General features: G+C 59.5%; 41 protein-coding genes and 1 pseudogene. 24 read left to right on the plus strand and 18 right to left on the minus strand.

Going from position 1 to position 57,595, the window contains the following annotated elements:
• Positions 1 to 217 precede the first annotated feature (217 nt).
• A complete protein-coding gene (locus MEB48_RS04935) occupies positions 218 to 1,219 on the plus strand; it encodes a FecR family protein (RefSeq protein WP_237882433.1) in 1,002 nt (333 codons plus the stop codon).
• Between the two features lie 55 nt (positions 1,220 to 1,274).
• Here the strand turns inward: MEB48_RS04935 and pvdQ are convergent, their stop codons facing one another.
• The gene (pvdQ, locus tag MEB48_RS04940) at positions 1,275 to 3,620 is read right to left on the minus strand and encodes a bifunctional acylase PvdQ (protein WP_237882435.1); all 2,346 of its coding nucleotides are present in this window, start codon (positions 3,618 to 3,620) and stop codon (positions 1,275 to 1,277) included.
• A 379-nt stretch (positions 3,621 to 3,999) separates the two neighbouring features.
• Between pvdQ and MEB48_RS04945 the strand changes: the two genes are divergently transcribed.
• The gene (locus tag MEB48_RS04945; protein ID WP_237882436.1) at positions 4,000 to 4,398 is read left to right on the plus strand and encodes a fe2+ zn2+ uptake regulation protein; all 399 of its coding nucleotides are present in this window, start codon (positions 4,000 to 4,002) and stop codon (positions 4,396 to 4,398) included.
• On the opposite strand, the gene MEB48_RS04950 is transcribed toward MEB48_RS04945, so the two are convergent.
• Positions 4,388 to 4,576 carry a hypothetical protein gene (locus tag MEB48_RS04950; RefSeq protein WP_007901365.1) on the minus strand — a complete coding sequence of 63 codons (189 nt, stop codon included), beginning with the start codon at positions 4,574 to 4,576 and terminating at the stop codon, positions 4,388 to 4,390. The two genes, MEB48_RS04945 and MEB48_RS04950, sit on opposite strands and share 11 nt — an antisense overlap.
• 345 nt (positions 4,577 to 4,921) lie before the next feature.
• Between MEB48_RS04950 and MEB48_RS04955 the strand changes: the two genes are divergently transcribed.
• The 14 genes from MEB48_RS04955 to MEB48_RS05020 all read left to right on the plus strand — a co-directional run bounded on the left by MEB48_RS04955 (position 4,922) and on the right by MEB48_RS05020 (position 25,798).
• Entirely contained in the window at positions 4,922 to 5,368 is a 447-nt protein-coding gene (locus tag MEB48_RS04955; RefSeq protein ID WP_237882438.1) for a DUF411 domain-containing protein, read from the plus strand.
• A complete protein-coding gene (locus MEB48_RS04960) occupies positions 5,368 to 5,802 on the plus strand; it encodes a YqaA family protein (protein WP_237882440.1) in 435 nt (144 codons plus the stop codon). The genes MEB48_RS04955 and MEB48_RS04960 overlap by 1 nt, the downstream gene beginning before the upstream one ends.
• Positions 5,803 to 6,023: 221 nt before the next feature.
• Positions 6,024 to 7,061 (plus strand): alpha/beta fold hydrolase, encoded by a 1,038-nt coding sequence (locus MEB48_RS04965; RefSeq protein WP_237882442.1) that lies wholly within the window; start codon positions 6,024 to 6,026, stop codon positions 7,059 to 7,061.
• Positions 7,062 to 7,075: 14 nt separating this feature from the next.
• On the plus strand, positions 7,076 to 8,029 hold the full coding sequence (locus MEB48_RS04970) for a D-2-hydroxyacid dehydrogenase family protein (protein ID WP_237882444.1): 954 nt from the start codon (positions 7,076 to 7,078) through the stop codon (positions 8,027 to 8,029).
• A gap of 570 nt (positions 8,030 to 8,599) precedes the next feature.
• Positions 8,600 to 10,186, plus strand: coding sequence for a glycogen synthase GlgA (gene glgA, locus MEB48_RS04975; RefSeq protein WP_237882446.1), 1,587 nt, complete (start codon positions 8,600 to 8,602; stop codon positions 10,184 to 10,186).
• Positions 10,187 to 10,199: 13 nt separating this feature from the next.
• Positions 10,200 to 11,996, plus strand: a complete 1,797-nt coding sequence (gene treZ / locus MEB48_RS04980) for a malto-oligosyltrehalose trehalohydrolase (RefSeq protein WP_237882448.1) — start codon at positions 10,200 to 10,202, stop codon at positions 11,994 to 11,996.
• Positions 11,993 to 14,071 (plus strand): 4-alpha-glucanotransferase, encoded by a 2,079-nt coding sequence (gene malQ, locus MEB48_RS04985; protein ID WP_237882450.1) that lies wholly within the window; start codon positions 11,993 to 11,995, stop codon positions 14,069 to 14,071. The genes treZ and malQ overlap by 4 nt, the downstream gene beginning before the upstream one ends.
• On the plus strand, positions 14,068 to 16,863 hold the full coding sequence (locus tag MEB48_RS04990; protein ID WP_237882452.1) for a malto-oligosyltrehalose synthase: 2,796 nt from the start codon (positions 14,068 to 14,070) through the stop codon (positions 16,861 to 16,863). Before malQ ends, MEB48_RS04990 begins: the two co-directional genes overlap by 4 nt.
• 21 nt (positions 16,864 to 16,884) lie before the next feature.
• On the plus strand, positions 16,885 to 17,229 hold the full coding sequence (locus tag MEB48_RS04995; protein WP_237882454.1) for a DUF2934 domain-containing protein: 345 nt from the start codon (positions 16,885 to 16,887) through the stop codon (positions 17,227 to 17,229).
• Between the two features lie 146 nt (positions 17,230 to 17,375).
• Entirely contained in the window at positions 17,376 to 19,535 is a 2,160-nt protein-coding gene (glgX, locus tag MEB48_RS05000; RefSeq protein WP_237882456.1) for a glycogen debranching protein GlgX, read from the plus strand.
• 394 nt (positions 19,536 to 19,929) lie between these two features.
• On the plus strand, positions 19,930 to 20,688 hold the full coding sequence (locus MEB48_RS05005) for a PIG-L deacetylase family protein (RefSeq protein ID WP_237882458.1): 759 nt from the start codon (positions 19,930 to 19,932) through the stop codon (positions 20,686 to 20,688).
• A gap of 95 nt (positions 20,689 to 20,783) precedes the next feature.
• The gene (locus MEB48_RS05010) at positions 20,784 to 21,584 is read left to right on the plus strand and encodes an endonuclease/exonuclease/phosphatase family protein (RefSeq protein ID WP_237882460.1); all 801 of its coding nucleotides are present in this window, start codon (positions 20,784 to 20,786) and stop codon (positions 21,582 to 21,584) included.
• A gap of 274 nt (positions 21,585 to 21,858) precedes the next feature.
• A complete protein-coding gene (locus tag MEB48_RS05015; protein ID WP_237882461.1) occupies positions 21,859 to 24,408 on the plus strand; it encodes an autotransporter family protein in 2,550 nt (849 codons plus the stop codon).
• 322 nt (positions 24,409 to 24,730) lie between these two features.
• Positions 24,731 to 25,798 (plus strand): autotransporter domain-containing protein, encoded by a 1,068-nt coding sequence (locus MEB48_RS05020; RefSeq protein ID WP_237882463.1) that lies wholly within the window; start codon positions 24,731 to 24,733, stop codon positions 25,796 to 25,798.
• A gap of 203 nt (positions 25,799 to 26,001) precedes the next feature.
• On the opposite strand, the gene glgB is transcribed toward MEB48_RS05020, so the two are convergent.
• The 3 genes from glgB to MEB48_RS05035 are packed head-to-tail and all read right to left on the minus strand — an operon-like array spanning position 26,002 to position 33,630.
• Entirely contained in the window at positions 26,002 to 28,233 is a 2,232-nt protein-coding gene (gene glgB, locus MEB48_RS05025; RefSeq protein WP_237882465.1) for a 1,4-alpha-glucan branching protein GlgB, read from the minus strand.
• A gap of 2 nt (positions 28,234 to 28,235) precedes the next feature.
• Positions 28,236 to 31,577: a maltose alpha-D-glucosyltransferase gene (treS, locus tag MEB48_RS05030; RefSeq protein WP_237882467.1), complete on the minus strand. Its 3,342-nt coding sequence runs from the start codon at positions 31,575 to 31,577 to the stop codon at positions 28,236 to 28,238.
• A gap of 52 nt (positions 31,578 to 31,629) precedes the next feature.
• Positions 31,630 to 33,630 (minus strand): alpha-1,4-glucan--maltose-1-phosphate maltosyltransferase, encoded by a 2,001-nt coding sequence (locus MEB48_RS05035; RefSeq protein ID WP_237882469.1) that lies wholly within the window; start codon positions 33,628 to 33,630, stop codon positions 31,630 to 31,632.
• A 205-nt stretch (positions 33,631 to 33,835) separates the two neighbouring features.
• Here MEB48_RS05035 and MEB48_RS05040 point away from each other — a divergent pair, with 205 nt between their 5' ends.
• From MEB48_RS05040 to MEB48_RS05050, 3 genes are all read left to right on the plus strand, one after another.
• Positions 33,836 to 34,051, plus strand: coding sequence for a hypothetical protein (locus MEB48_RS05040; RefSeq protein WP_237882471.1), 216 nt, complete (start codon positions 33,836 to 33,838; stop codon positions 34,049 to 34,051).
• A gap of 403 nt (positions 34,052 to 34,454) precedes the next feature.
• Positions 34,455 to 35,198 carry an ABC transporter permease gene (locus tag MEB48_RS05045; RefSeq protein WP_237882473.1) on the plus strand — a complete coding sequence of 248 codons (744 nt, stop codon included), beginning with the start codon at positions 34,455 to 34,457 and terminating at the stop codon, positions 35,196 to 35,198.
• The gene (locus MEB48_RS05050) at positions 35,198 to 35,914 is read left to right on the plus strand and encodes an AAA family ATPase (protein ID WP_237882475.1); all 717 of its coding nucleotides are present in this window, start codon (positions 35,198 to 35,200) and stop codon (positions 35,912 to 35,914) included. Before MEB48_RS05045 ends, MEB48_RS05050 begins: the two co-directional genes overlap by 1 nt.
• Before the next feature lie 25 nt (positions 35,915 to 35,939).
• Here MEB48_RS05050 and MEB48_RS05055 read toward each other — a convergent pair whose 3' ends face one another.
• Positions 35,940 to 36,449, minus strand: a complete 510-nt coding sequence (locus tag MEB48_RS05055) for an MgtC/SapB family protein (RefSeq protein ID WP_237882477.1) — start codon at positions 36,447 to 36,449, stop codon at positions 35,940 to 35,942.
• Positions 36,450 to 36,578: 129 nt separating this feature from the next.
• On the opposite strand from MEB48_RS05055, the gene MEB48_RS05060 reads away from it, so the two are divergent.
• The 3 genes from MEB48_RS05060 to mapR all read left to right on the plus strand — a co-directional run bounded on the left by MEB48_RS05060 (position 36,579) and on the right by mapR (position 39,946).
• A complete protein-coding gene (locus MEB48_RS05060; RefSeq protein ID WP_237882479.1) occupies positions 36,579 to 36,812 on the plus strand; it encodes a DUF3203 family protein in 234 nt (77 codons plus the stop codon).
• A gap of 194 nt (positions 36,813 to 37,006) precedes the next feature.
• A complete protein-coding gene (ccoG, locus tag MEB48_RS05065; RefSeq protein WP_237882481.1) occupies positions 37,007 to 38,437 on the plus strand; it encodes a cytochrome c oxidase accessory protein CcoG in 1,431 nt (476 codons plus the stop codon).
• Between the two features lie 99 nt (positions 38,438 to 38,536).
• Positions 38,537 to 39,946, plus strand: a complete 1,410-nt coding sequence (gene mapR / locus MEB48_RS05070; RefSeq protein ID WP_237882483.1) for a GntR family transcriptional regulator MpaR — start codon at positions 38,537 to 38,539, stop codon at positions 39,944 to 39,946.
• A 149-nt stretch (positions 39,947 to 40,095) separates the two neighbouring features.
• Here mapR and MEB48_RS05075 read toward each other — a convergent pair whose 3' ends face one another.
• The 8 genes from MEB48_RS05075 to MEB48_RS05110 all read right to left on the minus strand — a co-directional run bounded on the left by MEB48_RS05075 (position 40,096) and on the right by MEB48_RS05110 (position 53,715).
• Positions 40,096 to 40,842 (minus strand): SDR family oxidoreductase, encoded by a 747-nt coding sequence (locus MEB48_RS05075; protein ID WP_237882486.1) that lies wholly within the window; start codon positions 40,840 to 40,842, stop codon positions 40,096 to 40,098.
• 177 nt (positions 40,843 to 41,019) lie between these two features.
• Complete coding sequence (locus tag MEB48_RS05080; protein WP_237882488.1) at positions 41,020 to 43,101, minus strand: putative bifunctional diguanylate cyclase/phosphodiesterase; 2,082 nt, start codon at positions 43,099 to 43,101, stop codon at positions 41,020 to 41,022.
• A gap of 260 nt (positions 43,102 to 43,361) precedes the next feature.
• A complete protein-coding gene (locus MEB48_RS05085) occupies positions 43,362 to 44,843 on the minus strand; it encodes an efflux transporter outer membrane subunit (protein WP_237882490.1) in 1,482 nt (493 codons plus the stop codon).
• A complete protein-coding gene (locus tag MEB48_RS05090) occupies positions 44,840 to 47,947 on the minus strand; it encodes an efflux RND transporter permease subunit (protein ID WP_237882492.1) in 3,108 nt (1,035 codons plus the stop codon). Before MEB48_RS05090 ends, MEB48_RS05085 begins: the two co-directional genes overlap by 4 nt.
• A complete protein-coding gene (locus MEB48_RS05095; protein WP_237882493.1) occupies positions 47,944 to 51,048 on the minus strand; it encodes an MdtB/MuxB family multidrug efflux RND transporter permease subunit in 3,105 nt (1,034 codons plus the stop codon). The genes MEB48_RS05090 and MEB48_RS05095 overlap by 4 nt, the downstream gene beginning before the upstream one ends.
• Positions 51,045 to 52,361, minus strand: a complete 1,317-nt coding sequence (locus tag MEB48_RS05100; RefSeq protein WP_237882496.1) for an MdtA/MuxA family multidrug efflux RND transporter periplasmic adaptor subunit — start codon at positions 52,359 to 52,361, stop codon at positions 51,045 to 51,047. Before MEB48_RS05100 ends, MEB48_RS05095 begins: the two co-directional genes overlap by 4 nt.
• A gap of 177 nt (positions 52,362 to 52,538) precedes the next feature.
• Positions 52,539 to 53,039 carry a thiol peroxidase gene (gene tpx, locus MEB48_RS05105; protein ID WP_237882498.1) on the minus strand — a complete coding sequence of 167 codons (501 nt, stop codon included), beginning with the start codon at positions 53,037 to 53,039 and terminating at the stop codon, positions 52,539 to 52,541.
• A gap of 232 nt (positions 53,040 to 53,271) precedes the next feature.
• Positions 53,272 to 53,715, minus strand: a complete 444-nt coding sequence (locus MEB48_RS05110) for an SRPBCC family protein (protein WP_237882500.1) — start codon at positions 53,713 to 53,715, stop codon at positions 53,272 to 53,274.
• A 175-nt stretch (positions 53,716 to 53,890) separates the two neighbouring features.
• On the opposite strand from MEB48_RS05110, the gene MEB48_RS05115 reads away from it, so the two are divergent.
• Complete coding sequence (locus MEB48_RS05115; protein ID WP_237882502.1) at positions 53,891 to 54,316, plus strand: YciI family protein; 426 nt, start codon at positions 53,891 to 53,893, stop codon at positions 54,314 to 54,316.
• Positions 54,317 to 54,468: 152 nt separating this feature from the next.
• Here MEB48_RS05115 and MEB48_RS05120 read toward each other — a convergent pair whose 3' ends face one another.
• The 3 genes and pseudogenes from MEB48_RS05120 to MEB48_RS05130 form a co-directional block, all read right to left on the minus strand.
• Positions 54,469 to 55,140: a DUF3313 domain-containing protein gene (locus MEB48_RS05120; RefSeq protein WP_237882504.1), complete on the minus strand. Its 672-nt coding sequence runs from the start codon at positions 55,138 to 55,140 to the stop codon at positions 54,469 to 54,471.
• A 185-nt stretch (positions 55,141 to 55,325) separates the two neighbouring features.
• A pseudogene (locus MEB48_RS05125) lies at positions 55,326 to 55,406 on the minus strand (DUF934 domain-containing protein); the annotation flags it as partial.
• A gap of 33 nt (positions 55,407 to 55,439) precedes the next feature.
• Positions 55,440 to 55,934, minus strand: a complete 495-nt coding sequence (locus MEB48_RS05130; RefSeq protein ID WP_237882506.1) for a hypothetical protein — start codon at positions 55,932 to 55,934, stop codon at positions 55,440 to 55,442.
• Positions 55,935 to 56,167: 233 nt separating this feature from the next.
• Between MEB48_RS05130 and MEB48_RS05135 the strand changes: the two genes are divergently transcribed.
• Positions 56,168 to 56,860 (plus strand): aspartate/glutamate racemase family protein, encoded by a 693-nt coding sequence (locus tag MEB48_RS05135; RefSeq protein ID WP_237882508.1) that lies wholly within the window; start codon positions 56,168 to 56,170, stop codon positions 56,858 to 56,860.
• A 68-nt stretch (positions 56,861 to 56,928) separates the two neighbouring features.
• Here MEB48_RS05135 and MEB48_RS05140 read toward each other — a convergent pair whose 3' ends face one another.
• Entirely contained in the window at positions 56,929 to 57,465 is a 537-nt protein-coding gene (locus MEB48_RS05140; protein ID WP_237882510.1) for a GNAT family N-acetyltransferase, read from the minus strand.
• Positions 57,466 to 57,595: the final 130 nt, after the last annotated feature.

A 57,595-nucleotide genomic window follows, 5' to 3' on the forward strand; every position in this document is an offset into this window, starting at 1 on the left:
ACGATAAAAGCATGCGCGGATCATCCGACCTGCACATGCTTTGCTCGTGCGGAGGTCTTGACCCTTTTTTCACTCGATTTATGGATACTGCCTGGCGATGCCCGGTTTTCAGGGCGTCCGGGTGAAAAATAAGCCGTACTTTGATGGGCAATTGCCATGACGGTTGTTCTCGCAGGCTTCCTCTCAAGGTTAGAATGCCGGAAATCAGGATGAGTCAATGACCGACCACTCTCTCTCGCAAGCCCAATACGACGCCATCACCGATGCCGCTGCGCACTGGTGCATGCGTCTGCACGCCATCGACTGCACGGCCGAAGAACGCCTGGCGTTCGAGCAATGGCGTAATGCTCATCCGCTGCATGCCCTCGAGTACGAAGCCATGCTGGAGATCTGGGATGTGGCCGGGGATTTACCTCGTCCCGAATCCGCCGTGTCGGCTGCTCGCGTCAAACCGACAACACCCTGGCGCACCTTCGGCATTGCCGCCACCGTCTGCGCCCTTGCGCTGCCGCTGGCGGCCTATACCGGATGGAACCTGGGTTGGCTGCCCAATACTTACCAGCATTTCGAAGCGACCGATAATGTTCGTCAGGTTACGCTGAGCGACGGCAGCCAGGTGGAGCTGAACCTGGGCAGTGAACTGACGTTCAGCAATTACAAGGATCAGCGTCGGGTCACGCTGAAAAAAGGCGAAGCCTTCTTCAGCGTCAGTCATGACCAGCAACATCCGTTCATCGTCAGGGCAGCCGATGGCAGCATTCGCGTGACGGGTACCCAATTCAATGTCTGGATGTATGAAGACCAGGTACGCGTGAACCTGATCGAGGGCTCTGTGCTGGTGACCAGCAACGGTACCCTGCCCGGCGAGGGTTCACGTCTCGAACCTGCCATGCAGGCACGTTACCGGCACGGCGATTTCACGCCACAAATCAGCCAGACCTCTGCCAATGACCATTCGCTGGCCTGGCGCAGCGGCAAACTGGTGCTCGATGATCTGGCGCTGACCGATGCCCTGCCCTTGATCAATCGTTATTTGAACAAACCAGTGATGATCGCGGACCACAGCACCGGCTCGGTTCGCCTCGGCGGTATCTACAACATCAAAGAACTCAATAACCTGGTGGCTTCGTTGCCCAAGGTGCTGCCGGTCTACCTGACCCGCAACAAGGACGGCAATCCGGTCCTCAATTCGATCCCGCAACAAGCCCCAAAAAGCTGAAGGCCGCCACCCTTGCGGGGTGCGGCCTTCATTTTTCATTCAAGCGCGATCGTGACTACTGCGCGGCGATCTTCGTTGCTTTTTCATCCTGTTCTCGAATCGTCTGAGCCTGGTATTGCGGATCGGCCATGATCTGCTGCTCGGTGAACGGCAACACACTCAACTGCTTCTTCGAAAAGGCCAGTGTCTGATCCCGAGAGTACTTCGACGCCGGATCACTGGACAATGAGAATGCCAGTAAGCCCTGAGCTTGCGGCCCCTTGTCATCGAACGTCACCACCTGCAAATAGCTGGTGCCACTGACGACTTCGCGTTTGCCGTCGGTGCTCGGCACGCTTTGGATCGCGTTATACACACCCAGCGTGCCCGGCCCGCCGTGAATTGGCGTTTGCTGCCCGCCACTGCTGACCACCTGGATATCGCCCCAGCGGCTATCGGCTTTCAGGCCAAGGGTTTTTACCTGTTCGACCGAAGCCAGCATCGTCGCGCGAATTGCTTTGGCGACGTCTGGCCGTTCAATTGCCAGGCCACGCGGTGTGTGTTGCGGATCCTGCGGATCGAACGCTACACGCCAGATGTCAGGCATTTTCTGCAACGGCATCATGACATTCTGAAAATGTACAAACCCCAGCCCGCTGTCCAGATTCACCCGGCGATCCCACGCTTTGAGGCTGGCACACAGCGGCGCAAGTCTCGGCGCATCGGCGCCGAGGTCCGCGGCACAGAATTGCAGCAGGTCCGGCATCACCAGGGCCGCTTGATACACCTGATCATCCATCACCATCTGCTGCAGATCCGCCGCAGTGACAGTACCGGCCTTGTTCAAGGTGCCCAGACGCTCCAGCGCAAAGCGCGAACGCAGCCCCAATGGCTGGTTGTCCTGACTGATCAACGGCGAGAAACCGGTGAGCGGTTGTGCCGGGTTGGCCATCCAGGCCGAATCATTGGAATGCTGCACAAAGTCTTTGCGCAGCAGTTGCGGCAATTTGTCTGCCGCATAGATACCTTTTTGCGCAGCATGCGGGTCGATGTCCCAGGCGCAGGCGCTATTGGAACCGTCGAGCAGGATCATCTGTAATCCGGCCCGCGGATCGCTGCACTTGGCCAGTTTGTCGGCACTGACGTTCGGCACCGCCGACAGGTTCATGTAAAGCGTCTGCCCCTGATCGTCCACCGCCAGGGTATTGACCCACGGAACCCCCTGGATCTTGTGCACCGATGCTTGCAAATCCTTGAGGCTGGCGGCACGGTTCATCGCATACCACTGCTGCAAGACCCGGTCGTTATCCAGATTGGCATCGCGCAGGCTGTAGGCGAACTGGTTGTTCCAGTCCAGTTTTCCGGGCCATTGCACAATCGGGCCGAATTGCGAGCTATAGACCACATGGGAAATCTGCCGGGTCTGGCCATCGGGTTGCTTCACGTTTACCGCCAGTGTCTGCTTTTTCATCGGCAAGGACTTGCCATCCAGCAGGTAACGGGTCGGATCCTTGGGATCGAGTTGCAGGCGATACAGCGTGAAGTGCTTGGACGAATCCACCGTGTGGGTCCATGCCAGGTGCTGGTTGAAACCAATATTGATCATGGGCAGGCCAGGCAATGCGGCGCCCATCACATCCAGTTTGCCGGGAATGGTCAGGTGCATCTGATAGAAGCGCATCCCACCGACCCAGGGAAAGTGCGGATTGGCCAGCAACATCCCGCGACCGTTGAACGAACGCTCGCTGCCAACCGCCACGGCGTTGCTGCCGCGATCCAGAGCGAAGCGTTGCATGCGCGAAGCCGCCAGCTGGAACGACGCCGGTTCGCCCGCCACATGGGCGACGGTTTTCGGCGGGGTAGCGCCGGCCAATGCTTCGGCAAACTGTCCTACGCCGCCTTCGACCAGCAGACGACGGGTCAGCTTGACCAAATCTTGCACGGTAATCGCGCGCACCCATTCTCCCTGGCATTGCTGCGGCAAACCCTGCGCTCGACGCTCTGTCAGCGAACGGTTGTAACCCGCCACATAACCTTCGATGAGCTCGCGAACTTCAGGCGTTTGCGCCTGCCAGAACGCGGCGACAGCCTGGGGGGTGTTCAGCCAGTTGAAAAACACATCGCTGGCCAGGTTCCCGCGCTCTTCGACGGTAAACTGGTCCGGGCCGAAATACCGGGAGCGCTCGCCATTGACGGTGACGATCTCATTGGCCAGCAAGCACAGATTGTCCTGAGCGTAGGCATAGCCAATGCCATAGCCGAGCCCGCGCTCGTTGTCGGCACGAATATGCGGCACGCCGAAACTGGTTCGACGAATGTCGGCCGTCGCCTGCTCTGGCTGGCTGCGCGCGTTTGCCGCAAGACTCAGCCCCAGAAACACACCCGCAAGGCTCAACCTGGTTAACTGCCTGGAAATAATCACGCTCGCTCCTGATCGAAAAGACGTATGACACGCAATGCGCCTAATGCCGGTCAGTTAAGCGAGTGAACCCGCTTTTCGTAGGAGCCAGGCTTGCCGGCGAAGGCGCTCTTAAGGACGCCTTCGCCGGCAAGCCTGGCTCCTACGTGTCCGATTTGCCCTTAACTTACCGACATGACCCAATGCGCCTCCCCTTAAAACGAAGCTAACAGAAAAAATTTAGACCTTTGAGGGCGTCCCCACGCCCAGCTCACAGGCCGCTGACGTCACGACGACAAATTTTCTACATGCAAGTCTTCATGATTTGCCTGGCTCGTTCGTCTTATTGATTGAGAGCACCCATCACATTTTCCTGATCAGGCTCTGAAAAGGAGTTTTTTGCATGTACAACACGCAACTGCCAACGGATGGCCATATGCCAAAGGGCACGACTCTGGGTTCTGGCGTTTTCAATCGACAAGCCGAACGCCACGGCAACGAACGAATCAGGCTTCTGCTCAAGAGCTTTGGCCTGCGCACCAGCCTGATTCGCCTGAAAGTCATCGATGCTTTGCTGACCGCCGCCGAAAGCGACCGCAGCCTTGGGGTGCGGGGCATGCACAGTCACTTGCTGGAGCTGGACATTCCCCTATCTTTTCTCAGTGTGCGTGAAGTGTTGAAACGCTTGTGCAGTGAGGGCGTGATCACCCTCAATCCAGACAAAAGCTACAGCCTGCATCCACAGGCCGCCGCTGTCTTTTATAGCAAACAATCCGGCCAGAGAACGTCGCTCAAGGCTTGACCTTGCGACGCATTACGCCATTGATCACCACCACGAGCACCGCTACGCCAATGGCGATGTACTGGAACAGCTGCTCCGTGATGATCCCGGCATTTTGCAGCCAGGAAAGGCCGAACATGATCCCCAGTACCACCAGGGAAATCAGAATCGAATATTTCAAACGTTGCGACTGGGTCATTGCGGGTTCCTGAACCAAAAAATGTATCCGGTGTGTATCCGGTTGCATGCCAAGCCCCTACCGGGCTGCGGGTATGAGGGGCTGCAAACGGGGTCTCATGTTACCGCCGATGAGGAGTTTTGACTTCATTGCGGCGTACACACAGCAGCGCCGACGGCCCCCTGTAGGAGCGAGCTTGCTCGCGAAAGCGGTATATCTGGCGACATCAATGTTGACTGTACCGCCGCCTTCGCGGGCAAGCCCGCTCCTACAAGGCTGCATTACCCGGAAACAATCTCGTATCTCCTCTCGGTAGAATAGGGTCAAAATGCATCTTTTTTGGCCACAACCCGAGACGAGATCCCCATGCGAACCTACCTGCGTCTGGCCGCCCTGAGCGCCCTCTTCATCTCTTCCCTGGCCCAGGCCGCCGACCTGATTCCCATCGAAGTTCACCGCGACGCCAATTGCGGCTGCTGCAAAAAATGGGTCAGTCATCTGGAAGCCAACGGTTTCAAGGTCCAAGACCATGTCGAAGCCGACATGAGCCAATTCAAGCAACAACACGGCGTGCCGCCTCGCCTCGCGTCGTGTCATACCGGCCTTATCAATGGAAAATTCGTCGAAGGCCATGTGCCGGCCGATCAAGTACTGGCCTTGAGCAAGCGTGACGATCTGTTGGGAGTTGCAGCCCCCGGCATGCCCATGGGCTCGCCCGGCATGGAAATGGACGGCATGAGCGATGCCTACCAAGTGATCGGCCTGAAAAAGGACGGCACTGATGTGGTAGTGGCGGACTACCCTGCCCATTGATGCTCGGCGCCTATATCGGGCTGTTTCTCGCCGCATTCGGTGCCGCGACGCTGCTGCCATTGCAATCCGAAGCGGTGCTGGTGGGGTTGTTGCTCAGCGGCCAGTATTGGCTCTGGTCGCTGCTGGCGGTCGCAACGCTAGGCAACGTGTTGGGCTCGCTGCTGAACTGGTGGCTGGGTCGCGGCATCGAACGGTTCCGCGACCGGCGCTGGTTTCCGGTCAGCCCTCGACATCTCGAGCAAGCCCAAAAACACTATCAGCGTTACGGCCATTGGTCGTTGTTACTGAGCTGGGTGCCCATCATCGGCGACCCACTGACGCTGGTGGCTGGCGTCATGCGCGAACCGCTGGGACGTTTCCTGGTGATCGTGACGCTCGCCAAGGGCGCCCGCTACGGTGTGCTGGCCCTGGCTACGCTGGGCTGGATGGGCTGAACGATCATGCGCGGCCATTGCCCAATTTCCGTCAGTTAAGACATGGAATTCTGTAGGAGCGAGCTTGCTCGCGAAGACGGCGGTACAGTCAACATTGATGTCGCCTGATATACCGCCTTCGCGAGCAAGCTCGCTCCTACTGGGATTGCGCCATGGTCTGTGTTTAATGTCGCCCTAATCATGCCGATCCAGCATCGGCGGATTTCCTGTGGAGTTTCCCCATGCCGCCCATCCTCTCCCGCTGGTTGCCCGGTCTGCTGCTGACGGCGGCATTGCCGGTTCTTGCTCACGCCCAGACCCAGGCTGAAACGCCGGAATACGGCCCGCAACTTCAGGGCTTCGAGTATCCCTACACGGTCAAGCACTTCGCTTTGGAGTCCCAGGGCAAATCCTTGCAGATGGGTTACATGGACGTTGCCGCCCAAGGCGAGGTCAATGGACGCAGTGTGGTGCTGATGCATGGCAAGAATTTCTGCGCAGCCACCTGGGACAGTTCGATCAAGGCGCTGAGCGAGGCCGGTTACCGGGTCATCGCGCCGGACCAGATCGGCTTTTGCACCTCCAGCAAACCGGACCACTATCAATACAGTTTCCAGCAACTGGCATTCAACACCCAGCAACTGCTCAAAGCCCTCGGCATCCAGAAGGCCACTTTGCTCGGCCATTCTACCGGCGGCATGCTCGCCACCCGTTATGCGCTGCAATACCCCGATCAAGTCGAGCAACTGGCGCTGGTCAATCCCATCGGTCTGGAAGACTGGAAAGCCCTCGGCGTGCCGTATCGCACGGTTGATCAATGGTACGAACGTGAGCTGAACGTTACGGCGCAAGGTATTCACGACTACCAACGCACCACCTATTACGATGGCCGCTGGAAACCCGAGTTTGACCGCTGGGTGAACATGTATGCAGGCCTGGCCAATGGGCCAGGCAAAACAGCGGTGGCTTGGAACTCGGCGCTGATTTACGACATGATCTTCAGCCAACCGGTGTACTACGAGTTCAAAGACCTGAAAGTGCCGACCCTGCTGCTGATCGGCACCTCCGACACCACGGCCATCAACAAGGACATCGCGCCGCCCGAGGTCAAGGCGAAAATCGGTCATTACGACGTACTCGGCAAACAAGTCGCGAAACTGATTCCACAGTCGACGCTGATTGAATTCCCGGGCCTTGGCCACGCGCCGCAGATGGAGGAACCGGCGAAATTCCATCAGGCATTGCTCGACTGGCTGAACAAAACCAATCCCGTTCGTTGATGAGGTGAGGCTGAATGATGGTGCAGATTGCGGTGATCGACGACTGGCAGGACGTGGCGCGTGACGTGGTGGACTGGTCGGTGCTGGACAGCATCGGTCAGGTGAGTTTTATCCATGACTACCCCGCCGACAACGAAATCCTGGCCGAACGGCTCGGCGCATTCGAGGTGATCTGCGTGATGCGTGAGCGCACCCGGTTCGACGAAGACCTGCTGCGCCGCTTGCCCGCACTCAAACTACTGGTCACCGGTGGCATGCGCAACGCCGCTCTGGACCTGAAAGCCGCCGCCGCGCTGGGTATCCAGGTGTGCGGCACCGACAGCTACAAACATGCCGCACCGGAACTGACCTGGGCGCTGATCATGGCCGCGACCCGCAACCTGGTGGCCGAAGCCAATGCCTTGCGCGCAGGTTTTTGGCAACAAGGGTTGGGCGGCGACCTGCAGGGCAAGACCTTGGCCATTCTCGGTCTGGGCAGCATCGGTCAACGGGTCGCCCGGTTCGGCCAGGTGTTCGGCATGCGGGTGATTGCCTGGAGCGAAAACCTGACCGCTGAACGGGCTGCCGAAGCCGACGTCACCTATGTCAGCAAGCAGGAACTGTTCGAGCAGGCCGATGTGTTGTCGGTCCATCTGGTGCTCAGCGAGCGCAGCCGAGGACTGGTGGACGCTCAGGCACTGGGCTGGATGAAACCCACGGCATGGCTGGTCAATACCGCTCGCGGGCCGATTGTCGATGAGTCAGCGTTGATCAAGGCACTTCAGAAACAGCGCCTGGCGGGTGCTGCACTGGACGTGTTCGAGCACGAGCCGTTGCCCCGCCATCATCCCTTCAGAACGCTGGACAATGTGCTGGCCACGCCTCATATCGGGTATGTCAGCCGGCAGAACTACCAACTGTTTTTTTCACAGATGATTGAGGACATTCAGGCTTGGGCGGCTGGGGAGCCGGTTCGGATTCTGAGCTAAGACCGCGTTATCGTTCTTCGCGAGCAAGCCCGCTCCCACATTTGAAATGCATTCCCCTGTGGGAGCGGGCTTGCTCGCGAAGAGACCCTCAACCTCACCACATCTGCCAGGGATCCAACGCACTGCAATGGTGCAACCCACATCCCGTCACGCCCGATTATCGTGACTTCACGGTCCCGATTTGACCCACACAAAAAAATAAACCTGCACTTCGTCGGTGCGTCTCCCCGCAAAGCCCTATGCCTGTACCCTCTTTTTACCGATTGTCGAACAATTTACCTGCTTGACCGGCCCCGCTCTACGTTCTGACCTAGACTGATTTTCGCGGAGTAAAACCGGCTGGTCATTCGGTGAAAATAATCGAAACTTTTGGTGCTGGCCGCGGGTCAGGTTAAAGGGAGGGCCAGCGACTGGTGCATTCCTTGCAACAGCCACTTCACCCATTCAGCTTCAGCGCATGGGCAGCGCTTGCTCACCCATGCGCAGCGCGTTTGCGCCCGGCCATGGAATTGGCTACGAACACCGTTTGTGCCAGGCCAGGAATCAGATCGATAAAACGGGGAGATTCATATGATCAGTACGGCGTTAGATATTCAGGGAGAGCGTGCTCATCCGCAGGTCGGCGAAACGAGCGCCGTGGAGGCCTTTACAGCCAAATCGTCCAGCGTCCCGATCACCAAGACGCTGGCACCCGTAGTCAGTCATAACCCCAACAAGAAAAAAGTCCTGTTCGTCACCTCGGAGATTGCCGACCTGGTAAAGACCGGTGGCCTGGGCGACGTTTCCGCCGCTCTGCCCCGGGCCATGGCGCATTTGCACGATGTCCGTGTATTGATTCCCGGTTATCCGCAAGTGCTGAACAGCGAAAACCCCATTCATATCATTGGTGAACTGGGCGGGCATGCAGCGTTGCCGCCCTGCAAGATCGGGCGCATGGACATGCCCGACGGCCTGGTCATTTACGTGCTGATCTGCCCTGAACTGTACGAACGCGAAGGTTCACCCTACGGCGCCAACAACGGCCGCGACTGGCCGGACAACCATATTCGTTTCGCCCGACTCGGCCTCGCAGCAGCCGATATTGCCGCCAACCTCGCGCAAATTCACTGGTGCCCGGACCTGGTGCACGCACACGACTGGCCCGCCGGCCTGGCTCCTGCTTATATGCACTGGCGTGGCCAACGCACCCCGACCCTGTTCACCATCCACAACCTGGCCTACCAGGGCGTCATCAGCCTCGGCTCGTGCCCGGAACTCGGAATCCCCATGCATGCCTTGCAACAGGAGGGCATGGAGTTTTACGGCAAGATGTCGTTTCTCAAGGCCGGCATGGCCTACTCGAGCCACATCACCACCGTCAGCGCGACCTATGCCCAGGAAATCACCACGCCGGCCTTCGGCTGTGGCCTCGACGGTTTTCTCGCCGCCAAGACCCAGCAAGGTTTGCTCAGCGGGATTCCCAATGGCATCGATGAAAGCTGGGACGCAGCGACCGATCCGCACCTGTTCCACCCATTTGGCATCGGCGATTGGGACGGTAAAGCTGTCAATGCCGCGCACGTTCGCCGGTTGTTCGACCTTGAAGACTCCGACGGCCCGCTGTTCGCCGTGGTCTCGCGGCTGGTCTACCAGAAAGGCCTGGACCTGACCGAAGCGGTAGCCGAATACATTGTCTCCAACGGCGGGCAGATCGCGATCATCGGCCGTGGCGAGCCGGAAGAAGAACAAGCCATGCGTGAACTGGCATTGCGCTTCCCCGGGCAAATCGGCGTGCACATCGGCTTCAATGAAACCGACGCTCGCCGGATGTTCGCCGGCAGCGATTTCCTGCTGATGCCTTCGCGTTACGAACCCTGCGGCCTGAGCCAGATGTATGCCCAACGTTTTGGTTCATTGCCGGTGGCCCGCAATACCGGTGGCCTGGCCGATACCATTGAAAACGGCGTGACCGGTTTTCTCTTCGACGAATCCACGGTGGAGAGTTATCGCGAAGCCCTGAGCCGCGCATTCAAGGTATTCGCCTTCCCGGGTCTGCTCAACGCCATGCGTTGCCGGGCCATGGCGGCGCCCTTCAACTGGTGCAAGGCCGTCGAACCCTACGCCGAACTCTACGAACAACTGGTGGCTAAAGCACTGGGAAAATCGGGCAAACAGTAAGAGGCTTTCAACGATGCCGTTACGGACCCTTGAGACCTGGCCCCACGGCGCAATCATGCTGGACGCAGAACACACGCGTTTTGCCTTGTGGGCGCCCGATGCGTTTTTCGTCAGTCTCGAACTGGAAGATGGACAATCCCTGCCGCTGCTGCCTCAGGCCGATGGTTGGTTTGTGATCAAGACCCGCTGCCCCGCGGGTACCCGCTATCGTTACAACATCGATGGCGAACTTACGGTGCCGGACCCGGCCTCCCGCGCCCAGGCGGGCGATATCGACAGCCACTGCGTGGTGGTCGATCCCCTCGCCTATCGGTGGCAACACAGCGCCTGGCAGGGGCGGCCCTGGCATGAGGCGGTGATCTACGAACTGCACGTCGGACTGCTCGGCGGTTTCAGCGAGGTCGAACAGCATCTGGCGCACCTGGTTGAGCTGGGTATTACCGCCATCGAACTGATGCCACTGGCGCAGTTCCCCGGTGAACGTAACTGGGGCTATGACGGGGTTTTGCTTTATGCGCCCCAGGCTTCCTACGGCTCGCCCGAACAACTCAAACACCTGATCGACATCGCCCACGGCCATGGTCTGGCGGTGATTCTCGACGTGGTCTACAACCACTTCGGCCCGGATGGCAATTACCTGCATCGCTACGCCAACGGTTTTTTCCGCGAAGACCAACACACCCCGTGGGGCGCGGCGATCGACTTCCGACGGCGCGAGGTGCGCGACTTCTTTATCGACAACGCGCTGATGTGGTTGCTGGAGTACCGCTTCGACGGCTTGCGTCTGGATGCCGTGCATGCCATCGAAGATCCGGACTTTCTTCAGGACTTGGCGCAGCGGGTGCGGCGGCAAACCGATCCGGCGCGGTACGTGTGGCTCCTGGCGGAAAATGAGCACAACCAGACCAGCCTGCTGGAGCAAGGTTTTGACGCGCAGTGGAACGACGACGGCCACAATGCCCTGCACGTGCTGCTCACGGGTGAAACCGATGCCTATTACGCCGACTATGCCGACCACCCCACCGAACAGCTCGCCCGTTGCCTGAGTCAGGGCTTCGTGTTCCAGGGGCATATCACCCGCCACGGTACGCCACGGGGTGAACCGAGCGGTCACTTGCCGCCCACGGCCTTCGTGCTGTTCCTGCAAAACCACGACCAGATCGGCAACCGCGCCTTTGGCGAGCGCCTGCATCAGTTGGCCCATCCTGATGCCCTTTACGCCGCCACCGCGTTGCTGCTGTTGTCGCCGATGATCCCGCTGATGTTCATGGGCGACGAATTCGCCGTCGAGCAACCGTTCCTGTACTTCACCAGCCACCACGGTGAGCTGGCGGAGTTGGTGCGCGAAGGACGGCGCAATGAGTTCGCGGCGTTCAGCGCCTTTGCCGACCCACACAAACGCGAGCAGATTCCCGACCCGAACGCGACGCAGACCTTCGAAGCTTCACGACCAAAACTGACCGCTAACCGGCAATCGCCGATTTACCAGCTGTATCGCCAACTGCTGCAGATCCGCCATCGACACATCATCCCGCACCTGCCCGGCGCCCAGGCGCTGGGCGCACAGGTACTGGCCGAGGGCGCGGTGACGGCGCGCTGGCGGCTGGGCGATGGCAGTCAGTTGCGCATTGACCTGAACCTGCGCGACACCCCCGTGGCCCACACCCCACAGGCCGACGCTACGTTGCTGTTCGAGCACCCGCCACAATCGGCCAATCTGTTGAATCAGGGCCTGCTTGCCCCCTATTGCGCGCTCGTCAGCCTCACGGCCGCAGCCCCTTTGCTACCCCCGGACGGAGAGCGCCCATGAGCAATACGCAACTGGAAATACTGGCCAGCCGAGCAGGCCTGGCCGTCGATTGGATCGACGCCAATGGCCGTCCACAGAAAGTGACTCCGGCGGTGTTGCGCTCGGTACTCCGCGGACTAGGCCATCCCGCCAGTACCGCTCAGGAGATCGACGCCAGCCTGCTGCAATTGCAGGAGGTGCAACAAACCCGGCACCTGCCGCCGCTGCTGACCTGCGACGTGGGCGTCGGCCTTGATCTGACCCACTACTTCGAACCGCAAACCCCGTGTGAAATCCATCTCGAAGACGGCTCACGGATTAACCTGAAGCTCGATGACAACGCTGTGTTGCCCGGGCTGGTGCCGGTGGGTTATCAGCACGTCAGCATCGACGATCAATCCTTCACCCTGGCGGTGGCACCCCAGCGCTGCTACAGCGTCGGCGACGCGGTTGACAGTAAAAATCCGCGTGCCTGGGGCCTGAGCGTGCAGTTGTACTCGTTGCGTCGCCCCGGCGATGGCGGTTTCGGCGATACCCAGGCCCTCGAAGACCTGGCCCGAGTGGCCGGTGAACGAGGCGCCGAAGCGTTGGCGATCAGCCCGCTGCATGCGATGTTCAGCGGCGACACCCAGCGTTACAGCCCTTACTCGCCGTCCAGCCGTTTGTTCCTCAACAGCCTGTACGCGGCGCCCGGTGCGATTCTCGGTGAACGTGCCCTGCGCACTGCGGTCGATGCCACCGGCCTTGCCGCTGAGCTCAAGCACCTGGAAAAACTTCCACTGATCGACTGGCCTGCCGCCGCCGAAGCCAAGCACCGCTTGCTCGAAGCCTTGTACGAAGGATTCACTCACGGCGAACACCCTTTGCACCCAGACTTCAGCAGTTTTCGCCATGCCGGCGGCGAAGCGCTGGAAAATCATTGCCGCTTCGAAGCGATCCAGGAAGCCCGTGCGCGGCGCGGCGAAAGCCTCGACTGGCGCGAGTGGCCCGAACAATGGCGTGACCCGCGCAGCACCGCCCTGGCGCATTTTGCCGAAGAGAACTCGACCCGCATCGGCTACTACGCCTTCTGCCAATGGCTGATTGCACGCAGCCTGGAGCGCGCCCAGGCCGCCGCCCGCGGTGCCGGCATGGGCATCGGCCTGATCGCCGACCTGGCGGTGGGCGCCGACGGCGGCGGCAGCCAGGCCTGGAGTCGCCAGGACGAATTGCTCACTTCCCTGACCGTGGGTGCGCCACCGGACATCCTCAACCGTACCGGACAGGGCTGGGGCATTTCCGCGTTCTCCCCCGAAGGTCTGGTGCGCAACGGCTTTCGCGCGTTCATCGAAATGCTGCGAGCCAACTTCGCCCATGCCGGCGGCCTGCGCATTGATCACATCATGGGCCTGCAACGGCTGTGGGTGATCCCCAAGGACGCGCCGCCCAGTGACGGTGCCTACCTTTATTATCCGGTGGACGATCTGTTGCGTTTGCTGAGCCTCGAATCCCATCGACATCAGGCCATCGTCCTCGGCGAAGACCTCGGTACCGTGCCCGAGGGTCTGCGCGAAAAACTCATCGCGCGCTCGATTCTCGGCATGCGTGTGCTGCTGTTCGAACAGGACAATACTCACTTCAAGCCGATTCTCGATTGGCCGGACAACGCCCTGGCAACCACCAGCACCCATGACCTGCCGACGCTCAATGGCTGGTGGCATGGCCGCGATATCGACTGGAGCGCGCGCTTGAACCTGGTCGACGCACCGGGTGAAATCGAATGGCGCCAACACCGTGAGCGCGAGCGCGAAGGTTTGCGCCGGGTGCTGAGCCAGGACCCGCAGAATTTCCGCGAAGAGTCCCACGAAACCGATCAGGTGCTCGATGCCGCGATCCGCTTCCTCGGCCATACCCGCGCGCCGCTGGTATTGCTGCCACTGGAAGATGCCTTGGGCATCGAACAGCAGGCCAACCTGCCCGGCACCACCGACAGCCATCCCAACTGGTCCCGCAGGCTACCCGGCGACAGCGAAACCCTGCTCGACGATCCGGACGCCGCCCGGCGCCTGGAACTGCTCGCCTGTGCGCGACTTCAGGCGGCCGAGCGTGACCAATGAATCAACCGTTCAACCAACCGCTGCGGGCAACCCTGCGGCTGCAATTTCATAAAGGCTTCACCTTGGACCAGGCGATCCCGCTGGTGCCGTACTTCGCCAGCCTGGGCATCAGCCATATCTACGCCTCGCCGCTGCTCGCCGCCCGCTCGGGGTCCATGCATGGCTACGACGTGGTAGACCCGACCACGGTCAACCCTGAACTGGGCGGCGAAGCGGCATTGCGCCGTTTGGTCGGTGCATTGCGCGCACAGAACATGGGGCTGATCCTAGACATCGTCTCCAACCACATGGCCGTCGGTGGTGGCGATAACCCCTGGTGGCTAGATTTGCTGGAATGGGGGCGATTGAGCCCTTACGGCGAGTTCTTCGACATTCAGTGGCATTCGCCCGACCCGTTGATGGAGGGCCAACTGCTGCTGCCTTTTTTGGCCAGCGATTACGGCATCGCCTTGCAGGACGGCACCTTGCCCTTGCGTTTCGATGCCCGGCGCGGGGCTTTTTATGTCGAGCACTATGAGCACCACTTCCCGATTTGCCCGACGAACTACGGCGAACTGCTCAAGGCGAATGATCAATTAAATGCCGAGCAGGTCGAGCAGCTCAAATCCCTGGCAGACCGCTTCACTACCTTGAGTTACCAGACCGACGCGCACAGCCTGGCAATTGCGCTAAAAACCGAGCTGCATGAACTCGCCAGCGATCCGGCCATTCTTCACACCATCCAGCACACACTCGGCACCTACGACTCGCTCACCCCTGAAGGTTTCCAGCGCCTGCATAACCTGCTGGAGCGCCAGAGTTATCGCCTGGCCAGCTGGCGCACCGCGGCGGACGACATCAACTGGCGGCGCTTTTTCGATATCAATGAACTGGGCGGCCTGCGCGTCGAACGCCCGGCGGTGTTCGAGGCGACCCATGCAAAAATCTTCGAGCTGGTGGCTGAAGGTCTTGTCGACGGGTTGCGCATCGATCACATCGACGGCCTCGCCGACCCGCGCGGTTACTGCCGCAAATTGCGCCGCCGAGTCGATCGCCTGGCACCGGAGCGGCACCTGCCGATCTACGTCGAGAAGATCCTCGGCGAAGGCGAAACCCTGCACCGCGATTGGTCTGTCGATGGCAGCACCGGTTACGAATTCATGAACCAGTTGTCGTTGCTGCAACATGATCCCGAAGGCGCCCGGACCTTGGGTGAACTCTGGAGCCGGCACAGCGCACGGCCCGCCGATTTCCGTCAGGAAGCACAGCTGGCGCGCCAGCAGATTCTCAACGGCTCCCTCGCCGGGGATTTCGAAAGTGTCGCCCACGCCCTGCTGCAAGTGGCCCGGGACGACTTGATGACGCGGGACCTGACCCTCGGCGCGATTCGTCGGGCCTTGCAGGAGCTGATCGTGCACTTCCCGGTGTACCGCACGTATATCGGACCGTTGGGCCGCTGCGATCAGGACGAAGTTTTTTTTCAGCAAGCCATGGACGGTGCCCGGCAAACCCTTGGCGAGGCCGATTGGCCGGTGCTCGACAGCCTGGCTGGCTGGCTCGGCGGCCAACCCTGGCGCAGGCGCCCGGTGGGCCGCCCACGCAAACTGCTCAAACATGCCTGCGTGAGGTTCCAGCAACTGACCTCACCGGCGGCGGCCAAGGCCGTGGAAGACACCGCGCTTTATCGCTCGGCGGTGCTGCTGTCGCGCAACGATGTCGGCTACAACACCGAGCAGTTCAGCGCCCCGGTGGCCGATTTCCATGCTGCCTGCGCCAATCGCCTCGCCGAATTTCCCGATAACCTGCTGGCCACCGCGACCCACGACCACAAACGCGGGGAAGACACCCGTGCGCGGCTAGCGGTATTGAGCGAGCGCAGCGCCTGGTATGCCGAACAGGTCGAACACTGGCGAACCCTGGCCGACGAATTGCGCATTGAACCCGGTGCGCCTTCGGCGGGCGATGAGCTGATTCTTTATCAAGCGATCCTCGGCAGTTGGCCGTTGGAACTGCGCGGCGATGATCAGGTGGCCCTTGAGGCCTACGCCAAACGCCTCTGGCAGTGGCAATGCAAAGCCCTGCGCGAAGCCAAGTTGCAAAGCAGCTGGAGCGCGCCAAACGAGGCGTACGAACAGGCGACCGATGGGTTTCTCCAACGCTTGCTACTCAGCCCCGAAGGCCAGCCATTGCGTATGGCCATTGGCGCGGCGGCGCAGAGCATCGCCGCACCGGGCGCGTTGAATGGTTTGGCGCAAACCTTGCTGCGAATGACCGTGCCGGGGGTACCGGACCTCTATCAGGGCAATGATTTCTGGGACTTCACGCTGGTCGATCCGGACAACCGCCGGCCGGTGGATTACGTCAGCCGTCAGCAGGCCATGCACGTACGATTGGACCTGCCCGATCTGTTGGTGAACTGGCGTGACGGGCGTATCAAGCAAACCCTGATCGCCCAGACGTTACACCAGCGTGCCGAGCATGCCGGGCTGTTTCAAAAAGGGACGTATCAAGCCCTTGAAACCCTTGGCAGCCAGGCTCACCGAATCCTGGCGTTCGCTCGTGAACGGCAAGGGAAACGGGCTATCGTGATAGTACCGATACGCTGTGCCGAACTGCTGGAAAACAGTGCCGAACCACAGGTTGAAGCGCCGCTCTGGGGCGATACACGGGTCAAATTGCCGTTTGCCGCCCCTGAAGAAAATCTGAAGGGACTTTTTGCAAGCGTCGCAGTCACAAAACACAGGGAACTGATGGTCAGCGCCGCGCTGGGGGATTTCCCGGTCAATCTCTTTATCCAAACTACCCAAGCTTGAGTTCAGTTCAGGAGCATTGCGATGAGTACCGACGATAAACGTATCCGCGAATTTGCCTATCAGATCTGGGAGTCCGAAGGAAAACCCGTGGGCCAGGAGAAGCGCCATTGGGAGATGGCCTGCAAACTGGCCGAAGCCGAAGCACTGACGCCCGGCAAGTCACCGAAAGCCAGCGGCAGTAAAACCGTCGGCACCAAGCCTGCTGCCGGCAAGCCCGACGGCAAGCTGGTCAATGCCAAAGGCATCGAAACCAAAACCAAAGCCAAGCCCAAGGCCAAACCCGCCGCCGCTTCGGCAGTAACCGCGCCTGGCGAAAAAGCCACCGAGAAAAAACCTCGCGCCGCGCGTAAACCGCCAACGACCTGACGACGTATCCCGGTTGCGAACCCCCCTGTAGGAGCGGGCTTGCCCGCGAAGGGGGCGGTACAGTCAACAATGATGCCGCCTGAGATACCGTCTTCGCGGGCAAGCCCGCTCCTACAGGGATTTTGCCCCCCTTTGCAGGAGCACCTATGAGCAGTCCAAAGAAAACCGCGCCCGAACCTCGTGCCGAGACCTCGCGAATCCGTGAAGGCTTGCCCTTCCCGCTCGGCGCGACCTGGGATGGCCTGGGGGTCAATTTCGCGCTGTTTTCGGCTAACGCAACCAAGGTCGAACTGTGCATCTTCGATGATGCCGGCGAGGTGGAACTCGAGCGTATCGAGTTGCCGGAATACACCGACGAGATCTACCACGGCTATTTGCCCGATGCCCATCCGGGGTTGATCTACGGCTATCGCGTGTACGGTCCGTATGACCCGGCCAACGGTCATCGTTTCAACCCCAACAAACTGCTGATCGATCCCTACGCCAAACAATTGGTCGGCCAATTGAAATGGTCTGAAGCGTTGTTCGGTTTCACCATCGGTCACCCTGATGCCGACCTCAGTTTCGATGAACGGGACAGCGCGCCCTTCGTGCCAAAATGCAAAGTGATCGACCCGGCCCACACCTGGGGCCACGACCATCGGGTCAGCGTGCCGTGGGACAAGACCATCATTTATGAGACCCACGTACGCGGCTTCAGCATGCGTCATCCCGCTGTCCCCGAGAACCTGCGCGGCACCTTCGCCGGGTTGATGGTCGATGACGTACTGGAACACATCCGCAAGCTCGGCGTGTCGAGCGTGGAATTGCTGCCGATTCATGCCTTCGTCAATGACCAGCATTTGCTGCACAAAGGCATGACCAATTACTGGGGTTACAACAGCATCGCGTTCTTTGCTCCGGACCCGCGCTACCTGGCGAGCGGCAAGATCGCCGAGTTCAAGGAGATGGTCGCGCACCTGCACGAAGCCAATCTGGAGGTGATCCTCGACGTGGTTTACAACCACACCGCCGAGGGCAATGAACAGGGCCCGACGCTGTCGATGCGCGGCATCGACAACGCCTCCTACTACCGTTTGATGCCTGAAGACAAACGCTATTACATCAACGACTCGGGAACCGGCAACACCCTGGACCTGAGTCATCCATGTGTGTTGCAAATGGTCACCGACTCACTGCGTTACTGGGCCACGGAAATGCACGTGGACGGTTTTCGTTTTGATCTGGCGACCATTCTCGGCCGCTACCACGACGGTTTCGACGAGCGTCACAGCTTCCTCGTGGCCTGCCGCCAAGACCCGGTGCTGCGCCAGGTGAAGATGATTGCCGAATCCTGGGACTGCGGCCCCGGCGGTTATCAGGTCGGCAACTTTCCGCCGGGGTGGGTCGAATGGAACGACAAGTTCCGCGACACCGTGCGTGCGTTCTGGAAAGGCGATGATGGTCAAATCGCCGACTTCGCCAACCGCATGACCGCATCCGGGGAGATGTTCAATCAGCGTGGCCGGCGTCCGTATGCCTCGCTGAACTTCATCACCGCCCATGACGGTTTCACGCTCAACGATCTGGTGTCGTACAACGACAAACACAACGAAGCCAACGATGAGAACAATCAGGACGGCAGCAACAATAACCTGTCGTGGAACCACGGCGTCGAAGGCCCCACTGACGATCCCGAGATCAATGCGCTGCGCCAGCGACAAATGCGCAATTTTTTCGCCACGTTGCTGCTGTCCCAAGGCACGCCGATGCTGGTGGCCGGCGATGAGTTCGCCCGCACCCAGGAAGGCAACAACAATGCCTATTGCCAGGACAGTGAGATCGGTTGGGTCAATTGGGACCTGAGCGAAGACGGCAAGGCCCTGCTCAAGTTCGTCAAACGCCTGATCAAATTGCGCCTGGCCTATCCGATCCTGCGGCGCGGGCGTTTCCTGGTGGGCAATTACAACGAAGACATCGGCGTCAAGGACGTGACCTGGCTCGCCCCGGATGGCAGCGAGATGTCCACCGAACAATGGGAGGAAGGCCACGGTCGTTGCCTGGGCATCCTGCTCGATGGCCGCGCCCAGGAAACCGGCATTCGCCGCAAGGGCGCCGACGCAACGCTGCTGCTGGTGGTCAATGCCCACCATGACATCGTCAATTTTCTGCTGCCGGAAGTGCCTGACGGCGGTTTCTGGACCTGCATGATCGATACCAATCAACCGTCGATTCGTGGCCAGGAACGCTTCGACTTCGGTCACGAATATTCGGTCACCGGCCGTTCATTGCTGCTGTTCGAATTGCAGCGTGAAGAAGAAGAGTGACCTTCAGCAATGCCAATCACCGACCCCCTGTAGGAGCGAGCTTGCTCGCGAAGACGCAGGCGCAGTCAATATTGATGTCGCCTGACACACCGCTTTCGCGAGCAAGCTCGCTCCTACAGGGTTCCGTGTCTTAACTGACTGGCATTGGGGCAAGCCCGCTCCTACAGGGTTTCGGTGATTATTTGCGACATCCGCCACAATCCGAATTAAAAAGCCATATCAGACCAAAGGCTGAGGCGACGAATAGCGTTCCATGAGCAATACTCTCCCCGCAGCAATCCAGGGTTCGGAGCGTTGCAATGGTTATTTTTCCGCCTTCACGGGTCTGCCAGGCTCGCTCCCCTGCAAGCAATGCGCATGACTGAGGGCACGACAGAACAAGGACGTAGCGCCTATGAAATCAGTCTCCATCAGCGAAAACAGCTCGCTCGCGCAGATCTGGAACAGCGCCCCGCAACTGGACAACATCCCTGTCATCAACACCGAAACGCTGGTTCCGGCCGGCGCTCGCGCGGTAGTCATCGCGCCGCATCCCGGCGATGAAGTAGTGACCTGCGGTGGCCTTCTGCAGTTGCTGTGCTCCCTCGGTCATCCGCTGCAATTGATCTCGATCACCGACGGTAGCGCCAGCCATCCGGGGTCGCGACAATGGTCGGAGAAACGCCTGAGCGTGTTCCGCCCCCAGGAAAGCGTCGAAGCCTTACGCCGGCTGGGGGTGCCGATGCACAGCTTGAAGTGGATTCGTGGCGGCTTCACCGACAACGGCCTGGCCGAGCGGGAGTCTGAATTGATCCGGTTCATCGTCCGCTATCTGCGCCCCGGTGATGTGGTATTCACCACATGGCGCGAAGACGGTAACGTCGACCATGACGCCGTCGGCCGTGCCAGCGCCAGAGCAGCGGCCCTGGTCGGAGCAACGCTCAACGAAGTACCTGTCTGGGCCTGGCACTGGCCGACGCGCGATCACGGTCTGATCCCCTGGCATCGCGCACGCAAGGTACGTCTTGACACCTGGACCGTCGCGCGCAAAAGCCACGCCACCTACGCCTACGCCAGCCAACTCGACGGCGAGCCGGCAATCGGCATCGCCCCAATGCTGCCCCCGGTGATACTGGAGCGCATGCGGTTGCCGTATGAAATTGTGTTTGTCTGAATCATTCAAGGAATGTCTTTTGCTATAAATCACGCTGAACTGCTTGCCCGTGCATCAGTCGCATAGAAACATCAGCCTGATTCAGAGGAGTGAACGTGACCAGTGATGCCGAACGACAGGCCGTCGAATCAATGCTATCGAACACCCCAGCGGCGATTCATCGACTGAGAGTGCTGACGGTCAACACCCACAAAGGTTTCACCCCCCTCAACCGGCGTTTCATCCTGCCGGAATTGCGTGAAGCAGTACGTAGCACGTCGGCGGACCTGGTGTTTCTACAGGAAGTGGTCGGTGAGCACGACCGGCATTCTTCACGCTACAACGACTGGCCACAAACCTCGCAATACGAGTTCCTGGCCGACAGCATGTGGAGCGATTTCGCTTACGGTCGCAACGCGGTCTACCCCGACGGCCACCACGGCAATGCCTTGCTGTCGAAGTACCCGATCCGCGAATTTCGCAACCTCGATGTCTCGATCACCGGCCCCGAGCGGCGCGGGTTGCTGCACTGTGTACTGGATGTACCGGGGCATGCCGAAGTTCATGCCATTTGCGTGCACCTGAGCCTGTTGGAAAGCCATCGACAACTCCAGCTGCAGTTGCTCTGCCTGTTGCTCGAGTCGCTGCCCGATGACGCCCCGGTCATTATTGCCGGCGACTTCAACGACTGGCAGTTGCAAGGCAACGCTGCTCTCGCCAGGCGCCACTACCTGCACGAAGCTTTCGAACGCCATCATGGCCGACCGGCGAAAACTTACCCGGCGCGTTTTCCCCTGCTGCGCCTGGACCGGATCTACCTGCGTAATGCCAACAGCCATGAGCCGCGCATACTCGGCCATAAACCCTGGACGCACCTGTCGGACCATTTGCCGCTGGCCGTTGAAATACATCTCTGAGCTGTTAACTAACTGTCCATGATCAGTTGCTAAATCGCTTAACCTGTTACTTTTGACAGTAGCGACGCAAAAATACGGCTGCTAAATTGTTATCGTCCGTACGACATGACGGTACGGACATGCGACTTGCAGTGGCCGTCGTTGCCGAAGGTTCTCGATTTACGGGTGATAGTTTTCCCGATGCTGTCTCGCAACTCGCGCTGCCGAGGGTGTCTGATGCCTGTCGCTTTTGACAAGTGGCAACTCAGTCGCCGATCCACCTGCGGAGACGAGCATGAAATTTTCCAGCGATCGACCCAAGTACCGTTACGGCATCTGTGCGGTTTCAATCTGGTTATGCGTCAGTGGGTCTCAACCCACCCAAGCGGCCTGTACGCTCAGCCCCACAGCCGGCGATGACAACTTCGTTTGTGACAGCGCCAGCAGCGGACCGCTGACCGACCTGACGGGTAACAACAGCCTGACCTTCCCCGCCAATGGTACCGGAACGATCAATGGCAACGTGACGTTCGGGGCAGGCGCCGACACGGTTGACATGAATTCCGGGCGCATCGTCGGTGAACTCAATCAGGGTGATGGTGCCGACACCTTCAACATCAGCGCCGGGCAGATAACCGGGGCCGTCAACCAGGGCAATGGCGTCGATAATTTCACCATGAGCGGCGGCACCCTCCAGGCCCTGGCCCAAGGCGACAGCCGCGACTTTTTCCAGATGAGCGGCGGCACCATCATCGGCGCCTTCGAAGACGGTGACACCGCCAGAATGACCGGCGGCACCATCGGTCGGGTCAATATGAAACTCGATAACAATCTGTTCGATCTCTCCGGCGGGGAGATCCGCGGCAATCTGGTCACCGGTTTCGGCACCGACACCATCAAAGTCTCCGGGGGCAAGATCGGCGGCGACATCAGTGTCAGCGGTGGCAACGACAGCATCACAGTGACGGGTGGCGAAGTCGTCGGCGAGATCCGCACCAGCGTTGGCAACGACACATTTGTATGGGATGGCGGTGGCATCCTCCATTCGGCAATCCTGATGGAAGACGGCAGTGACAGCGCGACCCTGCGCAATCTCAGCGAGAGCACGCTCGCCCAGACCCCGAGCCTCGACGGTGGCACCGGCAACGATGTGCTGACCTTCGATCACACTACAACCGCAGGTGCTGACCGCTACGCCCAGTGGGAAACGGTAAACCTGACTGAGCGTTCGCAGTTCGATCTCACCGATAACCTTGTGCTGGGTGACAGCGCTACCGGTACCGGCGTGTTCAATATCGACGGCAGCAGCGTCCTGACATCAACGCAAGGCAGTATCACGCCATTCACCGCTGGCCAGCGTGCAACCTTGAACAACGCCGGGGTAATTGACCTGAGCAGCGGTAATACCCGCACCAATGACACCCTGACGGTGCAGGGCAATTACACGGGTAATGGCGGTCAGCTGTTTTTGCAAAGTACGGTCGGTGATGACACCTCCCCCAGCGACAAACTGGTGGTCATCGACGGGACCTTGACCGGCACTACCTCGATTTCCGTCAGCAACGTGGGCGGTCTTGGCGCCCTGACCCGGCAGAACGGCATTCAGTTGGTCCAGGCCCAAGGCATGGCAAGCAGCGACAACGGAGCGTTTGCCCTGAAATCCCCGGTGTCCGCGGGCGCCTATGATTACTACCTGTTCAAGGGTGGCGTCACGGCCGGTAGCGAAAACAGTTGGTACCTGCGTTCGTCCGTCGTCGCGGCCCCGTTGGCGGCCGTGCCCAACCCGGACCCGGCGTTGCCGCCGGTTCTAGTGCCGCTGGTGGCGGCTCCAGTGGCTGCCGTCGGTACCCCATCGTTGCCGACCGTCAAGCCCGGTGCTGCAGCGGTTCCACTGTACCGACCGGAAGTTCCGACCTGGTCCGTATTACCGCCGGCTGCGGCACAACTGACCCTTTCGGCACTGGGCACGTTCCATGATCGCCAGGGCGATCAGCGCCTGCTCAACGAAACGGGTGCCTTTGGCGCTGGATGGGGTCGGGTCTACGGCAAAAACTTCGACCAAACCTGGGCCGGCACGGTGACGCCGCGGCTCGACGGATCGCTCAACGGTTTTCAAGTCGGCAACGACTTGTACAGTTCGCAAACGTCGGGCGGGCACATTCAGCGCACCGGCTTTTTCGTCGGCCACACCCGCTTGCGCGGTGATGTCGATGGCTTCAACCAAGGCTTCGAAGGCAAACGCGCCGGTAAGGTGGAGCTGGAAGGTGACAGTTACGGCCTGTACTGGACGCTGACTGATTCGCAAGGCTGGTACGTCGACACCGTGGTGATGGGCACTCGGCTGGATGGCGACAGTCGTTCCGAACGCGGACTGAAACTCGACAACCGTGGTCACGCCCTCACCCTCTCGGGCGAGGCCGGTTATCCGCTTGTGATGGCGGACAACTGGGTCATGGAACCCCAGGTGCAAGTGATCCACCAAAAAGTCTCCCTCGACAGTCAGGACGATGGCATTTCACGCATCTCGTTCGATTCAGACGGTGCCTGGACCGGTCGCCTCGGTGCTCGACTCAAGGGGCACTACGCAATCAGTGGCCGGCCGCTCGAACCCTATTTGCGGGCCAATCTTTGGCACACGTTTTCGGGCACTGATACGGTGACATTCGATGGTGCCGATCAAATCGAGACCCAACAAAAATCTTCTACGGCTGATCTCGGCGTCGGCGTGGTACTGAGTCTCGCATCAACGGTCAGCGTGTATGCCAGTGCCGACTACAGCAGCAATATCGACAGCAATCAGCTACGCGGAACGAGCGCAAACATCGGGGTGCGCATGAGCTGGTAGGACGAACGATTGCTTCCAGGAGCCCCTGGTGTGAGGGGTTTTTTGATGATATTCCGCACAAACAACAACTTATATATACGCCAAAAATCAGTCACTTTTAGCTCATAAAATAGCCATACCGCTTATCGGCCATTTTCTTGACGCGGCGTCATCGGTCTCCTTAGCTAGTGCTTACTACCCCCGGAAATCCATCAGGGGCAAGCCTTCAGACTCCTGTAAAAACAGGCGGGTCTGACCTTGCCCCAATCCATTCGGTCGCCCCTCATTCGGGGTAGGAGAGACGCCAAAGCGAGATAGGCATGCGATTGCAAGGTAGACCCCCATGAGAACTTCATTCACCTCACAAGAGATCAAAGTCACTTTTTGCACTGTCACAGGTTCACTCCTGCTGTGCTCATCCATGGAGGTGCAGGCCTCGCCTGCCGAGGACGAAACAAACCTCTGGTTCAACCAGGCACTGCCGACCCTGACCTTGCCGGCCGACTCTGCCACGTATTCCGGCCGTTTACGCGCCAACCCCGATTTACAAAGTTCACGCCTGACGGTAGAAGACGCCGCGCCTTCGGCCTGGGACCACGTCTATGGAAAGGCGTCACGGCAGGCCCAAACCGATTATCTGGCCCAGGGTTCTTCTATCCCCGGCGCCACTGAATTCAAAGGCCCGGCGCTGCTGACCGTACAAAGCAACAGCGGCCATACCCAACGGGTCGGACTGATCGGCGGCACCACCCAATTGCAGGGCAATGACAACGGTCTGCTGACCAGCCGCGCCCTCGCCGATCCCGCCCATGACACGCTCAACCTTCAAGGCCAAAGTCTCGGCGCCTACTGGAGCCTGACCGGCCCACAAGGCTGGCACGTAGACTTGACGGCCAGCGGTGGCCGGGTCAACGGATATAGCCGCAATGACCAGGGCGCGCGACAAGCCGCCGAAGGCAGCGCGGTGACATTGTCGGTGGAAGGTGGTTTCCCGATTGGTCTGGGTAATAACTGGGTGATCGAACCCCAGGCGCAGTTGATCAATCAGCGTATTACGCTGGATACGCCGTATGCTGGCTCCGGTAACGCTTCATCCAGCGACCTGACGTCCTGGAGCGGTCGGGTCGGTGCACGCTTGAAAGGCAGTTACGACATTAACGGCCTGCCGGTCGAACCCTATGTGCGAACCAACGTGTGGCACACGGTGTACACCGGCAATACCGTGAGCCTGGATCAGGTCGACAAAATCAGCAGCAGCCGCAATTCATCGACGGTAGATGTAGGTCTGGGGCTGGTGGCCAGAGTGACGCCTTTGGTCAGCCTGTATATCAGCGCCGATTACAGCAGCGATGTGGATGACAATGATTTGAACGGGTTGATTGGCAGCCTTGGGGTGCGGATGCGGTGGTGAGTGCATGACTCAAGAAGCGCTTTGTTCGGTCTGGCCCCTTCGCGAGCAAGCCCGCTCCCACATCCTGATCGTTCCCACGCTCCGCGTGGGAATGCCTCAATGGACGCTCTGCGTCCGCTCTTGGGACGCGGAGCGTCCCGGGCTGCATTCCCACGCAGAGCGTGGGAACGATCAGGATGCTCTGCGTGGGAACGATCAGGACCCTAACCCTCCGGACGCAAAATCAATACCCCCAGCGGCGGCAGGTTCAACTCCACAGAAAGGGCCTGGCCATGACTCGGCTCTTCGTCGGTGAACACCCCGCCGCCGTTACCGTAGTTGGACCCGGCATAAGTGTCGGCATCGCTGTTGATCAACTCGACCCATCGCCCGGCAAACGGCACGCCAACGCGGTAGGACTGACGCGGCACCGGGGTGAAGTTGGCCACCACCAACACCGGACGCCCGTCTTTGCTCCAGCGCAGCCAGGCATAAACGCTGTTGATCGCGTCGTCGCCGATCAACCACTGGAAGCCTTGCGGGGCATCGTCCTGGTCGTGCAGCGCCGGTTCTTCGCGATACAACCGGTTCAGGTCACCGACCAGTTTTCGCACGCCCTGGTGTTCCGGGTATTGCAGTAAATACCAATCCAGCTGTTGATCGTGATTCCACTCACGCCATTGGCCGAACTCGCATCCCATGAACAACAGTTTCTTGCCGGGATGCGTCCACATGAAACTCAGATAAGCCCGCAGGTTGGCAAACTTCTGCCAGCGATCGCCGGGCATCTTGTCGATCAGTGAATGCTTGCCGTGGACCACTTCATCGTGGGAAATCGGCAGGATGAAGCGCTCGGACCAGGCATACACCAGGCCAAAACTCAGCTCGTTGTGATGATGGGCGCGGTATACCGGATCCTGCTGAATGTAATGCAGCGAGTCGTGCATCCAGCCCATGTTCCACTTATAGGCAAAACCCAGCCCACCCTGTTGCGTGCTCTGGCTGACACCCGGCCACGCCGTGGATTCTTCAGCAATCACCAACGCGCCCGGTGTTTCCAGGGCCACCACATCGTTGAGATGGCGGACGAAATCAATGGCCTCCAGATTCTCCCGACCGCCGTGACGGTTGGGCACCCATTCGCCGGCCTTGCGCGAGTAATCGCGATACAGCATCGACGCCACTGCGTCCACGCGCAGGCCATCGACATGGAAATGCCTGAGCCAATGCAACGCCGACGCCAGCATATAGCCGTGCACTTCGGTGCGGCCCAGGTTGTAGATCAGCGTGTCCCAGTCTTGGTGAAAACCTTCCTGCGGGTTGCCGTATTCATATAACGCGGTGCCGTCGAACTGCGCCAGCCCATGGGTATCAGTGGGGAAATGCGCCGGCACCCAATCGAGGATCACGCCGATCTCGGCCTGGTGACAGGCATTGACGAACGCGGCGAATTCATCCGGCGTACCGTAACGGGCGCTCGGGGCGAACTGCGACAGCAGTTGATAACCCCACGAGCCACCGAACGGATGCTCCATGATCGGCATCAGTTCGATGTGGGTAAAACCCAGTTCCTTCACATAAGGAATCAGCCGCTCGGCCAACTCGGGCCAGGTGTACTGACGGGCGACCTCACCGAGGTCATCCAGCTCGCATTGCCAGGAACCGGCGTGTAATTCGTAGATCGACAACGGTGCGCTGTTTCGCTGGCGTTCGCCCCGCGACTGCATCCAGGCGTCGTCGTGCCAGTCGATTTTCAGCGGCGAGGCGACTTTTGATGCGGTGTCCGGCGGCAGTGCGGTGGCGAGGGCCATCGGGTCAGCCTTGAGCGGCAAAATGCCGTGGGCGCCAAGGATTTCGTATTTGTACAGCTCCCCCGCTTGCAGGCGCGGAATGAACAACTCCCAGACCCCGGAAGGATGGCGCAGGCGCATCGGATGCCGACGACCGTCCCAGACGTTGAAGTCGCCGACCACCGAGACCCTTTTGGCGTTCGGAGCCCACACAGCGAAGCGCACGCCGTCGACGCCATCGACGGTCTTCAGTTGCGCGCCGAGGCAACTGCTCAAGTCCCGGTGATTGCCCTCGGCGAACAGATACAAATCCATCTCGCCGAGTAACGGGCCAAAGCTGTAAGGGTCCTCGGCGAGTTGCTCGCCGCCGGCCCAACGGGTTCGCAACAGATAGGGCCGGGCCCGCTCGAAGTGCCCGACGAACAGCCCTGGGGTTTGGGTGGTCTCAAGGCTGCCGAGTTCTTCCCCGGATTCCTTGTCCACCACCTGCACGCTCAAGGCGTCCGGCAGATAGGCTCGAATGAATTGCCCGCCAGCGCCATCGCCATGCGGGCCGAGAATTGCAAAGGGGTCTCGGTGCTCGGCGCGTACCAATGCATCGATATCCCGCGCTCTGGGCAGCAGCGCCTCATTAACGTGCCCCTGTTCCTTGTTCGAGAAACTCATGACTACTCTCCACCAAGATCGGAAAAGGGTTTAAGCCCACTCAATAATCCATATAAACCGTGCAACGGCACAGGCAACCAGGTGGGGCGATTTTCCGCCTCATAGGCCACTTCATAAGCCGCCTTCTCCAGACCGAACAACGCCAGCGCAGCGTCTTCGCCTTCAGGATCTTGCCATGCATGAGCAAGACTAGCTGCCGCCAGCCGATAAGCGTCGACAAATGATTGTCGCGCCTCTTTCAGATAACGATCGGCGACTCGTTGACGCGCCGCCTGGGCGTCGGCGGTGTTGTCGACATTGTGCACGTTGATGACCATCGCCGCGGCGTAATCGAAGGAACGCAACACGCCGCTGACATCTTTATAGGGGCTGTGTTTGCCCCGACGCTCATGCAGCGGCCGTGCCGGTTCGCCCTCGAAATCGATCAGGTAGGCATCGCCCTTGATCACCAGCACCTGCCCCAGATGCAAGTCGCCATGGACGCGGATACGCAAGCCACCCGCAGCCTTTTTACCCAGGTCCTGGACATGACTGAGGATCGCCTTCTTGTTGTCCAGCAATCGACTGACCAATGCCTGATCCGTGGCGTTCAGTTCGGTTTGATGCTGCTTGAGCAAGTTCAGGGCGTGTTCCAGTTGGGCCGCCACGTCCTTGGCCGAGGCCAGGGCCTCTTTCTGGGTGGTGATCTGTGGAGCGAAGTCCGAATTGGCGCTCGGGGTCGCCAACACCTGATGCATTTCTCCCAGGCGCTGACCGAGCATGCCGGCGAAATCCTTCAGCTCGCCGAGGGCGTTGTAGTGCTGCTCCTGTTCCGACACAGCATCGGCGAGTTCGTCGCGAAGCGCCCGTTCAAGGTTGTTCCGGGTCCACTCCCACGCATCGCCCTGATTGCTCAAGTAGCCTTGGGCGATCATCAACAGCGTGTCCTCGCCCGCCGCATCACGACGAATCACCGCCCCCAGCAGCGGCGAAATATTCTGGAAACCGGCATGGGTCAGGTACGCACTCATTTCCAGTTCCGGGTGCACCCCTGACGCGACCTTGCGGATCAGTTTCAGCACCAGGCTGCTGCCGATCACCACCGAACTGTTGGATTGCTCGGCGGACAGGTACCGCACCTCCGATTCGGCAGTCAGGCCGAGTTTGGCCAGTTCGCCGCTAGGTTCGAAACGGATCTCGCCGCCGTCCGATGACAACACCAACCCGGCCTGCATGCTCTGCAACACGGCATGAATAAAGCTCTCGAGGCTGAAGGCGTCGGTGATCAGGCCAACCTGACGACCACGCCGGACCCTGGCCAGCGCCAATTGCTGCGGCAAGGCCGCGCCAACCTGTTCCTCGGAGATAAAACCGAATGGCAACTGATAGCGGCTGGTCTGACCGCCCCTGATAACATCGATTTCACCTAACAACACCGGATGCTGCGGGTCGCCGAAGCGCACGCCGTAAGCGAGGCTGACGCTGTCGATGGTGCCATCCTTGCCGGCAAACCAGCGGCGGTTCTGCAACCAGCTCGGCAGAATGCTCTGCTCCAGCATGCCGCGAGACGGCGCTTCGAGCAGCTCTTCCATGCGTTTCTTCAGTACCAGAGTGGTGAAATCCGGCAGGCTTTGCGCCGGTTCCACGTGCCAGCTCGGCATCTGGTTTTCCGCCGCCAGCCCGAACCAATAAAAGCCGTAAGGCGCCAGCGTCAGCAGGAACGTCAACTGGCCGATGGGCGGAAACGCATTGCCGCCGAGCATCTCCACCGGAACCATGCCGACATAAGCCGACAGATCCAGCTCCACTGCTTGCGCGCTACGGGACACGTTGGCCACGCACAGAATGATCTCGTGCTTGCCGTCCGCGCCGGTGAATTCGCGGGTATACGCCAGAACCCGTCGATTGCTCGGCGAGAGCATCTTCAGCGTCCCGCGACCGAAGGCCTTGGACTGCTTGCGCACCGCGAGCATGCGTCGGTTCCAGTTCAACAACGAATGGGGGTCACCGGCCTGGGTTTCGACGTTGACCGACAGGTAGCCATAGAGCGGGTCCATGATCGGCGGCAGCACCAGGCTGGCCGGGTCGGCGCGGGAAAAACCGCCGTTACGGTCGATCGACCACTGCATCGGCGTGCGCACGCCGTCGCGGTCGCCGATGTAGATATTGTCGCCCATGCCGATTTCATCGCCGTAATACAGGGTCGGCGTGCCAGGCATCGACAGCAGCAGGCTGTTAAGCAATTCGACACGACGGCGATCGCGCTCCATCAACGGCGCCAGACGCCGACGAATCCCCAGGTTGATCCGCGCCCGTCGATCGGCCGCGTAGTAATTCCACAGGTAATCGCGCTCCCTGTCGGTGACCATTTCCAGGGTCAGCTCATCGTGGTTGCGCAGAAAAATCGCCCACTGGCAGTTGGCCGGGATTTCCGGAGTCTGGCGCAAAATATCGGTGATCGGGAAGCGATCTTCCTGAGCTAGCGCCATGTACATGCGCGGCATCAACGGGAAGTGAAAGGCCATGTGGCATTCGTCACCGTTCAAGCCCTTGGCATCGGTGTCTCCGAAGTACAGCTGCGTGTCTTCCGGCCATTGATTGGCCTCGGCCAGCAGCATTCTGTCCGGGTAATTGGCGTCGATTTCGGCACGGATCTGCTTGAGGACGTCGTGGGTCTCGGGCAGGTTTTCGTTGTTGGTGCCATCGCGCTCGATCAGGTACGGGATCGCGTCCAGCCGCAGACCGTCGATGCCCATGTCGAGCCAATAGCGCATCACCGACAGCACGGCTTTCATCACTTGCGGATTATCGAAGTTCAGGTCCGGTTGGTGCGAATAGAAACGGTGCCAGAAGTACTGACCGGCCACCGGGTCCCAGGTCCAGTTGGACTTTTCGGTATCGAGAAAGATGATGCGCGTGCCGTCGTATTTCTGATCGTTATCGGACCAGACGTAGAAGTCTCGGGCCGCCGAACCGGGCTTGGCCTTGCGCGCGCGCTGGAACCACGGGTGCTGGTCCGAGGTGTGATTGATGACCAGCTCGGTAATGACTCGAAGGCCACGTTTGTGGGCCTCGGAAATGAAGCGTTTGGCATCGGCCAGAGTGCCGTAGTCGGCATGCACGCCACGGTATTCAGCGATGTCGTAACCGTCGTCGCGCCGTGGCGAGGGGTAGAACGGCAATAGCCAGATGGTATTGACGCCCAGGTCGGCAATGTAATCGAGCTTGGCGATAAGGCCGGGAAAGTCGCCGATCCCGTCGTTGTTGGAGTCGAAAAAAGACTTAACGTGAACCTGATAGATCACCGCATCCTTGTACCAGAGCGGGTCCTTGATGAAGGCGGCTGACCTGGGTTTCTTCGCCATTTGAAACTCCTGTTAATACTAGAGAACGCCTTGGCCGAGAGCGTGGGAACGATCATGACGGTGCGGTAATCCTCCAAATCCCGAACGGAAGATGCCACGGTTCAATCCGCATGAACTGATACTTGCCGTGCCAGGTCCAGCGGTGGCCGTTCATCAAGTCTTCGCCCTGGGTGCTGGCTTCATCGGGCAAACCCATTTCCCACAGCGGCAATTCGAAGTTCGCCTCCTGGGCGTGATGCGGATCGAGGCTGACCGCCACCAGAATGAAATTGCTGCCGTCAACGCTGCGTTTGCCGAAGTACAAAATATTGTCGTTCCAGGCGTTATAGACCTTCAGGCCCAGGTGCGTGTGCAGTGCCGGGTTCTGTCGACGGATGCGGTTGAGCTGGGCGATTTCGGCAATGATGTTGCCCGGCGCGTTGAAGTCCCGCGGGCGGATTTCGTACTTCTCGGAATTGAGGTATTCCTCCCGGCCCGGCACCGGTGCCGCTTCACACAGTTCGAAGCCCGAGTACATGCCCCAAAGGCCGGAGCCCATGGTCGCCAGCGCAGCACGAATCAGAAAACCCGCGCGCCCGGATTCATGCAGGAACGTCGGGTTGATGTCCGGCGTGTTGACGAAAAAGTTCGGTCGGTAGCATTCACGCCACGGTGACTCGTTGAGTTCGGTGAAATAGGTTGCCAGCTCGGCCTTGGTGTTGCGCCAGGTGAAATAGGTATAGCTCTGGGAGTAACCGACCTTGCCCAAACGCGCCATCATCGCCGGCGTGGTAAAGGCTTCGGCGAGGAAGATCACCTCGGGATACAGTGCCCGCACATCGGCGATCATCCACTGCCAGAATGGCAACGGTTTGGTGTGAGGGTTATCGACGCGAAACAGCTTCACGCCCTCCTCGACCCAACCCACGACCACATCGCGCAACTCGATCCACAGGCTGGGAATCGCGTCCACGGCATAGAAGTCGACGTTGACGATGTCCTGATATTTCTTCGGCGGGTTCTCGGCATATTTGATCGTGCCGTCCGGCCGCCAGCTAAACCAGCCGGGATGTTGTTTGAGCCACGGGTGGTCCTGGGAACACTGAATCGCAAAGTCGAGGGCGATTTCCAGCCCATGCTCGGCGGCGGCCGCGACGAGCCGGCGAAAGTCCTCACGCGTGCCCAATTCCGAGTGAATCGCCTCGTGCCCGCCCTCTTCGCTGCCGATGGCATAAGGGCTGCCCGGATCGTCGGGGCCGGCAATCAACGAGTTGTTCGGGCCTTTGCGGTAGCTGCGGCCGATCGGGTGGATCGGCGTGAAATACAGCACGTCAAAGCCCATGTCCTGGATCATTGGCAGCCGCGAATGCACGTCATTGAAGGTGCCGTGGCGGGCCGGGTCATCGGTGATCGAGCGCGGAAACAGTTCATACCAACTGGCGAACTGCGCCAGCGCTCGCTCTACGTCCACCGGGTATTCAGGGCTCAGGCTCAGGAAGGGACGATGGTCGGCCTGGGCCATCAAGTCCGCGCTACGCTGGTGCAGAAACAAAGCGACCTGCTCGGTTTCGAGCAGACCGGACAATTCATGATGCAACGCCGCCAGCTGTTCACTGAGGTGCCCTTCGGAACGTTCGGCGGCCTGCTGGACGTGAGTGCGCCCTTCCTGCAATTCCAGGCTGACCGATATGCCGACGGCATGTTTTTTCTCCAGCTCATAACAAAAACTGGCGTATTGATCGATCCAGGCTTCGAGGCAGAACACATAACGCCCCTGCTTCTTGACACGAAACCGGCCCTGCCAGCCGTTATTGCCCAACTCGGCCATTACTTCGCTCTGCCAGGTATCCTCGCCTTCGGCACGCCAGCGAATGCGTACGGCCAGTTTGTCGTGACCGTCGGCAAACACTTTGCTGGTCACCACCACGTCCTGATCGATGATGGCTTTAACGGCAAATTGCCCGCCATCGAGGGTCGGCATGGTGTTTTCGATCACGATCCGCGGTAGCAATAATGCCTGAGACAGCGGGATATGCGGGTTGTAGCTCAGTTCTGTGGGTTTTTCAGCGGTCATCGAGCATCTCTCCTTAACGCCCCAAGGACGCTCTTGTGCCTGGTCGTCGTTCAGACGAAGCGCTCTGCCCCGACATGAACTCACTTAGGTTCCGAACAGCAGGCGCCGGTAAAAGTTCACAGGGATTTGTCGGAATCAAATCCTTTGCGCAGTGGTCAACCAACTTAAGCACGACTCACGCCATGCGCCACTGGAGACGCCATCAATGAGCATCCCGATTCCGGCCGAGACACCCGATCCGAACATCGACAACCCGCCAACCCCGCCGACCGAGCCGCAACCGGTGCCTGAGCAGGAGCCGCCGGGCACCCCGGCACCGCCAAGGGAAGAACCGCCGACGACCAAACCGCCGGTGATTGTCACACCGCAAGCCTATAGAACGACGACCAACTGCGCCGACAGAGGCGAAGATCACTCCTGAAAACAGATCACCGATGAAAAAAACAACAAAAAACTACCTTTCGTCGCCTGATCTACTGCGACGCAATGTAAATATCAGAACGCAACTTACATTAATTTAGGAAGCGTACTACAAACGTCCTCAGACATTTCTAGACCTGCAAAAACTCTCCCAAACTCTCCCCACCAAATAAAACATTGTAACCATCAGAAAACTCTAAATATTCCAAAGAGAATCCAACTGTTTACACGTTAAATTGAACAAGAAGAAACACACTCGAAAGCTCGCAAGATTATTTACTTTTCCTCGCAGGAAACTTCCCACAACGAAAAACACTGGAGCTTGCAACTCGTCCCGTCAAAGGCTAAAAATCAAGTGTCACGCTTAGAAGCAACCAGAACGCTAAAGGGAAAGAGAAGAAAACATGCCAAACACCACCCTTCAACGCGCAACCAGGCTCAGCCTGATCTTCATAAAAGAGCAATTAAAAGAGCCCACTGCTTTTTTCTGGACAATCCTGTCGCCCGCCGCACTATTTTATCTACTCGCCTATTCAAAAGGACACACACCACCTTATACGTCGAACTATATTGAAACCACAGCCTGGTTCTATGCTTACATTTCTTCCAGCGTCGCTTTTTTTGGCTTTTCTTTTTACATTATTGGTCGCAGGGAAAGCGGATTCACAAGATCTTTCATTTACAAGCTTGAAGCTCGATTGATATTTCTATTGGGTCAGTTTTTCGCTTACTCGCTCATATCAATATTGTATTGCCTGGCATTTTATTGCCTGACGCGCCCCTCCTTTGGGCTACTGTCCATGAGTGAGGCATTACATATCGCTGTTCGATTCTATTTTTGCTTTCTACTGTTCAGCATACCCGGCCTGTTATTAACGCTCCCCCCCATCACATTTCAAAACGCAAATACTTTTTTTTCGATTGCTTCATTCTCAATGCTGATTTTAGGTATTTACGGAGCCAGCACCTCATCGTCCTCTTCAAGCCTGATCCAGGCTTTTAATCCCTTAGCCATGGCCAACGATATTATTTCTCACGAAATCATGGATAACCAGCAACTGATATTAGCTATTGTCGCTCTGTTCTTGAGTGCGTTTCTGTTAACGCTGCATAACCTGAGGGTAAATCCAGTATGGAGTAGATATTAATGAGCCTGCTAAACATCAACAACCTCTCCTTCAGCTATATGGAAAAGCCCATACTCATCAACGCATCAATGCATGTGGAATCAGGTTCAATCGTAGGGTTGCTTGGTCCCAACGGGAGTGGGAAAACCACTTTTTTCGACATCATATGCGGATTAACCAATAATAAAAAAACCGAAATAATCAGTACATTCAAAAATCAACTGTACTTATCCCAATCCCTTAGCACGCCACACACGCTCCGCATGTTTGATATTTTTAAGCTGACCACGCTTTTCTGTTCTTCAGAGCCTATTAGTCAGCAGCGTGTCCTGGAGAAGCTTCGAGTATGGAGTCCGGAAATCATTGACCGATACAGGGCCATATGGAACAAGAAATCGGCGATCTGCAGTTATGGTGAAAAACGCTGGTTTTTCACCATAACCTTGCTGGCGCTCAGTGCAGATCTGGTCATTCTGGATGAACCCAGTGCAGGGGTTGATCCGGAGTTCCGCCACTACATCTGGAAGTGCCTGAGGGGTGCGGCCCATGAGGGAGCGGCCATTCTGGTTTCCTCTCACAACATTGAAGAAGTAGCCGCCAATTGTGATCGTTTCTACATGATTAGCGAACATACGTTTAAGCCATTCCGGTCTGGAGATGAATTCAAAAGGCACTACCACGCAAGCAGCCTTGACGAAGCGTTCATCTGCGCCGCAGCAGCAACCACTGGTAGTTAATTCGGCAGGCATTCCACCAAGGGAGCTACGGCTTATGTTCATGCTCATTCTTTTCCAGCAGCTTCACAACCCTCGGCATCACCCCCAGTATCACCAACGCCAACAACGTACTAAGCACCGCCGTCGCCTCGCGGCCCAACCCGGCCGAAACGCCAATGGCCGCCGTCATCCACAACCCGGCGGCGGTGGTCAGGCCTTTGACATGGGCCTCGTCGCCATCGGTGTTTTTCAGGATAGTCCCGGCACCGAGAAAGCCGATGCCGGCGATCACGCCTTGTACTACCCGGCTCATGGCATCGGCCTGGGATCCTGACATCTGTGGCACCAGCACAAACAGCGCCGCGCCCAGCGCCACCAGCATATGGGTGCGAACCCCGGCGGCCTTGCCCTTCTGTTCACGTTCGAAACCGAGAATGCCGCCCAGCAAGGCGGCCATTAGCAATCGCACGGTAATGCGCGTGAGTTGTGAAGCGTCGCCGATGTCAGTGAACTCCGCTTGCAACGTGACCCAAACCTCGTGCCACCAGGTGTCCATGGTGCAGTCCTTGTGATGGTGTACTGACTCGATACAAGGTGGACCGCACCCGCCATTAATCGGTTGCACAGAACGATGACCGGCAGATGGGTCCTAACATTTCAGAATCCGCAGAAAAAGGACACCGCCATGACCGTGCGCATCGAAAACCAGACCTGCTTCTTCATCACCAGGAACGGCGAAGAAATTCGTCTTTGTGCCGATGTCACCATCATCACTGACGCGGAAAAATCCATGTCGGCGGTCGACCTCGACGGCCAGCGCATCTACATCACCGAAGCAGAAGCCGATGCATTGACCGTAGCAGGCGCAGTGGATGGTCGCCGACATTTGAAGGCCACGGACAGTGATTCGGTGATTTGACTGACCTGCATCAACAACCGGCGCAAGCACTTCACATAGGCCTTTGCGGCCCCCATTGCGGGTGCATCAAGTTGTCGCAGGAAGGTGCCAAAAACTCATCTGATCCGCTTTTTATTGCTTTAGCTGAGTCTGTTATGCAAACAGATCGCTGGTCATAGTGCTCAGGCCTGATGGAGGCTGATGAGCGAAAGACCATGAGCGATAGAATCCCCGTCCGAACCGTTGAACCTGCCTCATTTATAAAAAACAATGAGCCTTTGCGTCCAAAGATAAAGGCCAAGTCCAGCGATAACCTGATCCACACTCGCAGCTTCACGGGTTTGTTCCGCACGCTGCGCATGAGTGGCGCGGGGGTTCTGTTTCTGCTGTTCTTCGGCACTGTGTGGCTGAACTGGGGTGGTCGTCAGGCGGTGCTCTGGGACCTTTCCGAAAGCAAATTCCACATCTTCGGCGCAACCTTCTGGCCACAGGATTTCATCCTGCTTTCAGCGCTGCTGATCATCGCCGCGTTCGGCCTGTTTGCGATCACCGTGTTTGCCGGTCGGGTCTGGTGCGGTTACACCTGCCCGCAGAGCTCCTGGACCTGGATCTTCATGTGGTGCGAGAAGATCACCGAAGGCGAACGCAACCAGCGAATCAAGCTGCAAGCAGCGCCCTGGGGCCTGAACAAACTGATCCGCCGCTCGGCCAAACACACCCTGTGGCTGGCGATCAGCCTGCTCACCGGCCTGACGTTTGTCGGCTATTTCACACCGATCCGGCCCCTGGCCGAAGAGCTGCTGACCTTGCAAATCGGCGGTGTCAGTCTGTTCTGGGTGCTGTTTTTCACCGGTGCCACTTACATCAATGCCGGCTGGCTGCGCGAAGCGGTGTGCATGCACATGTGCCCGTATGCTCGGTTCCAGAGCGTGATGTTCGACAAGGACACCCTGACCATTTCCTACGACGTGACTCGTGGCGAAAACCGTGGCCCGCGCAAACGAGATATCAAACCCGTCGAAGTCGGTTTGGGTGATTGCATCGACTGCCAGTTGTGCGTGCAGGTCTGCCCGACCGGCATCGACATCCGCGATGGCTTGCAGATGGAATGCATCGGTTGCGCGGCGTGCATCGACGCCTGTGATTCGATCATGGACAAAATGGGCTACGCCCGTGGGCTGATCAGCTACACCTCGGAGCACGAATTGCAGGGTGGCAAGACCCACCTGCTGCGCCCGCGCTTGATTGGCTACACCGCGGTGCTGCTGCTGATGATCGGCGCCCTTGTCCTGGCGCTGGTGGAGAGGCCAATGGTGTCGCTGGACGTGAGCAAGGACCGTGGCCTGTTCCGCGAGAACAGTGCGGGCCAGATCGAAAACATCTACAGCCTGAAGGTCATCAACAAGACCCAGCAACGTCAGGATTATCGATTGACGCTGGTCGATGGTAACGGCTTTCAGTTGCAAGGCAAGACCGAATTAAGCCTGGCAGCCGGTGAGATCGTCGACGTACCGGTGTCGGTGGCGATGACCACAGATCGCCCGAGCAGCAGCTCGCAAACCATCAGTTTCAAGATTGTCGGCAGCGATGAGTCGGACATCTACAGCGTGGCCAAGAGCCGGTTTGTTGCACCGATGAACCGCTGAGCCTTTAAGATGGCGAGCGCTTCGCGCTCGTTCGCGGGCAAGTCGGACCGCGAAGAGGCCACCCCCGGTTTTCCAGAATGCCCCCAACTCGAGCACTCGATGAAACGCTACGAAAAATTCGCCGACGACATTGCTGAACTGATCCGCTCCGGCGTCCTCGGCCCCGGCCAGCGAGTGCCGTCGGTACGCTATGCCAGCCAGACTTACGGCGTCAGCCCGTCCACGGTGTTCCAGGCCTATTACCTGCTCGAACGCCGTGGTCTGATCCGCGCTCGGCCGCGTTCCGGTTACTTCGTCAATGCGCATGCACCGAGCCCGTTCTCAGAGCCGGTGATCAGCAGCCAGGTCAGCGAGTCCACTGAAGTCGACGTCAGCGAACTGGTGTTCTCGGTGCTGGACTCGATCAAGGACCCGACCACCGTGCCTTTCGGCTCGGCCTTTCCCAGCCCCACGCTGTTCCCGCTGCAACGGTTGTCCCGCTCACTGGCCAGTGCCGCCCGAGACATGGACCCGCGCATGGTGGTCACCGATATGTCGCCGGGTAACCCGCAACTGCGTCGGCAAATCGCCCTGCGCTATATGGTCGGCGGACTGATGTTGCCCATGGAAGAGTTGCTGATCACCAACGGCGCGCTCGAAGCCCTTAACCTGTGCCTGCAAGCCGTCACCGAACCCGGTGATCTGGTGGCCATCGAAGCCCCGGCGTTCTACGCCAGCCTGCAGGTGCTGGAACGGTTGAAACTCAAAGCGGTGGAAATTCCCGTCCACCCGCGAGACGGCATCGACCTTGGCGTGCTCGCCCAAACCCTGGAACGGCACCCGATCAAGGCTTGCTGGTGCATGACCAGTTTCCAGAACCCCATGGGCGCAACCATGCCCGAAGCGAAGAAGCAGGAATTGGTGGAGCTGTTACGCAGCCATCAGGTGCCGCTGATCGAGGACGATGTCTACGCCGAGCTTTATTACGGCCAACAGGCGCCAAAACCGGCCAAGGCTTTCGACACCGAAGGGCTGGTGATGCACTGCGGCTCGTTCGCCAAGAGCCTGGCCCCTGGTTACCGCATCGGCTGGGTCGCCGCCGGGCGCTATGCGCAAAAAATCGAACGTCTGAAACTCATGACCTCACTCTGCGCCTCGATGCCCGCCCAGGCCGCCATCGCCGATTACCTGCAACACGGCGGCTACGACCGGCACCTGCGCAAACTGCGTTACGCCCTGGAAGAACAGCAAAGCGCCATGCTCGCCGCCATCGCCCGCTACTTCCCGGCGCAGACCCGCGTCAGCCAACCAGCCGGTGGTTACTTCCTGTGGCTGGAACTGCCGCCGCAGATGGATTCGTTGAAGTTGTTTCAGATGGCATTGGCGCAGGGGATCAGCATCGCGCCGGGGCCGATCTTTTCACCGACCCAGCGGTTCAGGAATTGTATTCGATTGAATTACGGCAGCCCTTGGACCGAGGATTCGGAGAAGGCGATGGAGACGTTGGGGCGGATTGTGCGGTCGTTCTGAAGGTTTGATGTTGTCTGGGCTATCGCCTTCGCGAGCAAGCCCGCTCCCACAGTGGATTGGTGTGAACACAACATTTGTGAACATCACCGTCCCCTGTGGGAGCGGGCTTGCTCGCGAAGAGGCCAGAACAGACAAAGCAAAGTCCGGGATTAACGCCCGCCCCCCAGGTCGACGAAAGTCCCCGTCGCATAAGAAGCCTTATCCGACAACAACCACACAATCGCCTCCGCCACTTCATCCGGCCGGCCGCCCCGAGCCATCGGGATCGCCGACTCCAGCTTGCTGACCCGATCCGGATCACCGCTCAATGCATGGAAATCGGTGTAGATGTAACCAGGCCGCACGGCGTTGACGCGAATCCCCTCACCCGCCACTTCCTTGGACAGACCGATGGTGAAGCTGTCCAGCGCACCTTTGGACGCTGCGTAATCCACGTATTCGTTAGGCGAGCCCAATCGCGAGGCGACCGACGACACGTTGACGATGCTGCCACCCTGCCCACCGTGCTTGGGCGACATACGCAGAATCGCGTGTTTGGCGCAGAGGATCGGTGCCAGAACGTTGGTTTTGAGGATTTTCAGAATTCGGAATTCAGACATTTCGTCGATCCGTGACTTTTGCCCGACGGTGCCGGCGTTGTTCACCAGCGCCGTGACCCGACCGAGTTCGGTGTCTACGCGATGGAACAGACCGATCACTTCGTCTTCGATGCTGACATCAGCGCGTACTGCAATGGCTTGGGCGCCGAGTGCGCGGACTTGCTCCAGCACACTGTGCGCCGCCTGTTCATCAGACTGATAGTTGATACAGATCCGATAGCCCTGCTCTGCGGCCAACAGGGCCGTGGCGGCGCCGATTCCACGGCTAGCGCCGGTGATGACGATGACTTTGTCCATGCTGGCTTTCCCCCATTTCAAGCGTAAGCAGTCGGGGCCAAGAATAACCGTCATCGGCGGGTTTTGCATGGGTTGTGTGGCGCCTGTTCGGACGCCTTCGCGGGCAAGCCTCGCTCCTACAGGATCTCATCATCTGTAGGAGCGAGGCATGCCCGCGAAGAACGATAACGCGGTCTATCAGCCCGCCGCCAATTGCTCCCCGCGGTGAATATCGGCCATGAAGCGATCGGCCGGCAACGGATGCCCCAGCAGGTAACCCTGCAACGAGTCGCACCCCAGTTGGGTCAGGAAGTCTTGCTGGACACCGGTTTCCACCCCTTCGGCCACAATCCGCAAACCCAATGCCTGGCCGAGTGCAACGATGGCCGACACGATGGCCGCATCGTCGCTGTCGTGTTCCAGATCGCGGACAAAACCCCGATCAATCTTCAGCTCATTGGCCGGTAGGCGCTTGAGGTACATCAAGCTCGAATAACCGGTGCCAAAGTCATCGATGGACAGGTCGACGCCCATTTCCGAGAGTTCCTGCAGCACCGTCATGCTCGCATCTGCATCGCTCATGGCGGTGGTTTCAGTGATTTCCAGAGTCAGGCTGTTGGCCGGCAGATGATGAGTGACCAAGGCCTTGGCGACACTCTGGACCAACCCGGCGTGGCAGAACTGCAAGGCCGAGAGGTTCACCGCGATGCGCCAGTCGGTGTAACCGAGCACGTACCACTCACGCATCTGACGACAGGCTTCGTTGAGCACCCACTCGCCAATTGGAATGATCAGCCCGGTCTTCTCCGCAAGATCGATGAAGCTGTCCGGCTGCAGCATGCCTTGAGTCGGATGCACCCAGCGCAGCAACGCCTCGGCGCCCACCGCTCGGCCAGTGCCAGCGTCGAACTTGGGTTGGTAATAGAGACTGAACTGCTGCTGATCGACGGCATTGCGCAGGTCTTGCAGCAATTGCAGCTGTTTGCGCGCGTTGCTGTTCATCGAAGCGTCGAAGAAGCGGTGGCCGTTTTTCCCGGCGCCCTTGGCGTGATACATCGCGGCGTCGGCATTCATCAGCAGCTCCTCGGCGGTCTGACCATTGCCCGGATAGAGTGCGATGCCGACGCTGGCGGAAATCTGCAAGTCATGTTCGGCGACCCGGAACGAGCGCCCGATCAGACCGACTTGACGCGCCGCCAGGTTCAGCGCGTCGTTCGGCTCGGTGAGTTGCACCAGCAGCACAAATTCATCGCCGCCGATCCGCGCCAGGGTGTCTTGGCTACGCAAATCCTCGCGCAGACGCAAGCCGACCTCGCGCAACAACTGGTCGCCCATGTGGTGCCCGAAGGCATCGTTGACCGGTTTGAAGCCATCCAGATCGATAAACATCAAGGCGAAACAGCCGCCCTGCTCCTGCACCCTCGACATCGCCTGATCGATACGATCGGCCAGCAATACCCGGTTCGGCAGACCGGTCAGCGTATCGTGCAGCGCCAGTTGGGTGAGCTCGCGATTGGCCTCGGTCAGCGATTGGGCGAGCTGCGCGGTGCGAGCCTCCAGGCGGGCATCGAGGATCGATGTCAGCAAGGCAATGCTCAACACCGCCAGGGTGGTGATCAGCACCAGATTGTCCAGGCCCTTGCCGTTCAGGCCATCGACCGCCGCACCACAGAAACTGCCGTCCGCGAAGCGCGCCGCGGCCATGCCGGTGTAGTGCATGCCGACGATGGCGACACCCATGATCACCGCCGCACCGCCGCGGATCAGACGAACATACGGCGCGTGCTGGCGCAGGCGGAACGCGATCCATAACGCCGCGCCCGACGCGCCGACGGCAATCAGTAGCGACGCACTAAACAGGGTCGGCTCGTAATCGATGCCCGGTTGCATGCGCATGGCGGCCATGCCGGTGTAATGCATCGCACTGATGCCCGCGCCCATGACCAGCGCGCCGAACGCCAATTGCCAGGCCGGCAGTTGTGGCTGGCTGACCAGCCACAGGGCAAAGCCGCACGACAGGAGCGCAATCAAGAGGGACAGCGCCGTGAGAGTAACGTCGTAGCCCAGATCGATCGGCAATGTGAAGGCGAGCATGCCGATGAAATGCATCGACCACACGCCAACGCCCATCGCAAAAGCGCCACCCGCCGTCCATAGATGCACGGCTCGGCCCTTGGCCGTGGCGATGCGTCCGGTGAGATCGAGCGCGGTATAAGAGGCCAGTATCGCCACACAGAGCGATATGAAAACCAGGGTAAAGGAATAACTACCGATGAGCATGGGACTTCTCGCGACCGCCCCCGGCTGCGCTGCGTTCATTCACGGGGAGCAAAGTCGGCGATTGTACTGATTCCGCGGGCGAACGCACTCACAAAGTCATCAAAAGGCCATCAAGGCGACGATACGTGTGATCGCTGCTCAACTGATCGTTCCCACGCTCTGCGTGGGAATGCAGCCAGGGACGCTCCGCGTCCCATGTAGAAGCGGACGCGGAGCGTCCGGTGAGGCATTCCCACGCAGAGCGTGGGAACGATCATGCGCTATTCCTTGTCGCTCACCTGAAGCTGCCCATCCCACCCGCCGCCCAGTGCGGCAATCAATTGCACGCTGGCGATCAAGCGGCTCTGCAACAAGCTCAGCACGTTGCGCTCGTTGCTCAATGCCGTGGCCTGAACCACCACCACATCCAGATAAGCAATCACTCCCGCCTTGTATTGATTGCGGGTCAAACGCAAGGATTCGCGTGCTGCATCCAGGGCTTCCTGGCGCACCTTGGCCTCGTCTTCCAGCACCTTGAGCTGCACCAGATAGTTTTCCACTTCACGCAAGCCATCGAGCACGGTCTGGCGGTACTTGGCGACAGTTTCGTCATAGGCCGCTTCGCTGCGATCGACTTCCGCCGAGCGCTGTCCACCGTCGAACAGGGTCATGGCCAGTTGCGGGCCGACCGACCAGAAGCGGTTCGGCACGCTGATCCAGTTGTTAGAGGTGCTGCTGCTATAACCGCCGTTCAGGCTCAGAGTCAGGTCCGGGTAGTAAGCGGCTTTGGCCACGCCGATATTGGCGTTGGCGGCCATCACCGAGCGCTCGGCGGAGGCAATGTCCGGACGGCGTTCCAGCAACTGCGAAGGCAGGCTCAGCGGCACTTGCGGCAATGCCGGGATGTCTGGGGTTTCGGCGAGGCTGAATTCGGCCGGCGGCAGACCAATCAGTACAGCGATGGCGTTCTCGAACTGCGCGCGCTGCCAGATCAGATCGACCATTTCCGCCTGGGTGCTTTTGAGCTGCGTGGTGGCCTGGGCCACCGCGTCCTTGCCCGAGACACCGGCGCGGTACTGGTTTTCGGTCATGGTCAGCGAGCGTTGATAGGCCTCGACCGTCGCTTCCAGCAGACGCTTCTGCTCGTCGATCACCCGCAATTGCAGGTAGTTCTGCACCAGTTCCGATTGCTGGCTCAGGCGCATCGCCGCCAGGTCGGCAAAACTCGCCTCGGCGTTGGCGGTGTCAGCTTCCAGGCCTCGGCGCAATTTGCCCCAGACGTCCGCTTCCCAGCTGACCCCGGCCTGCGCGGTATAGGTGTCACGAATACCGCTGGATGAACTGCTCAGGCTCGAACTGCTGCTACCGGTGCCCTGGCTGGAGCGGTTTTTCCCGACGGTCAGGTCCACCGTCGGGAAAAACGCCCCCCGGGCACTGCGCACCAAGGCCTGAGCCTGGCGGTACTGAGCTTCGGACTGGGCGACGGTCTGGTTGGCGCTGTTAAGTTTTTCGATCAGGCTATTGAGCTGCCGGTCGCCATATAGCTCCCACCAGGCACCACGCGCCAAAGAATCGCTGGGGTTGGCCTGACGCCAGCCAGCCGCTTCCTTGTACTGTGCGGGCGCGGCGGCTTGCGGGCGCTGGTAATCCGGGCCGATGGCGCAGGCACTGAGCATCGCCACGCACAGCGACAGGCTCAGCAGACGCGAGCCTCGGGCCGTGATCAGCGGTGCAGCCAGGTTGAACAGCGAACGGTCAGTCATAGCGGAGTTTCCAGAGCAGCATCGGTACGCACCCCACGCCAGCGGTTGAAACGATGGCGCAGATTGTCGAGATAGAGGTAAACCACCGGGGTGGTGTAAAGGGTCAGCACCTGACTGAAGACCAGCCCGCCGATGATGGTCAAACCCAGCGGCTGACGCATTTCCGCCCCTTCGGCCCGGCTCAGCAACAACGGTAAGGCACCGAGGATGGCCGCCAGGGTGGTCATCAGAATCGGCCGCAGCCGCTGCAGACAGGCGCTGCGGATCGATTCCAATGGCTCCAGGCCTTGGTGCCGTTCCAGTTGCAGCGCCAGGTCGATCATCAGAATGGCGTTTTTCTTCACCACACCAATTAGCAAGAACAGCCCGAGCAAGGAGATCAGGCTGAACTCACCGCCCAACACATAGATCGACAACAACGCTCCGACTCCGGCCGACGGCAAGGTCGAGAGAATGGTCAGCGGATGAATGTAGCTTTCATACAAAACACCCAGCACCAGATACACCGCCACCAGCGCGCCGAGAATCATCCACGGCTGACTCTTCTGGGTGGCGGCAAACGCATCGGCGGTACCGGCCATTTTCGCGATGACGTCTTCCGGCAGACCGACCTTGGCAATCGCCCGCTCGATAGCCGCCGAGCCTTGCTCCACCGTCACGCCTTCGGCCATGTCGAACGCGATGCTTTCCGAAGCGAACTGGCCTTCGTGGCTGACCCGGTCGTCTTCCAGACTGTTTTCATAGTGGGCAATGGTCGACAGCGGAATCCGCGCGCCGTCAGCCGTGATCACTTTGACCTGATTCAGGGTGATCGGGTCTTGCGCGTATTTCGGGTTGACCTCCATCACCACCTGATACTGGTTGAGGCTGTCGTAGATCGTCGAAATCTGCCGCTGGCTGTAGGCGTTGTTCAGCACCGCGGTGACCATGTCCATGTCGACGCCCAAGCGCTTCGCCTGATCACGATCGACAATCAGGGTCACTTGCTGGGCGCCACGGCCCTCGCGCGCATCAATCGCCGTCAGTTCCGGCAGCGCCTTGAGCGCGGTGACGACTTTCGGATACCACTCGCGCAATGCCCCAAGATCGCCGCTTTGCAGGATGTAGGAATATTGCGAGGAACTCTGCTCGCGACCGCCGCCAAATTGCAGGTCCTGATCGGCCATCAGCATCAGCTGCGCACCGGGCACTTTGGGCATTTCCTTGCGCAGGCGTTCGATGACTTTCTGCGCAGACAGGTTGCGCTCCTTGATTGGCTTCAATCGCACCAGCATGAAGGCGTTGTTGATGCCGTTGTTGCCGCCGATGAACCCGGCGACGCTCTCCACTGCCTCGTCCTTGAGCACGGCGCGGCGAAAGATCTCCATCTTCGGCTGCATCACGCTGAACGACAGGCCGTCGTCACCGCGCACAAAACCGATCAACTGGCCGGTATCCTGCTGGGGTAAAAATGTTTTAGGAACAACGACATACAGCGCTATGTTCACGCCAATCGTCACCATCAGACTGAGCAAGGTCAGCCGACGGTGACGCAGCACCCAGTCGAGGCTGCTGGCATATTTGCCGACCATCCATTCGTTGGTCCGCTGGCTCCAGCGTTGCAGGCGGTTTTCCTGCCCCGGCGTATGCGGCTTGAGCCAGCGGGCGCAGAGCATCGGCGTCAGCGTCAGCGACACCAGCAACGACACCACAATGGCCGCCGCCAGGGTGATGGAAAACTCGCGGAACAGGCTTTCGATGATCCCGCCCATGAACAGGATCGACAGGAACACCGCCACCAGCGAGACGTTCATCGACAGCAGGGTGAAACCGACTTCCTGGGCCCCGAGGTACGCGGCCTTCATTGGCGGCACGCCCTTGTCGATGTGCCGGGAAATGTTCTCCAGCACCACGATGGCGTCGTCCACCACCAGCCCGGTGGCCAGGATCAGCGCCATCAGCGACAGGTTGTTCAGGGAGAACCCGTAGAGGTACATCACCGCAAACGTGCCCACCAGCGACACCGGCACCGCCAGGGTCGGAATCAGCGAGGCACGGAAATTACCGAGGAACAGGAATACCACCAGAATCACCAGCGCCACGGCAATCAGCAGGGTCATTTCCGCTTCATGCAGGGTGGCCTTGATCACCGGCGAACGGTCCATCGCCAGGTTCAGCTTGACGCTGGCCGGCAGCACCGCCTGCAACGCCGGCAACTGCGCCTTGATTTCGTCGACTGTCTCGATGATGTTGGCCCCGGCCTGGCGGTTGATCACCAGCAATACCGCCGCGTTGTCATTGAAGAATCCGCTGTTGTAGCGGTCCTCGACGCCATCGCTGACCTTGGCCACATCCTTCAGGCGCAGGGCCGCGCCGTCCGCGTAGTGAATGATCAGCGACTCGTAATCCTTGGCTTTTTCCAGTTGATCGTTGGCCTGCACCTGCCACAGCCGCTGGCCGTCTTCGACCGAGCCCTTGGGCCGGCGCACGTTGGAATTGGCGATGGTGTTGCGCACATCGTCCAGCGCCACGCCGTACTGGTTGAGCGCCTGGGGTTCGAGTTCGATGCGCACCGCCGGCAACGAGCTGCCACCGATTTGCACTTCACCGACGCCCTGCACCTGCGACAGGCTCTGCGACAAAATGGTCGAGGCCAAGTCATAGAGCTGGCCTTTTTTCAGCACATCCGAGGTCAGCGACAGCACCATGATCGGCGCCTGGGACGGGTTGACCTTCTTGTAGGTCGGCATGCTGCGCATCCCGCTCGGCAGCAAATTGCGCGAAGCGTTGATCGCCGCCTGCACTTCCCGCGCCGCGCCGTTGATGTCGCGGTCCAGATCGAACTGCAAAATCACCCGCGTCGAACCCTGGCTGGAACGGCTGCTCATGGTATTGACCCCGGCGATCGCGCCGAAGGAACGCTCAAGCGGCGTGGCCACGGTCGAGGCCATGACCTCCGGGCTCGCACCGGGCAGGCTCGCCTGGACCACGATCACCGGAAAATCCATCTGCGGCAGCGGCGATACCGGTAACAGGCCGAAGCTCACGCCGCCCAGCAATATGATCGCCAGGCTCAACAACATCGTCGCGACCGGGCGCTTGATGAAAGGTCCGGACAGGTTCATGGCTGTTCTACCGGTTCCACAGACTCGGACTTACGGCCCCAGCGCCGCCCGAGGCGGTCGAAGTACAAGTAAATGACGGGCGTGGTAAACAGCGTCAGCACCTGACTCACCAGCAAGCCACCGACCATCACCAGACCCAAAGGCTGGCGCAGTTCCGCACCGGAACCGGTGGCCAGCATCAATGGCACCGCGCCGAACAACGCGGCCAGGGTGGTCATCAGAATCGGCCGGAAGCGCAGCAGCGCGGCCTGATAGATCGCGGTTTGCGGGTCCATGCCTTGGTTACGTTCCGCCTCAAGGGCGAAGTCGATCATCATGATCGCGTTCTTTTTCACGATACCGATCAGCAGGATGATGCCGATGATCGCGATCATCCCCAGGTCATTGCCGCTCAACAGCAACGCGAGCAAGGCGCCGACCGCCGCCGAGGGCAAGGTCGAGAGAATGGTGATCGGGTGAATGTAACTCTCGTAGAGCACGCCGAGCACGATGTACATGGTCACCACCGCCGCCAGAATCAGCAGCAAAGTGCTCGACAGCGACGCCTGGAACGCTTCGGCCGCACCCTGGAACTGTGTCTGCACGCCAATCGGCATGCCGATGTCTTTCTGCACCTGATCGATGATCTCCACCGCATGCCCCAGTGCCACGCCGGGCGCCAGGTTGAAGGACATCATCACCGCCGGGAACTGGCCGATGTGAGTGATCGCCAGTTGCGCCTGGCGCTCCTCGACATGCGCCAGGCTGGACAGGCGCACCTGACCGCCATCGGTGGTCTTGACGTGAATCTGGTTCAGCGCATCCGGGCCGATTTTCTCGCCGGACTGCGATTGCAGCACCACGCGGTATTGGCTGGCCTGGGTGTAAATGGTGGAAATCTGCCGCTGACCGAAAGCGTCATACAGCGCATCGGTGATGTTCGACACCGATACGCCGACCCGCGACGCCGCATCGCGGTCGATCACCAGATACACCTGCAAGCCCTTGTCCTGCAAATCGCTGGCGACGTCGGTCAGCTCCGGCCGTTGGGCCAGGGCTTCCACCAGACGCCCGCTCCACAGGCTAAGCAGTTCGGCATCCGGCGACGACATGCTGAACTGGTACTGCGTGCGGCTGACCCGATCTTCGATGGTCAGGTCTTGCACCGGCTGCATGAACAGGCGAATGCCGATCAGCTTGTCCAGCTCCGGTTGCAGGCGCGCAATCACTTCGGTGGCGCTCAGGTCGCGATGGCTGTGGGATTTGAGGTTGATCAGCAGCCGACCGCTGTTCAGCGTCGAGTTGTCGCCATCGACCCCGATGTAGGACGACAGGCTTTCGACCGCCGGATCGGCGAGGATTACCTTGGCCAGTTCCTGCTGCCGCTCGCTCATCGCCGCGAAGGAAATCGACTGTGGCGCTTCGGAAATCCCCTGGATCACCCCGGTGTCCTGCACCGGGAAGAAGCCCTTGGGCACCACCATGTACAGGAACACGGTCAAGGCCAGCGTGCCGATGGCCACCATCAAGGTCAGCGGTTGGTGCTTGAGAACCCACTTTAACTTGCGCCCGTAAGCCGCGATCATCCAATCAATTGCGGCGCCACTGGAGCGGTAGAACCGGCCCTGTTCTGCTTCCTTGGGTTCACGCTTAAGCAGGCGCGCGCACATCATTGGCGTCAGGGTCAGGGAGACAACAAGGGAAATCAGTATCGCCACCGCCAGGGTGATCGCGAACTCGCGGAACAAGCGCCCCACCACGTCGGCCATGAACAGCAGCGGAATCAGCACCGCGATCAGCGACAGCGTCAGGGAGATCAGGGTGAAGCCAATCTGCTTGGCGCCCTTGAGCGCAGCCTGCAGCGGGCTGTCGCCCTCTTCGATATATCGGGAAATGTTCTCCAGCATGACGATCGCATCGTCCACCACAAAACCGGTGGCGATGGTCAGCGCCATCAGCGTCAGGTTATTGACCGAAAACCCCGCGAGGTACATCACGCCGAAAGTGCCGATCAACGACAGCGGCACGGCCACCGACGGAATGATCGTGGCGCTGGCCCGCCGCAGGAACAGGAACGTGACCATCACCACCAGCGCGATGGCGATCAGCAATTCGTGTTGCACGTCGGTGACCGAGGCGCGGATGGTCTGGGTGCGGTCGGTGAGTACCGTGACGTCGAGGCCGGCCGGCAAGTTGTCGGTGATGCTCGGCAGCAAGGCCTTGATCCGGTCGACCACTTCGATGACGTTGGCGCCGGGCTGACGCTGAATGTTCAGCAGCACTGCCTGATTTTCATTGGCCCACGCTGCCAAGCGTTCGTTTTCGGCACCGTCGACGATCTCTGCCACATCTTTGAGCCGCAACGGCGCGCCGTTGCTGTACGCGAGGATCAGGTTGGCGTAGTCCTTGGGTGAAGTCAGTTGGTCGTTGGCGTCGAGCATCGACACCCGGGTCGGGCCGTCGAAGTTGCCCTTGGGCTGGTTGACGTTGGAGTTGCCGATCAGGGTGCGCACGTCCGACAGGTTCAAGCCGTTGGCCGCCAGGGCTTCGGGATTGACCTTGATGCGCACAGCCTGTCGTTGGCCGCCAGCGATGCTGACCATGCCGACACCGCTGATCTGAGCGATTTTCTGCGCCATGCGCGTGTCGACCAGATCATTGAGTTTGGGCAACAGCATGGTCTTGGAGGTGATGGCCAGGGTCAGCACCGGGGTATCCGCCGGGTTGACCTTGTTGTACACCGGTGGCGCGGGCAAGTCTTTGGGCAGCAAATTGGTCGCGGCGTTGATCGCGGCCTGCACCTGCTGCTCGGCGACGTCCATGTTGATGTCGAGGCTGAAACGCAGGGTCAGCACCGAGGCGCCGCCAGAACTGGTCGAGGCCATCTGGGTCAAGCCGGGCATCTGTCCGAACTGACGCTCCAGCGGCGCGGTCACGGCGCTGGTCATGACATCCGGGCTGGCGCCGGGATAGAGCGTCATGACGCGAATGGTCGGGTAATCGACCTGGGGCAATGCCGACACCGGCAGCAGCCGATAAGCGATCACGCCGGCCAGAATAATCGCCAGCATGCTCAAGGTCGTGGCGACCGGGCGAAGGATGAACAGCCGCGAGATGTTCATGCGCCGCCCTTTTTCGCCTTGTCGGTGGCTGTCGCATCAGGCGCAGTGACGGCCGACTTGCCTTGCAGGTGCTCGGTTGGGGTGGTCGGTACATCCTTGCTGTCGTTGACGACCTCCACTTCGCTGCCTTCCTTCAGGCGGTCGGTGCCTTCCAGCACCACCCGATCGCCAGCGGCCAGGCCTTCGGTGATCACCGTGTTGGCACCGTCACTGGCGCCTACTTTCAACTGACGGATCGTGACCTTCTTCTCGCCGTCCATGGCATAGACAAACGTGCCGTTGGTGCCGAACTGGATGGCGGCCGAAGGCGCAAGCACCACGCCTTTGAGGGTATCGGCCAGCAGATGGACGTTGACGAACTGATTGGGGAACAACGCTTGATCGCGGTTCTCGTAACGAGCCTTGAATTTCAGGGTGCCGGTGGTGACGTCGATCTGGTTGTCCAGGCTCTGTAACACGCCAGTGGCCTGCAGTTGGGTGTCGCCACGATCCCAGGCTTCCGCGGGCAGTTTCGCGCCGGTGCGATAACGGGTCAGTACGGTGTCCAGGCTATTTTCCGGCAAGGTGAATGCCACGCTGATCGGTTGAGTCTGGGTGATGATTACCAGCGCCGTGGTGTCGTTGGCCGCCACAAGGTTGCCGACATCCAGCTGACGCAGGCCCACACGCCCGGTAATCGGCGCACGGATTTTGGTGAATTCCAGATTGAGCCTGGCGTCGTTGACCGCCGCCTGATTGGTCTTGACCGTGCCCAGGTACTGGCCGACCAGTGCTTCGGCGGTGTCCAGGGTTTGCTTGGCGATACTGTCTTCGCGGTACAGACCGCGATAGCGCTCGACATCGACCTGCGCGTTTTTCAGTTGTGCCTGACTCTGCAGCAAAGTGCCTTCAGCCTGGAGCAAGGCATTCTGGTAAGGACGCGGATCGATTTCCGCCAGCAGGTCGCCCGCCTTGACCATTTGCCCTTCTTCGAACGAAATCTTGATCAACTCACCGCCAACGCGGCTGCGCACATTGATGGTGTTCAATGCGGTAACCGTGCCCAGCGCCTTGTAGTACAGCGGGAAATCGCCTTTGACCGCCGGCGCCACGCGCACCGGGACCGGCCCGGTCGCCCCGCCAAACCCAGGACGCGCCCCCCCCGACCGACCGGTCTGCCCGGCAACGGTTTTCTGCCCTGCGCCCTCCTTCGGACTGCTGCCTGCGGGCCAGAATTTCCAGCACAGGCCGGCGATGACCAACAGGACAAGCAGGCCAAACAGCCAGCGACGAGGATTGCGGGAAGCGGAGGATTGCATTGAGTGATCAACCATTGGACGCGTGGGCTTCTTTACATGAGGCTGAACGATAAGCACTGATGGGTATTAAGCAAAGCGCCTTTACCGGCAATTTACCTTTGGCTTACGTAACAGGAGGTTTATCTAAGACACTGACGCACAAATGAAAACGGCCTGGACAGGGCCAGGCCGTTAACAATTGTAATACTTCGCTTACTTCAGAACGGCGAGCGCTGCGTCGTAGTTCGGCTCTTCAGCGATTTCCTTGACCAGTTCGCTGTGCAAAACCTTGTCGTTTTCGTCCAGCACCACGACGGCACGGGCGGTCAGGCCTTTGAGTGGGCCATCGGCGATCGCCACCCCGTAGTTCTCGATGAACTCGGCACCGCGCAGGGTCGACAGGTTCTGCACGTTTTCCAGGCCTTCGGCGCCGCAGAAACGGACCTGGGCGAACGGCAGGTCAGCGGAAATGCACAGCACCACGGTGTTGGCGATGTCATTGGCCTGGGCGTTGAACTTGCGCACGGACATGGCGCAGGTCGGGGTGTCGACGCTTGGGAAGATGTTCAGCACTTTGCGCTTGCCGGCGAAATCCTTCAGGGAAACGTCCGACAGATTGCCGGCAACCAGGGAAAAGGCTGGCGCCTGGGAACCGGCTTGTGGCAACTGGCCGTTGACTTGAACCGGATTGCCTTTAAGAGTGACTTGAGCCATGAACGGAGTCCTTCTGAACGTTGATGTAGAGAATTTTGACGAGGCCGAAGTTAACCACGAAATGGTCTGAGGACCTATGCCCAAATACAAAGCAAATTGTTGCCGAACCTCACAAACAACACACCCCCTGTAGGAGCGAGGCTTGCCCGCGAAGGGGACGTAACATTCGGTATTGATGTTGACTGACACACCGCTTTCGCGGGCAAGCCTCGCTCCTACAGACAGATCGGTGTCAGCTCAACAAACGCAACATATTGCGGTGCCGCGCTTGGAAAATCCGCCGCATGTAGGCATTGACCAGCAGCCACTCCAACGGTGCGCCACCCATGGCCGCATAGGTCACACGGTCGGTGTACAGCGTACCCCCTTCGCCCACTGCCACCTGATGTTCATGACGAAAGGCAGCCATTGGCCCCTTGAGCATTTCATCGATGAAATGGTGCTCGCCCACCTCGCGGATCACCACCGTCCAGTTCGACGGGATCAGGTTGAACATCCAGTGCCGAAAGCGAAATTGTCGACCAGCTTCAATGCGCAAGTTGTTCAGATCGATATCACCCAGCGGGGTGATGCGCTCGGGGAATATCTTCGGAAAATTGACGCCGTCCAGACAGAAGTCGAGCACTTGCTCGGGCGTGCGATCGGGGATCAGGGTAGTGAGTTCCAGAACGGGCATGAATCATGGCATCCCATCGGCCAGGGGATTTGCAGACTATCATCACGCTAAAATCCTACCTATCCCTCTACGAGGTATCAGAAGGTTTGTAGCGATTTCTTTGGCCGCGTTGTCGATTTAGCCCATGGCCATTCGACTAGACAGTGAATCACTCAAAACCAACGGAGATAAGACCATGCGATTCATGATCCTTGTGAAAGCCAGCCCGGATTCGGAGGCCGGTGTGATGCCCAGCGAAGAACTGATGACCGCGATGGGCAATTTCAACGAGGAACTGGCCAAGGCCGGTATTCTCATCGAGTGCGATGGCCTGCAGCCCAGCAGCAAAGGCGCCCGGGTGCGCTTTTCAGGTGACCAGCGCACAGTAATCGACGGCCCGTTCGCCGAAACCAAAGAGCTGATCGCCGGCTATTGGTTGTGGGAGGTGAAGTCGAAAGAGGAAGCGATCGAGTGGGTCAAGCGCTGCCCCAACCCGATGCCGGGCACTGAAGCCGAGATCGAGATTCGCCAGGTGTACGAGGCCGAAGACTTCGGTGCCGAGTTCACACCAGAGCTGCGGGAGCAGGAAGAACGCGTGCGTGCGCAGGCGAAGAAACACTGAAGCACACCTGATGCACCTCCTACGCTGGAACGACCGCTTTCGCGAACAAGCCCGCTCCCACATTTGATCTCTGGTATACACAGAATATGTGACCAAAACAGATCCAGTGTGGGAGCGGGCTTGCTCGCGAAGAGGCCCTCAGCCCCGCCGCATTACTTGGACTTGAGTTTCAGATACGACTGATGCAGGTCCGATGCCCAGCCATCGATCACGTTTTTCACGTCATTGGGCTTCATCACCTGCTCTGAGTTTTCCAGCGGTTTGCCGGTGCCCTTGCGCACGACCTGGGCGAGGACTTTGTTGTTGCCGCCATCGAGAAACACTGCTTCTGTGGCCAGATCGGTTTCCTGGTCACGAATGCCGGTGGCAGTGCTGACTGCCGCTGCCACCAGGGCGATCGGGATGACTTCATAAGGCTTGAGGCCTTCGGTCTTGCTGCTGACGGCCGTGATCGCCGCACGCATCACCAAAACGCCAGGGCCGGGGCCGCTGGCCAATGGCAGGGATCTCCCTATTTCGCGTTTAAGTGCTTGGTCGTAATAGCTGGTGATGCCGTTCAGCGTGGTCTGAGGAATTTTCTCCGTCGGTTGCGGTTTGGGATAGAGCTGAGTCGGTTCGACGTAGACACTGGTGTATTTGTTGATATCGAGCTTGGGGTCCATCCAGCGCATCACCACGGCACCCGATGGCGACTTGGCTTCCTTGAGCTGACTGTAGTCCTTGAGAAAGCCGGAATACTGGTCTGGCTCGACGACTTTGCTGGAGCAACCCACCATCCCGATAGAGGCGATGCACAGTGTGCTTATCATTAACGCAAGCTTCATGCTTGTAACTCCTGTCAGAGGGCCGGGCAACAATATCGCATACGGAAATTACAGGTATAGCCAATGCCCGGCACATTGCTATCAAAAAACACAATATTCATCTATTGCTGCCGTCGTTGAAGTGATCGCGGCAATATTCAAAGGCCTCTTCGCGGGCAAGCCTCGCTCCTACGGGATTTCGGCGCTCAGTAGCGCCGCCGAAACAACGGCCGCGGTTCAATCACCGAGCGCCCATAAAGCACACTCATCCCCGCCAATCCCTTCACGCAGAGCGTGGGAACGATCATGCTCAGAGAGATTCAGCCGCGCTCGCGGGGAATCAGGCCCTGCAGCTGCTGCGCCAGGAAATTCGCATCGAAGGCATAGACGTCCGGGTCTTTCAAGCCATTGGTCTTGCGCCATTGCCAATCGCTGGACGGTGGCAGGCACACCAGCGAAATGCTGCCATAACGCGCCGCGGTCAACCCCATCACTGCCAGGGAAATCTGCCCACCCGCACCCATCACATCCGGCACGAACTCCACCGGTTTCCCGGCGATGACGATGCTCAGTTTCTCGGTCTTGAACGTCGACGTCTCCGCCGGAACGCTCGGCCCGGACGCGACATACGCCTCGCGGCTCACTTCCAACAGGTTCGGCGCCAGAACCGGTGCCAACCACTGCTGGATCTGATCGAACAACTCACCAATGCGCGTTGCCCACACGGCCGATTGCGTTTCAAACAGTTGCTTCTTGTGCGCTTCGCTATCTGCATAGTGGCGAAGCATCTCGCCCAATTGCTGTACGTCATCCATCGCGGTGTTCCTTTGGTTGAAGCGGTGCTGCGGACTTTGAGCATGGCAGATGCTGACAGCTCGTGTGCGGAAAAGGTGCGAACGGCTATAAAGGCTCGGTAGATGAAAAAGCAGCATGACACTTCACTGAAAGATGAGCGGTACAGTTGATTTTCGCTGGTATCCGCCGTTGGACAAACGGAAACTCCCGTCAGGCCTGACCATTGACCCAGGCCAAAGCCTGAGGAAATCCAATGCGCACCATCGGCCTTATCGGCGGCATGAGCTGGGAGTCCAGCGTCGAGTATTACCGTCTTATCAACCAGCAGGTACGTGATCGCCTCGGGCCGTTGCGCTCGGCGAAGTTACTGATGTACAGCGTCGATTTCGGCCCTGTCGAACAGGCGCAACATGCCGGGCGCTGGGACGATGCGGCGGCGATTCTGGTGGATGCGGCCCAGCGCCTGCAGGCGGGTGGCGCCGAGTGCGTGGTGCTGTGTACCAACACCATGCACAAGGTGGCCGGGCAGATTCAGGCAGCGATCGATATTCCGTTCCTGCACATTGCCGACCCGGCCGGTCAGGCGGCACTGGACGCCGGTGCGCTGCGGGTGGGTTTGCTGGGCACCGCCTTCACCATGGAGCAAGACTTTATCAAGGCACGTCTGATGGCCATGGGACTGACAGTGTTGGTGCCGGAGGCAGAGGAACGTCAGGCCGTGCACCGGATCATCTATGACGAATTGTGCGTCGGGGTAATCAGCGAGGCCTCGCGCCAGGTCTATCAACGGGTGATCGAATCGCTAACCGAGCGTGGCGCCCAGGCGATCATTCTCGGCTGCACGGAAATCGGCCTGCTGATCAAACCCGAGCACAGCGCCCTGCCCTTGCTCGACACCACCGAACTGCACGCGCAGGCGGCGGTGGCGTTCGCGCTGGGCGACTGACTCGCAGAACCTGTAGGAGCGAGGCTTGCCCGCGAAGAATGCACCGCGGTTTTTTCAGGTATTACGCGTCATCGTTCTTCGCGGGCAAGCCTCGCTCCTACAGGGCGACGCAGGCGCGCCATGCTCAGGGTATCGACCAGTCGGCCGTCTCGCACGGCGTAATCGCGGAACAGGCCTTCGGTCTCGAAACCGAATTTCTGGTACAGGCCGATGGCCGCTTCATTGTCGGCATACACCGAGAGCTCGACCCGTTGCAGATTCATCCAGTTGTCGGCGATGTCCAGCGCTGCTGCCAGCAGTTTCGAACCGACACCCTTGCCCTGCCAAGCCACGGCGACAGCCATGCCGAAGCTGCCGGCGTGGCTGCGGCGGATCCGCGAGAACTGTTCCAGGCCAATGTTGCCGATGACCGATCCCTGGTGCAGCGCCATCAGTTTCACCGCCCGCTCGTTGTCCGCCATCAGGCGTTGACGCCAGACCTCGGTGGACTGAAACGGCATTTGCAGCACTTGCCGGGCCACGGCCGGGTCGTTGTAGAGCGCGGTGATGCCCTCGATGTGGGATTCGTTGAAGCGTTCGAGGGTAATGACGGAGTCGGCGGGCATGAATGTTTCGTCCTTGATGCGTGCATGGCCGCCTACTCTATAACGCGAGCTTTCGGTATGGCGAGAACCTTGTGGGAGCGGGCTTGCTCGCGAAGGCGGTGTGTCAGTCGACATCAATGTTGCCTGACAC

It is taken from the genome of Pseudomonas sp. PGPR40 (assembly GCF_022014505.1).
Classification (GTDB): Bacteria; Pseudomonadota; Gammaproteobacteria; order Pseudomonadales; family Pseudomonadaceae; genus Aquipseudomonas.

What these genes read in the sequence shown, in the direction of transcription:
- MEB48_RS04935 (WP_237882433.1), top strand. Translation starts at nt 218, where the DNA reads ATGACCGACCACTCTCTCTCGCAAGCCCAATACGACGCCATCACCGAT.
- MEB48_RS04945 (WP_237882436.1), top strand. Translation starts at nt 4,000, where the DNA reads ATGTACAACACGCAACTGCCAACGGATGGCCATATGCCAAAGGGCACG.
- MEB48_RS04950 (WP_007901365.1), bottom strand. Translation starts at nt 4,576, where the DNA reads ATGACCCAGTCGCAACGTTTGAAATATTCGATTCTGATTTCCCTGGTG.
- MEB48_RS04955 (WP_237882438.1), top strand. Translation starts at nt 4,922, where the DNA reads ATGCGAACCTACCTGCGTCTGGCCGCCCTGAGCGCCCTCTTCATCTCT.
- MEB48_RS04960 (WP_237882440.1), top strand. Translation starts at nt 5,368, where the DNA reads ATGCTCGGCGCCTATATCGGGCTGTTTCTCGCCGCATTCGGTGCCGCG.
- MEB48_RS04965 (WP_237882442.1), top strand. Translation starts at nt 6,024, where the DNA reads ATGCCGCCCATCCTCTCCCGCTGGTTGCCCGGTCTGCTGCTGACGGCG.
- MEB48_RS04970 (WP_237882444.1), top strand. Translation starts at nt 7,076, where the DNA reads ATGATGGTGCAGATTGCGGTGATCGACGACTGGCAGGACGTGGCGCGT.
- glgA (WP_237882446.1), top strand. Translation starts at nt 8,600, where the DNA reads ATGATCAGTACGGCGTTAGATATTCAGGGAGAGCGTGCTCATCCGCAG.
- treZ (WP_237882448.1), top strand. Translation starts at nt 10,200, where the DNA reads ATGCCGTTACGGACCCTTGAGACCTGGCCCCACGGCGCAATCATGCTG.
- malQ (WP_237882450.1), top strand. Translation starts at nt 11,993, where the DNA reads ATGAGCAATACGCAACTGGAAATACTGGCCAGCCGAGCAGGCCTGGCC.
- MEB48_RS04990 (WP_237882452.1), top strand. Translation starts at nt 14,068, where the DNA reads ATGAATCAACCGTTCAACCAACCGCTGCGGGCAACCCTGCGGCTGCAA.
- MEB48_RS04995 (WP_237882454.1), top strand. Translation starts at nt 16,885, where the DNA reads ATGAGTACCGACGATAAACGTATCCGCGAATTTGCCTATCAGATCTGG.
- glgX (WP_237882456.1), top strand. Translation starts at nt 17,376, where the DNA reads ATGAGCAGTCCAAAGAAAACCGCGCCCGAACCTCGTGCCGAGACCTCG.
- MEB48_RS05005 (WP_237882458.1), top strand. Translation starts at nt 19,930, where the DNA reads ATGAAATCAGTCTCCATCAGCGAAAACAGCTCGCTCGCGCAGATCTGG.
- MEB48_RS05015 (WP_237882461.1), top strand. Translation starts at nt 21,859, where the DNA reads ATGAAATTTTCCAGCGATCGACCCAAGTACCGTTACGGCATCTGTGCG.
- MEB48_RS05020 (WP_237882463.1), top strand. Translation starts at nt 24,731, where the DNA reads ATGAGAACTTCATTCACCTCACAAGAGATCAAAGTCACTTTTTGCACT.
- glgB (WP_237882465.1), bottom strand. Translation starts at nt 28,233, where the DNA reads ATGAGTTTCTCGAACAAGGAACAGGGGCACGTTAATGAGGCGCTGCTG.
- treS (WP_237882467.1), bottom strand. Translation starts at nt 31,577, where the DNA reads ATGGCGAAGAAACCCAGGTCAGCCGCCTTCATCAAGGACCCGCTCTGG.
- MEB48_RS05035 (WP_237882469.1), bottom strand. Translation starts at nt 33,630, where the DNA reads ATGACCGCTGAAAAACCCACAGAACTGAGCTACAACCCGCATATCCCG.
- MEB48_RS05040 (WP_237882471.1), top strand. Translation starts at nt 33,836, where the DNA reads ATGAGCATCCCGATTCCGGCCGAGACACCCGATCCGAACATCGACAAC.
- MEB48_RS05045 (WP_237882473.1), top strand. Translation starts at nt 34,455, where the DNA reads ATGCCAAACACCACCCTTCAACGCGCAACCAGGCTCAGCCTGATCTTC.
- MEB48_RS05050 (WP_237882475.1), top strand. Translation starts at nt 35,198, where the DNA reads ATGAGCCTGCTAAACATCAACAACCTCTCCTTCAGCTATATGGAAAAG.
- MEB48_RS05055 (WP_237882477.1), bottom strand. Translation starts at nt 36,449, where the DNA reads ATGGACACCTGGTGGCACGAGGTTTGGGTCACGTTGCAAGCGGAGTTC.
- MEB48_RS05060 (WP_237882479.1), top strand. Translation starts at nt 36,579, where the DNA reads ATGACCGTGCGCATCGAAAACCAGACCTGCTTCTTCATCACCAGGAAC.
- ccoG (WP_237882481.1), top strand. Translation starts at nt 37,007, where the DNA reads ATGAGCGATAGAATCCCCGTCCGAACCGTTGAACCTGCCTCATTTATA.
- mapR (WP_237882483.1), top strand. Translation starts at nt 38,537, where the DNA reads ATGAAACGCTACGAAAAATTCGCCGACGACATTGCTGAACTGATCCGC.
- MEB48_RS05075 (WP_237882486.1), bottom strand. Translation starts at nt 40,842, where the DNA reads ATGGACAAAGTCATCGTCATCACCGGCGCTAGCCGTGGAATCGGCGCC.
- MEB48_RS05080 (WP_237882488.1), bottom strand. Translation starts at nt 43,101, where the DNA reads ATGCTCATCGGTAGTTATTCCTTTACCCTGGTTTTCATATCGCTCTGT.
- MEB48_RS05085 (WP_237882490.1), bottom strand. Translation starts at nt 44,843, where the DNA reads ATGACTGACCGTTCGCTGTTCAACCTGGCTGCACCGCTGATCACGGCC.
- MEB48_RS05090 (WP_237882492.1), bottom strand. Translation starts at nt 47,947, where the DNA reads ATGAACCTGTCCGGACCTTTCATCAAGCGCCCGGTCGCGACGATGTTG.
- MEB48_RS05095 (WP_237882493.1), bottom strand. Translation starts at nt 51,048, where the DNA reads ATGAACATCTCGCGGCTGTTCATCCTTCGCCCGGTCGCCACGACCTTG.
- MEB48_RS05100 (WP_237882496.1), bottom strand. Translation starts at nt 52,361, where the DNA reads ATGGTTGATCACTCAATGCAATCCTCCGCTTCCCGCAATCCTCGTCGC.
- tpx (WP_237882498.1), bottom strand. Translation starts at nt 53,039, where the DNA reads ATGGCTCAAGTCACTCTTAAAGGCAATCCGGTTCAAGTCAACGGCCAG.
- MEB48_RS05110 (WP_237882500.1), bottom strand. Translation starts at nt 53,715, where the DNA reads ATGCCCGTTCTGGAACTCACTACCCTGATCCCCGATCGCACGCCCGAG.
- MEB48_RS05115 (WP_237882502.1), top strand. Translation starts at nt 53,891, where the DNA reads ATGCGATTCATGATCCTTGTGAAAGCCAGCCCGGATTCGGAGGCCGGT.
- MEB48_RS05120 (WP_237882504.1), bottom strand. Translation starts at nt 55,140, where the DNA reads ATGAAGCTTGCGTTAATGATAAGCACACTGTGCATCGCCTCTATCGGG.
- MEB48_RS05130 (WP_237882506.1), bottom strand. Translation starts at nt 55,934, where the DNA reads ATGGATGACGTACAGCAATTGGGCGAGATGCTTCGCCACTATGCAGAT.
- MEB48_RS05135 (WP_237882508.1), top strand. Translation starts at nt 56,168, where the DNA reads ATGCGCACCATCGGCCTTATCGGCGGCATGAGCTGGGAGTCCAGCGTC.
- MEB48_RS05140 (WP_237882510.1), bottom strand. Translation starts at nt 57,465, where the DNA reads ATGCCCGCCGACTCCGTCATTACCCTCGAACGCTTCAACGAATCCCAC.